The sequence below is a fragment of the Bradyrhizobium sp. P3_C3 genome (assembly GCF_056402655.1).
Genome location: NZ_JBFUGY010000031.1, coordinates 1 through 56,296 on the forward strand (window position 1 = coordinate 1; position 56,296 = coordinate 56,296).

The window sequence follows — 56,296 nt, forward strand, 5'->3', positions numbered from 1 at the left end:
GGGCCTTGTAACCGAAGGTCGAGCCGCTTTTGCCCTGCCGTTTGGCAAACCGGGCATCAGGATCGTTTGAGGGGCGATCCTCCTTGGGCGGAGCCGAGACTGCCTGGATCAAGGTCGCATCCAGCATCGTGCCGCGCTTGAGGATGACGCCAGCATTCTCAAGCTGACGATCCAGTTCGCCAAACAGCTTCTCCAGCAGGCCTTGTTCAACGAGCTGGTTCCGGAAGCGGTTCAGGACCGTGTGGTCGGGCGTCGCATCCTCAAGGCTCAAACCGACGAAGCGCTTGAACGACAACCGGTCGCCCAGCGCTTCCTCGAGCTCGCGCTCCGAAAGACCATAGAGCGACTGCAACAGCACAGCACGAAACAGCACCAGCACCGGATAGCCTGGTCGACCGGGCCCCCCTTCATCCCGCAAATGGCCGATCAGCTTCTCGAACCGGTACCACTTGACCAGGCCAGCCAGCCGATCCAGCGCCGCATTGGCGCCGGCCCCCTTCGGCATCAGCGCTTCCACAAAGCTCGGCTGTCCCGTCTGCTTAACCGCCATCGCTACCCTCCAAGGCTTTGCCCTAGGGAATCACAATTGACGAATTACGCAACAGGCCCACAAGGGGAGAAGGAAGAGACAAACCTCACGCCGACAGCAAATTCTGCAGCGCTTCGCCGTTGGGGACGCCGAGGCCGGAGCAGGCGTCCCAGCCGGGGCCGGCCTTGTACATGCCGTGCAGATCGCCGGTGATGTCATTGTTGCCGACCGTGATGTCGCGGAACACGCCTTGCGTGTGCGAGGCGTAGATCAGCGGGTTGATGAAGCCGACGGTCTTGCCGAATTTCTTCGTCGTTGCCTCGTTGATGCGGGCGATCAACCCCGCCATCAGCGGCGCCACGGCACTTGTGCCGCCGATGGTGGTGCCGACGCCGTTGAGGAAGATCTGGTAGCCGGTCGCGGGATCGGCATCGCCGGCGACATCGGGCACCCCGCGGCCATTGTGATGCGTCGGTGATTTCGGCACATGGGCCTGGGCCTGGTATTGCGGCCGCGGGAACACGACGCTGACACCGCCGCCGCCTGCGCCGCCCTGCGGCCCGCCGTTCCAGACCACCTCGTTGATATCTCCGTTCGGCGCCTTCAGATTGGTGCCGCCGCAGGCGAGTGCAAACGGGCTCGAGGCCGGGAAATCTGCATGTGGCTTGCCGTCCCAGTCCGCACCCATGTCAGCCGAACCATTGTCGCCGGAGGCAACGCAGACGGTGACGCCCATCGCGGCGGCGTCGCGGATCGCCTCGTTCAGGCCGTCGACGAATTGCTGCGAGCCTTCCTGGTCTTCCGGCCCGCCCCAGCTGATCGAGATCACCGAAGGTTTTCGCGCGGTGTCATGGACGGCGGCCTTGACCGCATCGATGAAGCCGTTGGTGGTGTTGGGCGCGAAATAGACCACGATCCTGGCGCCGGGCGCGATCGCACCGGCCACCTCGATGTCGAGCACGACCTCGCCGTCGGCGTCGGAATGGCCGGGCTTGTTGGCGCCGCCGTCGACGCTCGCGGGCGCGATCTTCGGCATCGCGATGCCCGCCTTCTTGAAGAAGGTGCGCAGGTCTGACGTTTTGTAGCCGGCGCCCGTGGGATGGCCCTTCTGGTCGATGTCGTTGAGCTCGATGATGGCGATGCACTGGCCGGCGCCAGTCTCGCCGCCGGGGAAATTGTAGAGCTGGGCGATCTGATCGACCGAGAAGCTGCCGCCCTGCGCGGCGCGTGCGGCTGCACCCTTCTGAGGCAGCTTGCGGCGGAAGTGGGGTTGCGCCACCGGCCGGTTGTCGAGGCCGTGCACGCCGACCACGATACCTGCGAGCTCGGCCGGGATCTGCACGCTGCCTTTACGCATGCGATGGGTCGCGCCCTCGTATCTGACCTTGTTGAGCTTGACGCCGAAGGCTGCGCTCATTGCCTTCACCGTCCCGGTCAGCTTCACGGTGCGCGACGCCAGATGCACGCTCTTGACGTTGAGATCGTGGTGATGCGCGAAATCGTCGATCTTGGCGACGTCGGCGGTATCAGCACCCATCGCTGCGCCGAACTCGGCACGCGAGAGATACTGCCGCTCGCGCGGCGGTTGCGCGCCGAGCGCCATCACCTGCTCATCGTCGGCACGCTTCGCGCGCAGCCGGACGCTGATCTCGATTTCCTGCTTGGGGTCGGCGGCGCCGACGAGCTTGGCCCCCTTTGGCAATTTCCGTGCGCTGTTCGCCAGCGTCACGCGCGTGGTCGAGCTTGCCATGACTTCCTCCGTTTGTGATTGGAAGGCAGATTGTCGCACCTCAACTATAGGTGTAATCTCAAACCCAAATTGGTTCAGGCATTTGAGCGATATTTTTTCAGAAAACCTCTTGTTTGGCAGGGGCAACATCCGACTGGCTCAGATCGGCACGGAATCGGTCAATATTCACGACCATTCGTCGACAAGGATTTCGATTTAAAATTGCAACCGTTGGCTTGTCTGGCCGACCAACGGAAGACGTTTGTCGAAATCAGACGTCTGAAAATCAATTTGGCGGAGACAATGCGATGCGCGCTGACCGCAAATGGGTTGAGAGAAATCTCGGTTTCGATCCGATCACGACGCCGCCCCCGCCCGACACCTTCGTGGTGAAACGCGTGGCCAAGGGCGCGGTGAAGAATTCCGCGAAGGTCACGACCGAGGACTTTCGGCGCGAGATCATCGATTTCGATTCCGAATCGAGCGAGGGCCGCGAGTTCATGGCCTTCTCGACCTCGACCGGGCTGTCGCGCTTCACCGACATTGCCTGGCCGAAAGGGCTGGCGCCGCAAACCGGGCCGAAGCCGAAGGGCAACGGCAAGGGACCGCTGCCGCGCGCCGACGTGCTGGTCGTGACCTGGACCGTCGACGAGGGCCACGCCCTCAGCCGCGTGCTGACGCCGGGCAAGGACTCCCGCAACGATTACGTACCCTATACGCACAATTACTCGGCCATCTCCAAGAAGATGCGCAACGGCTGTCCGGCGAAGGAGCTGAAACGGCTCGGCACCTACTGGACCACCACGATCGGCAAGAAGAAGACCGTGATCTTCAAATCCGATTCGCACATGTCGCAGGACGGCCCGCAGCTGCCGAACATCGACGTCTGGCGCCAGATCATCACCGAGGTGCAGCCGACGCTCGTGATCACCACGGGCACGGCCGGCGGCATCGGCAAGGAATTCGAGGTCGGCGACGTCGTCGTCAGCCCGATCGTTCGCTTCGACTGCCTGTCGAAGTTCAAGAAGCAGCCGTTCGCGCAGGAGCATTTTTCCAGCCGATCCGCGGTGACGAAGAAGTTCGCGCAGGCCAAGACGCTGTTCAAGGCCAATGCCGGGCAATTGCCGAAGGACAATACAAGGGCGCCGAAGATCTTCGTCGTGAAGCCGAGCGGCCTGTCCTCCTCCGTGGTCACCACCGACTTCTTCGGCTTCGACACCTCGGACGACCACTTCCATCTCCAGGGGCTCGGCGACGTCTCCGAGATGGGCGATGCCATCCTTGGCCTAGTCGCGCAGGAGATGGGCGAGAAGGCACCGCGCTGGCTCGCGATCCGCAACGTCTCCGATCCGCAGATCAAGGCCGAAGGCACCCTGCAGCAGCAGGAGCAGATCGCCGCCCAGATCTACAAGGGGTTCGGCCGCTGGAGCACGGTCTGTAGCGCCATCACCTGCTGGGCCAGCATCGCGGCGGAGCCGTAGCGAGCGATCCGGCCAGCGCAGACGACAAAGGACGGGCGATCAATCAGGGAAAGTGGAACGGCCATGGCGCAGATCACGATCAACGGCATCACGATCGATCCTTCGGCTCCGCACGCGGAACGCGCCGCGCTGTCGCTGGATCATGCGAATGCGAAGGAATCCGACTACATCATCGTGCAGACCAACCAGCCGCTCAACGCCGAGCGCAGAGGGCAGCTCGCCAAGGCCGGCGCCGAGATCCTGGAAGCCGTCCCGGGCAGCGCCGTCATCTGTCACTTTCCAGCGGCCGGGCTCGACAAGGTGCGGAAACTGCCGTTCGTGACGTGGGCAGACCTCTACCCGGGCATCGTGAAGATCGCGCCGGCACTGCGCAACCTCGACACCCAACCCGGAGGCGTCGCTGCGGCGCGCGCGCTTGCGGCAAGGCCGGCCGCGCTCGACCGCACCAGCGTGACCGTCGACGTCATGCTCCACCGCAATGTCGGCGTGAAGGCCGCTGCAAAGAAGATCGCGGAAGCGGCGCATGTGCAGCTTGACGACGTCGTTCCGGGCACGGCCAAGGTGCGTGTGACGCTGAAGATGCGCCGTCTTGCCGACGTCGCGGCGCTCGACGAGGTGCGCAGCGTCGAGAAGGTCTTTCCCCGCAAGCTGCTCAACAACATCGCGCGGGGCATTCTTCGCGTTCCCGCGGCGACGCCCAGCAATGGCGGCGAAGGCGCCGGCGAGATCATCGCGATCGCCGATACCGGTTTCGACAAGGGATCGACCACGAACACGCACCCGGCTTTCAAGGGGCGCGTCAAGAAGCTCTACGCGCTCGGCCGGCCTGGGCGCAAAGACGATCCTGATGGTCACGGCACCCATGTCGCGGGTTCCGCCCTCGGCGACGGCGTATCGAAAAGCGACGGCCCGATCCGCGGCACGGCTCCCGGCGCCAAGCTGGTTCTGCAATCCGTGCTCGACAGCGGCGGCAACCTCGGCGGCCTGCCCGACAGCCTCGATGCGCTGTTCGGTCCGCCCTACAAGACGGACAAGGCGCGAATCCATTCCAACTCCTGGGGCAGCGTCGGAAATTTCGGCGTGTACGACTCCCAGGCCAACGAGCTCGACACGTTCGTCTACGCGCACCGCGACATGCTGATCTGCTTCGCCGCCGGAAATGAGGGCAGCGACAAGGATGGCAATGGCCAGGTCGACCCCAACTCCGTGACGCCGCCGGGGACGGCCAAGAACTGCCTCACCATCGGCGCCTGCGAGAACAATCGTCCCAACGAGGCCATGACCTACGGCAGGGCGTGGCCAGACGATTTTCCGGCCACGCCGATCAGCTCCGACCGCGTGGCCAACAATCCCGAAGGGATGGTGGCGTTCAGCAGCCGCGGACCCACCAACGACGAACGCATCAAGCCCGACGTCGTGGCGCCGGGATCCTTCATTCTGTCAACCCGATCCCGCGCCACGAAATCGAAGGGATGGAAGCTCTCGCAAGACCCGCTCTACATGTTCGAGGGCGGCACCAGCATGGCGACGCCGCTGGTGGCCGGGTCCGTCGCGGTGGTCCGGGCGTTCCTGAGGAAAAGCCAGGGACTGAAGTCGCCGAGCGCCGCACTGCTCAAGGCGCTCATCATCAACGGAGCGCGCGGTCTCGCTGGACAATACCATCCGTCGGAGGCGGGGTCCGTCGCGAACAACAGCCAGGGCTTCGGCCGGGTCGACGTTCAGGCCGTGGTCGGCCCCCATGCCGCGAACGAAGAGCTGCAGTTCTTCGACGAGAAGAAGAAGCTGGACGCCGGCGACCGCGAAGACCGCACGGTCACGATACCGGCGGGAAGCAACCGCCTGAAGGTCACGCTGGTCTGGACCGATCCGCCCGGCGAAGGCCTGCAAAGCGACCTCGATCTCGTCGTGGTGGCCAACAAGCAGGAACGCCATGGCAACATGCCGGCCGGCTCGAAGGACTTCGACCGCCGGAACAATGTCGAGCAGGTCATCTTCGCGAATCTGCCGGCCGGCGAAGCGGTGATATCGGTCATCGCTCATTCCATCGCCGTCGCGCCGCAGAACTATGCCCTCGTCATCAGGGTGAGCTAGAGCGTCTTCAAGCGAAGTGGCTGCCGGCTCGCGCGAAGAAAACGCGTCAAAACAAGCGCCTTGAGCTTCCGTTCTGATTCACTCAGAACCCAAGCTCCAGGCGCGGCAATCTGTCCCGGAAAGCTCGACCTCTTGTCGAACCTTCCGCGCATGTCTACCTCTCGCGGGTGGTTTTGCTGAGAGGTACTCCGATGCTGGATGCCGCCGTAAAGGCGCTGTCGCAATTGATCTCGCCGCCGATGCGCTCGATCCTGTGGCGATCGATCGGGCTTGCACTGGTCCTGATCATCGTGCTGGCGATCGGCTTGCAGCGGCTCCTGAGCTGGTTTGCGACCTATGGCGAGGTCTGGCTGGAAGGCCTGCTCGGGCCGAGCTGGCATTCCTCGCTCGAGGTCCTCGCCTGGATCGTCTCGATCACGGCGGGCCTCGGCGTCGTGTTCGGCGGCGTGTTCCTGATGCCTGCGATCACCTCGCTGGTGGCGAGCCTGTTCGTCGACGACGTCGCCGACATCGTCGAGCGCGAGCACTATCCCGCCGAGCGGCCGGGCGCCGCGCTGCCGTTCAGCCAGGCGATCTACGAGGGCGTCAGGACCGCGCTGCTGACGATCGTGGTCTATCTGGTGGCGTTGCCGCTGGTCCTGTTCGCTGGTGCCGGATTCCTGATCTTCTTCGTCGCCGCCGCCTGGCTGCTGGGGCGCGAATATTTCGAGCTCGCCGCGATGCGCTTCCGCTCGCCGGAGGAAGCCAGGGCGATGCGGCGCGACAACGCGGCGACCATCTTCACCGCCGGCCTCTTCATCGCGGCCTTCGTCTCGATCCCGATCGTGAATCTGGCGACGCCGATCTTCGGCATGGCGTTCATGGTCCACATGCACAAGCGCCTGTCGGGACCGCGGCCCGAGCTGATCGAGCCGGCACGGCAGATGCGGTGAGGCCTCTCAGTTCACTTCTCAGTTCACTTGCACCCCGCATTTGCGCAGCAGCATCTTGGCGAAACCGAACGGCGCCGGCGTGAACGGGCCCGGTGGCGCCCGGGTGATCAGCGCGACGACGCCGAGCGCGACCATCGCGAGCCAGAAGCACAGCCAGAAGCCGTCGATATAGGCGAGCACATTGGCCTCGCGCTGCACCAGGCCTGCGAGCGTGCCGACCGCGCGCGCCTGCGCCATGCCGGTGCCATGGGCCGCGAAGTAATCGGCGAGCTGCTTGAGCCTACCCACCACGTCGGCATTGCCGACCACAAGGTCCTGCCCGAGATAGAAGGAATGGACCTGCTCGCGCACGCGCAGCCACGTTCCCATCAGCGCGATGCCGATCTCCGCGCCGCCGAGCCGCATGATCTGGATGTAGGCGGCAAAGGAGGTGGCGCGGCTCGGATCGGCGTTCGACAGCAGCGTGATGATGATCGGCAGCAGGAGCAGCGACTGCCCGATCGCCTGGAGCAGCACGATGCCGACAAAATCCTCGCGCGCCCAGACATGGCTGAGCTGCGTGCCCCAGAGATTGGCCGCGGCAAAGCAGGCAAAACCCAGCACCACGACGAGCCGCGTATCGAAATGCCGCAGCAGCCAGATCGAGATCGGCACCAGCACGAACATCGGCAGCGCGCCATAGGTGAGCAGCAGCATCCCGCTCTGCTCCGGCCGGAGCAGAACGACATTGCCGAGGAAATTCGGCACCAGCGACGAGTTGGAGAGGCTGGTCAGCGTGTAGAGCAGGATCAAGATCAGCCCCAACCCGACATTGCGCGAGAACAGCACGTTCACATGCGCCCAGGGCTGTCGCACCAGCGACTCGTTGACGAGGAAGCCTGCGAACAGCACCACACCGCTGACGAGCAGCGCCATCACCGTCCCCGAGCCGAGCCAGTCCAGGCGATTGCCCTGGTCGAGGCCGGCATAGATCATCGAGACCGCGGCGCCGAGCAGCAGCATGCCGCCCCAATCGGCCTCGCGCAGCAGCGTGCGGTTCACCGGCTCGCTCGGCGTGCCCAGATAAACCATCAGGCCCATCAAGGGCGCGATCACGACGCTCTGCCAGTACATCCATTGCCAGCCGAGATGGTCGACATAGAAGCCGACCAGGGAGCTCGACGTATCCAGCGCAAAGCCGACCCGGATCGAATAGAGCGAGATCGCCGGCACCCACCATCGGATCGGCAGGTTTCGTAACACGATCATGAGCGTCGCAGGCACGAAGGTGCCGAGCAGCAGGCCATGAACGACGCTGAGCGCGAGCAGCGTCGGATAATCGTGCACGAAGGGAATGATCAGCGACACCGCGGCGTAGACGAGGCTCGGGATGCCGAGCACGCGGCGCAGGCCGAACACCGTCGCGAGCCACGCCACCGCCGGCGCAATCAGGATCTGCGAGCCGATGCCGGCGGTCGAAAGCCAGGCGCCCTCGTCGAACGAGAGCGAGAACGCACCGCGCAGGTCCGGCAGGCCGACCGTGGTCAGCCGGCTGTCGAAATTGGCGAGGAACGAGCCGAGCAGCACCGCCGCCACGGCAAACAAGGGCTGTGGCGCGATGCCGCCGCGCGAGAGAGGCCCGCGACCGGCATCGTCATTTTCCGCCATTCGCGGCCTTCGTGTCGATGCTGGTGACGACCGACATGCCCGGCACCAGCCGCGCCAGCAGCGGCTGGTTGTCGTCGAACTGGATGCGCACGGGAATGCGCTGCACGACCTTGGTGAAATTGCCGGTCGCATTGTCCGGCGGCAGCAGGGCCACCTGCGCGCCGGTCGCGGGCGCAATGCGCTCGACCTTGCCGCGCAGCTTCTCGCGCGGGAAGCCATCGACGGTGATCTCGACCGGCTGGCCCGGCGCGACATGCGTGAGCTGGGTCTCCTTGTAATTCGCGATCACATAGACCTTCGGCAGCGGCACCACGTTGATGAGGTTGGTGCCGATGTTGACGTAGTCGCCGGGCTGCACCTGGCGCTCGCCGACGACGCCGTCGAACGGCGCGGTGATCCTGGTATAGCCGAGCTTCAGCTTCGCGCTCGCCAGCGTCGCCTTGGCCGCCGCGACGTCGGCGGCACGCTGCTTCTTGGTGCCCTGCAGAACTTCGAGTTGATGCTGCTGCGCGGCGATGACGGCGCGACTGGCACGCACGTCGGCCTGCGCCTTCGCGTAGCCCGCGACGGCCTGTTCGAGCCGCTGCCGCGTGCCGGCCTCCGTCTGCGTCAGCGATTTCTGGCGATCCTGCTCCTGCCGGGCCTCGACTTCCAACGCTTCCGCGGACAGCTGCGCGGCCTGCGCCTGCGCGATGGTCGCATATTGCAGTTCGACCTGGTTGCTCAGATTGTCGAGCACGGCCTGCGCGGCGGCGACAGCGGCCTCGGACTGCGCGACCTGGGCCTGGTAGTCGGCGGGATCGATCTGGATCAGGAGATCGCCGGCCTTGACGCGCTGGAAGTCGGAGACCCCGACGGTCAGCACTTCGCCGGAGACGCGGCTTGCAAGCCGCGTCAGATCGGAGCGCACATAGGCGTCGTTGGTGGTCTGGACCACGGCGTTGCCGACCCATTCGTCGAAGCGCAGCGTCGCCAGTGCCACGAAGGCGAGCGCGACGATCACGGCGAACAGGGGGATCGCGAGCCGGCCCCAGAGCGAGCTCGCCGGCCGCTGCGTCGGCTTCGGCGGCGGAGCCGGTGCCGCAGCCGGCGGTGGCGATGGCGATGGCGATGAGATTTGTTCTTGCTGACTCACGACATGTCCCCAAAACCGGCTTGCTTCACATCGCCCCCCGAAACGACGGCGCCACCTCAGACCGTCTTCTCCGGCCATCGGCAGAGATCGTTGATCAGGCAAACCTCGCAGCGCGGCTTGCGGGCGAGGCAAGTATAGCGGCCATGCAGAATCAGCCAATGATGGGCGTGCAACATGAACTCGGCCGGGATCACCTTTTCGAGACCAAGCTCGACTTCGAGCGGCGTCTTGCCGGGCGCCATCCCGGTGCGGTTGCCGACGCGAAACACATGCGTGTCCACCGCCWTGGTGTGCTCGCCGAAGGCCATGTTGAGCACGACATTTGCGGTCTTGCGCCCGGCGCCGGGCAGCGACTCGATCCCGGCGCGCGTGCGCGGCACCTCGCCGCCGAATTCGCTGAGCACCTTTGCCGACAGTGCAATCACGTTCCTGGCCTTGGTGCGATAAAGGCCGATGGTCTTGATGTATTCGCGCAAGCGTTCTTCGCCGAGGTCGAGCATCTTCTGCGGCGTGTCGGCGATCTCGAACAATGCGCGCGTCGCCTTGTTGACCCCGGCATCGGTGGCCTGCGCCGACAGCACCACCGCGACCAGCAGCGTGAACGGATTGACGTGCTCGAGCTCGCCTTTCGGCTCCGGATTGGCCTTGCGGAAACGGCTGAAGACCTCGTGGATCTCGGCCGGCGTCCAAGGTTTGGTAGATTTGGTAGAATTGGGTCTTGCGGCCTTGAGCGATTTCCTGGCGAGAGCCCTCGGCTTCGCAACTATCGCCTTTGCCTTTTTCTTCGGCACGGACGCTTTGCGCGGGGCCGGCTTGCGGGTGATTTTCGCCATGATCCGGATATACTGAGGGACGATGAGCACAGGCAACGAAATTGAGCGCGGGCGATCTGAAAGCGAGACGGACCCTCAGATCTTCTCCGCGCTCCTGACGCCGCACCGCTCGCTGAACCGCACCGGCTTCCTCGCCGTGATGCTGTTCCTGAGCGCGGTGAGCTTTGCCACCGGCCTCGCCTTCCTGATGATGGGTGCGTGGCCGGTGTTCGGCTTCTTCGGCCTCGACGTGCTGGTGATCTGGTGGGCCTTCAAGGCCAATTTCCGCACCGCGCGGGCGCGCGAGGAGATTTCGGTCACGGCGTCCGAGCTGCGGGTGCGGCGCGTCAGTCATCGCGGTCAGGTCGCCGAATGGACGTTCAATCCGCTCTGGGTCCGCCTCGACATGGAGGTCGACGAGGATTTTGGCATCGAGCATCTCTATCTGATCTCGCGCGGCCACCAGATCCAGATCGCCCGCTTCCTCGGCCCGGACGAAAAAGCAAGTTTTTACAAAGGCTTGGTTGAGGCCCTGAACGCCGCCAAGCGCGGCCCGACCTACAACCCGGTCTCCTGAGTCCGGATCGGAAATCGGGTGGTTTCGGCCCGGCGCCACGCCTACATTTCCAGTCATGATGACACTCGCCATAAATGACCAGCGCCTGGCCAAGCCGGGCTCCCAGAACGCCGCGTTGCGCGATTACGACTCCGTGCGCCGGGCGATCGCATTCATCTCGGAGAACTGGCGCACCCAGCCGGCCATCGAAGCGATGGCGGATGCGGCGGGCGTCACGCCGGATGAGCTGCACCATCTGTTCCGCCGCTGGGCCTCGATCACGCCGAAGGCGTTCATGCAGGCGCTGACGCTCGATCACGCCAAGGGACTGTTGCGGGACTCCGCGAGCATTCTCGATGCCGCGCTCGACTCGGGTCTTTCAGGACCGGGCCGGCTGCACGATCTCTTCGTCACCCATGAAGCGATGTCGCCCGGCGAATGGAAGAACGGCGGCGCGGGCCTGACGCTGCGCTACGGCTTCCATCCCTCGCCCTTTGGCACGGCGATCGTGATCGCCACCGACCGCGGCCTGTCAGGCCTTGCGTTCGCCGATCCCGGTGAGGAGAAGGTCGCGCTCGCCGACATGACGCGGCGATGGCGCAACGCAACTTACGTCGAGGATCACGAAGGCACCGCGCCGCTCGCACAGCGCATCTTCGACACCAAGCTGTGGCGGCCGGACCAGCCGTTGCGCGTGGTGATGATCGGCACCGATTTCGAGGTGCGGGTGTGGGAGACGCTGCTGAAGATCCCGATGGGTCGCGCGGTGTCCTATTCCGACATCGCCTGCAACATCAACAGCCCGAAGGCCTCACGCGCCGTCGGCGCTGCGGTCGGAAAGAACCCGGTCTCGTTCGTCGTGCCCTGCCACCGCGCGCTCGGCAAGAGCGGCACGCTCACCGGCTATCACTGGGGCATCACCCGCAAGCAGGCGATGCTGGGCTGGGAGGCCGGGCAGCTGGGGATGCAGTAGGCGAGCTGCCGTAGGGTGGGCAAAGGCGCATAGCGCCGTGCCCACCATTCTTCCGCGATCGCTGACACATGGTGGGCACGCTACGCTTTGCCCACCCTACGACTCCGCGCTTGTGGCGAAGCTCAGCCCGCCAGATCCAGCTTCGAGGCCACCGTCGAATCCGCATTGAGCCGGTAGATGATCGGCACACCGGTCGCGAGTTCGCGCTTCAAAATGCCTTCGGGCGAGAGCTTTTCCAGCACCATGATCAGCGCGCGCAGCGAGTTGCCGTGGGCGGCGACCAGCGTGCGCTTGCCGTTGAGCACGCCGGGCAGGATCTCCTGCACGTAATAGGGCAGCGCGCGCGCCAGCGTATCCTTCAGGCTCTCGCCGCCGGGCGGCGGCACATCGTAGGAGCGGCGCCAGATCAGCACCTGGTCCTCGCCCCATTTCTTGCGGGCGTCGTCCTTGTTGAGGCCGGAGAGATCGCCATAGTCGCGCTCGTTCAGCGCGAGGTCTTTGGAGGTCGGCAGGCCCTTCTGGTCGAGCTCGCCGAGAATGAGATCGAGCGTGTGCTGCGCGCGCGTCAAGACCGAAGTGTAGGCGACGTCGAACACGAGGCCCTGTGCCTTCAGCTTGCGGCCGGCTTCCGTGGCTTCCTTCACGCCGAGCTCGGTGAGATCAGGATCCTTCCAGCCCGTGAACAGGTTCTTCAGATTCCACTCGCTCTGACCGTGGCGCACGAGCACGAGGAGACGTTCGCTCATTGACTGCTTTCCATTCAGGTTATTGTTGAGGAATGATCTTGGCGGAAAGCCGCTTCACATCTTGCGCTGACGCGGCCCTTCGGGTCCGGTTCATGCTCCGGCTCGCTCAGATGTCTGCGAGACCGAGCACGTCGGCCATGGAGTAGTGCCCCGGCTTCTTGCCATGCGCCCACAGCGCCGCCTTGAGCGCGCCGTGTGCGAACAGCATGCGGTCTTCGGCGAGATGCGACAGCGTCAGGCGTTCGAACGGACCGAGGAAGGTCACGCTGTGCTCGCCGGCGACGGTGCCGCCGCGCAAGGAGGCAAAGCCGATGTCGCCCGGCTTGCGCGCGCCGGTGATGCCGTCGCGCCCGCGATCCGAATGCTCATCGAGCGAGATGCCGCGGCCGGCGGCAGCGGCCTGGCCCAGCATCAGCGCAGTGCCCGAGGGCGCATCGATCTTCATGCGGTGGTGGGTTTCCACGACCTCGATGTCGAAGCTCTCGTCGAGTGCCTTGGCGACGCGCTTGACCACCGCGGCGAGCAGATTGACGCCCAGGCTCATATTGCCCGACTGCACCACGACCGCACGGTTGGTGACGCTCTTGATTACGGCGTTATCGGAGGCCGACAGTCCGGTGGTGCCGATGACGTGCACGATGCCGCGCTCGGCGGCGATCGCGACATTGGCGATGGTCGCGGCCGGCACGGTGAAATCCAGGATGCCGTCGGCATCTTTCGACATCGCCCAGAGGTCGGCCGAGAGTTTGACGCCGTTGGCCGGCAGGCCCGCGAGTACGCCGGCATCCTTGCCGAGCAGCTCCGAGCCGGGCGCCTCCAGGGCTCCCGCCAGCACCGCGCCTTCGGTGTCGGCAATCGCTCGTGCCAGCGCACGGCCCATCCGGCCGCCTGCCCCAGCAACAATCAAACGCATATCGGACATGGTTCACCCTCTCCACGCCCTATAGCGGGAGCGGGCCGTTCCGGCAACCGATCAGGCCTTCAAAAGGCCCGTGGCGCGGGTCTCCCCGCGCACAGGTGCAACGCTAGAGCACGAGCTCCAGGTCTTTCCTGAGCACGATCTGACCATCGCGCTCGACAACATAGGTCGCCTTGTAGGAGCCGCGTTCCCACCCCCCGGGAGGCCGCTTCTTCCCCGCAAAGAGCATGAATTGCGCCTTGTTGGCCTGAAGTGGTGCAGACCGATTTTCCGCGATGACGTTCTCGCGGGGATCCTTGATGAGCAGCCATTGCGCATCGCCCGCCTTCAGCCCGATAGCCCGCACGAACGCGACGATCGCCATCGAACCGGCGGACGGCATTTGGCTCTCGGCACTACCGTCCTCGATGAGTTCCATCGTGACCGGCCCCGTCGTAAAGCCCGCATTGAGGATGGCTCGTTCCTGGTACTCGAGTTTCGGGCGGAGGGCAGCAAGCCAGAGCGATTGACCGCCCTCGCAAGACTCGGGACGAACGCCGTACGCAAAGGGATCGACGACCGCGCCATTGCGCCTCACGGTGAAATGCAGGTGAGGATACTCCGTGAGGCCGGAGAGCCCGACACGGCCGATCGGCTGTCCGAGGTCGACCTTGTCTCCAGGCTTGACCAACACACTGCCGGCGGCGAGGTGGCAGTACTGGGTTTCCCACTGCTCCGGATGTTCGATGACGACGCCATTGCCACATTCGGCCTCGCGCACCGCTTCGCGTCCCGATTTTGTGAAAGCGCCGTCCGGCGCGTCATTGCGTGTACGAAGAACGCGGCCGCCCGCCGCTGCGCGCACGTCCACGCCGGCCTTTTGCACTGCCAGTGAGGGCAGACGAAAGTCAGTGCCGTTGTGGTCGTCATAAGTAAGCGTGCCGCATTTGTAGTCTCGCGCCGACCGCGACGGATCGAGATCCGTGTAATTCTGGATGTAGCAGGTGCGGCCAGGCTCGCAGGCAATCGGAAGCGCCAATTGAATGCTCTGGGCATGTGCAGGGAAGCCGGCCCCGGCCAATGCCAAGGCAGCGAACGCCCGGTAGAGAAAACCAGCGCAGCTCATGCGGCTCGACATCGCGGAGAACCCCGTACTCAGTCAGGCGAATGCTTGCCAGCCGTCCGCAATCTCATCGGACCCTCTTCGTCCAATCGACCGTCGGAGGCCGGCCGGCTCACCCAGTTCTCGCGCCTGCCAGCGCCAAAAGGCGATTGGGTGAGATGATACAGAAGAAAGAACTCCGACTGTCGGTTGATCCCCAGTTTGAGCATGATCCTCTTGGTGTAGGTTCGCACCGTTGCCTCGGTCAGCCCAAGCTCGGCTCCAATATCGCGAGGGCACTGGAATTGAAGAATCCGGGCGACGATTCTTTCCTCGGCCCAGTTCAAGCCGAAGGCAGATGCGATGCAGTGCGCGCCCTGCACGTCATCGAATTGCGGCACAACGATGAGGGCCTGTCCCAGCTTGTCATGCGTTGGAACAGCGCCGATCTTGGCGAAGGCGAACTGCTGACGATCCGTCGAGAGCGGTACCGTGGTGTTGAACCATCCATGAGTCCCGCTCTCGATGAGCACTTTCCCGATTGCCCCCCGCAAGCTCTCGGTCACGGAAGCGCATGAGCCAGCAAGCCTGCCTCCTTCCATCCTGAGCAACTCGCGCTTGGCAAGCAGCACGCGTCCACCACGATTGACTGCGTAAATGTGCAGGCCCTGGTCCACGACGATGGCGGGAAAGGTCAGCTCTTCGAGCCAGAGTTGCGCATCGACCTGCCCCGGCGCTTGCCGGGCAAGTGAATGAGCAGCCTTCCATAACGGGCGCACGGTATGCGCCAAACCGGGAATCTCCGATGCCGCAAGCGCGGCCGGTCGCCATCCGGCCACGAATACGACCGTGGTTCGCTCATCGGAAGCAAACCTGCCAATGACCGAATGACTCTTTACCGGGGGTTCCGCGCCGATCAACTTGCGGACGAAGGAGGTCCGGGAATTGATCGGCTCGAGCGAGGCGACGTCCTCGGCCGTACCCTTGCGCGCAAATCGCTCAACCATCGCCGCGCATGACGGATCGGCAGGAGCATCTCCGATCCTGGCTTCTTCCAGCCCGGAGGCGGATAGCATGGCTACGTAGCAGCTCCGGCAGCCGAGCAATTCCGCCATGGCCTTCGCGAAATATTCCATTGCGGCCTGTTGCGGGCGTGGCTCCGGACAAGACCCAGACGGACCGCATCCGTCATTGCCTTGCTTCGAGGCGCGCTCGACGCAATCGGAACGAAAATCATCCTGTGCGGAAGGTAGTGCCTTACTGCACTCATGCACGGTCGCCTCCCTCATAGGCCGGCCCACCCCTTACCAGCGCTTAATTCTCCCTGAACGCACGGTTGATCCGTAACGTCATCGGCTGCAAAAGATATTCCGCAAAGGTTCGTTCCCCCGTCTCGACAAATATCTCGACAGGCATTCCAGGCATCAATGTGGAGATGTAGGAGGCCGTCGGCGCGTTGGGGTCGAGCTCAACCTCGGCCAAATAGGAGCTGTCGCCGGAATGGGTGTCGGTCAGTGCGTCTGCCGCAACGCCGACGACCCTTCCCTCGAGCATCGGCCGGCGGCGAATGTTCAGCGCGTGAACTCGCACACGCGCCATCTGTCCGACATAGACCTCTTCCCGATCGGCAGGCTTCAATGTCGCCTCGATGACAAGCCGATCTTGCATTGGAACGATTTCCAAAAGGGTTTCCCGAGGTCCAAGCACGGCATTGAGGTCCCTGCTGTTGAGGCCGACGATCCTTCCACTTTCCGGGGCACGCAATTCAGACCGGACAAGCTGGGCACGCAACGCGGCAATTCGATGTCTGAGGTCGCCGATCTCCTCGCTCGTCGCATGCCGCTGCTTGGCGATATCCTGATTTTGGTTGAACCCCAGTTGCCTGCGTCTGTCCTGCAACTCCGCGATCTTGCCCTGCATCTCCGAGATTGACGCGGCATTGCGATCGACCTGTCCGGTGGCCTCGGCTTCGGCGCGTTGCAAGGCCAGCAAGCGTGGTTTCCGGGCGAGGCCCTTTGCGAGGAGATAACTCGTGTCGGCGATCTCTTCCCGCAACAGCTTGAGTTGCTGTTCAAGCCCTTGGGTGTTGCTCTGCAGGCCGCGGATGGTGTCCGCGTTTTGCAGCATCTGCTGATCGATCACCTTGCGCTCGTTCTCAATCGCGGCCAGTCGCGCGGCAAATTCGGCCTCCTGGGTTTGAATGGCGATACGTGCGGAGAGACGCGTCGCACTTTCGCGCAATTCGTCCGGAAACCGGATTGACTTCGCGGCGTCCTGCTCCGCCGCCAGACGGGCCTCCATCGCCAGATCAGCAAAGAACTTGGTTTCGAGGGAACCAAGGCTCCCTTCGATCTGCGCGGTGTCGAGCCGTGCAATGAGTTGACCGGCTTCGACGTGATCGTTCTCCCGGACATAGATCGATTTGATGATTCCGCCTTCCAGATGTTGCACAGCCTTGCGCTTCGAATGGACCTTGATGAATCCTGGTGCCACGACAGCGCCGCGGAGCGGAACCGTGGTTGCCCACAAGCCGAAGCCGCAAAATTGCAGGACGAGCAATACACAGCCCCATGCGATGATCCGTCGCATGTCGGATCGCGGTTGCTCCGTCGGCCAGGTCTTCGACGGACCGGCAACAGGCGCGGACATCGCGGGGGCATGACCGGTCTGCGTCATGGAATGACCCTCCTGCCTGGCAACCTCTGAGGTTCGACATTGCGCGGGAGCCCTGGCGAACCCGGTACCGGTGCCGGCCGCTGGGCGCGAAGAACATCATATGGCGGTCCGAAGGCGACCTGGTTGCCGTCCCTCAACAGCAGCACGGCATCGGCGATGGTCAACAGCCGCGGCCGGTGGGTGACGATCACCGACGCCGCGCCGCGCGCTTTGGCCGATTGAATGGCGGAGCACAACGCTTCTTCGCCGTCCGGGTCGAGATTGGCATTGGGCTCATCCAGCAGGATCAATTTGCGATCGCCGAAGAAGGCGCGTGCAAGACCAATGCGCTGACGCTGGCCACCGGAGAGCCTGCAGCCGTCGCGGCCGATCTCGGTCTGGTAGCCGGCCGGAAGGGACAGGATCATCTCATGCGCCTGCGCGAGCATGGCCGCGGCGACGATGGCCTCGTCCCGTGCGTATTCATCAAACCCGGCAATGGCTTCGGCCACCGTTCCTTCCAGGAGCTGCACGTCCTGGGGGAGATAGCCGACGAATTGCCCAAGCTGGTCGGGATCCCAGGTATGGAGTGCTGCGTGGTCCAACCGGATCGTACCGCTGGTCGGCCGATCGAGGCCTGCCATCAAGCGCAGCAATGTGGATTTTCCGGCGCCGGTCGGCCCGATCACGACGACAAGCTCGGACGGCCGGCATTGAAAGGATATGCCCGCGAGAATGGGACGCTGCGTCCCGCCAATCCGGAATGTCACCCGCTCGACCTTGAGCATGCCGGCTGGCGGCGGAAGCAACGTCTTCCGCGGACGCGCAAGAACCGGCATCGCGGCATTGCAGACCTGCGTCCAGGCGTCCTGCGCAGATGCCAACGCGCGCCAGGCCGAGACCAACCCTTCCATGGGCTGCAACGTGCGCGCTATCAGGATCGAGCTCGCGATCAGACTGCCGGACAGCACCTCGTTCTGGAGCACGAGCCAGGCACCGCAGCCGATCGCGGCAATCTGCAGGATAGTCCTGACCATTCGCGCGGCGGCGCTGATCGTGTAGATGCGTTCGCTGGCCCGCACCACCGGAGCCAGGGCTTCGTCATTGAGGCTCATGAACGCGCGGATGGCGCCCCGGGTCCAGCCCATCGCCCGCACCACGCTGGAGTGCCGGACGATTCCATCGAGCAACGCCTGCGTCTTCAACGCGGCCTGCGAAGCCTGCGCAATTTCGCCGCGCGCGATCCAGTGGCTTGCAACACCCATCGCCAGCAGGACCCCCACCCCGATCAGGGCTATGACGCCATACCAGGGGTGCAGGAAGAACAGGATGAGAATGAACACCGGGAGGAATGGAGCATCGATCAGCGATGTGACCGTTCCGCTCGACAGGAAAGTTCTCAACTCGCGAAGCTTGACCAGATCGTGCTGCCGGCCGTCGCCCGGCGCCGCGCCGGTGATGCTGCCTTCAAGGATGATCGGAGCGAGGCAGTGCTCGAACCCGACCGCGAACCGGCTCAACAGGCGGTTACGAAACGTGTCGAAGGCGGCGCTGAAGGCGAGAGCGCCGACGGCGATGACGGTGAGGCCGACAAGCGTCTCGACGCTTCCGCTACTGAGCACGCGGTCGAACACTTCGATGGAAAAGAAAGGTACGACCAGCAGCAGCAGGTTTACGGACACGCTGAAACAGACGATCCACACCAATGCGAATCGTCCCGGAATCAAGGCCACCAGCAATCTCTGACCAGATGCTGGGATCACACCACGGTTACGCGAATACATAACTTGCCGGCACTATCACTGACTGAAATGAGGGCGGGGCGGCCTGACAGCCGCCCCGCTACTAGTCGGGACTAGACAACGTCAACGGCCGTATAACCGGCGGCAGTGTTGATTTCGGCGATCGACTCGAACGGTGTCGCGCCGCCCGTGATGCCATCGAGCTGGATGGCGCCGAAGCCGAAATCCAGCACGGTGTTGGTGCCGTCGTCGTCCACTACCACTGTAGCCGGGTCAAAGCCTGGCGGAGCGTCGACAACAACGGCATCGCCATCGGCAAAGCTGAGATCGGTGACTTCATCGTTGCCGAAGTTCGTAGCTGTGTTGTCGCCGAAATTGTGCGTATCGGTACCAGCACCGCCCGTCAGCACATCATCGCCGAGTCCACCGTTGAGGACGTCGGCGCCATTGCCGCCGGACAACTCGTCATCGCCGTTACCGCCGTTCAGGGTGTCATTGCCGGCACCGCCCGACAGGATGTCAGCCCCAGCCCCGCCGTTCAGGACATCGGTGCCATCGCCGCCATCGAGCGTGTCATCTCCGGCGTCGCCGTCGAGCGTGTCGTTGCCGGTTCCGCCGCTCATTTCGTCATTACCGGCGCCGCCGCTCATGGCATCGTTGCCCGCGCCGCCGGCCATCTCGTCGTCTCCGGCATCGCCGAACATCGTATCGTTACCGGCGCCGCCGTCCATGATGTCGTCGCCCGCGTCGCCGTGCATGGTGTCGTTGCCATCGCCACCGTCGAGCGTATCGGCGCCCAAACCGCCGTTCAGGATGTCGTCACCGGTACCGCCGTTCAGCAGGTCATTGCCAAGTCCGCCGTTCAGCGTGTCGTTGCCGGCATCGCCATTCAGAGTGTCATCTCCGAATCCACCGTTGAGTAGGTCGTTACCGTCGCCGCCATTCAAGACGTCATTGCCGGCGTCGCCGCTCAACGTATCGTCGCCGGCGTCGCCCCACAGGGTGTCGGCACCCGCACCGCCATGAATGTCATCATTGCCGTCGCCGCCGTGGATGCCGTCGTCGCCGGCGTCACCAAAGAGCTGATCAGCGCCGGTTCCGCCATCGATGGTGTCGTTGCCTTGGTCGCCGTGGATGATGTCGGCGCCGGCATTTCCGTTCAGCGTGTCGTCGCCCGCGCCGCCGTTGATCGTGTCGTCGCCGGCGCCACCGGTGATCGTATCGATACCGGCATTTCCATCAAGGATGTCGTTGCCGGCACCGCCATCGATGGAATCATTGCCCGCGCCGCCGCTTACGTCATCATTGCCGTCCAGGCCAGTAATGGTGTCGTTGCCTTGAAGGCCAAAGATCTGATCGTCTAAATTCGTGCCAGGCAACACATCGTCGCCTGCTGTTCCGATGATCAGTGCCATGATCTTCACTCCCTTTGCATGGAAATGCGCGATGCGGGTCGCCTTGCGGCCCGTCACGGACGTCGCAGATTTCGGGTTGGCTTGATGCCCATCACCGATCGATGTGGGCTCCGATCAAGCAACCTTGGATGAAACGAGAGCGATCCAGCAATCCCCATTTGGGGACAAAAGAATACGGCAAGCTGGTGGACCCAATGACGGCCACGGCCTTCGTCTCAGGCGCGAGCGGCACTCACGCGTTCAAGCGAATGAGTCCGTCAAGGTGATGCAAGATGATGTCGACGTAAGTGCGAGCGGAGATGTCCGCGACGCTCTCCCGATCGCGTGCGATGATCGCACGCGCGTGCTGTCCGCGAGAGCCGGATGATGCTCGCGTCAATCCAGGATAGGCTCTCGCGACGATCCGTCTTCAGGGCTGCGGGCCGTCATAGCCCTCGATGATGATGAGGTCGGCGATGGAGTGCGGCTGGCGCACCTTGATGTTGGCTTGGTATTCCGGCGAGTTGTAGCAGGCGATCGCGGTCTCGTAGTCGGGAAATTCAATCACGACGTTGCGCGAGCGGCTGGCGCCTTCGACGGTGGTGAACTTGCCGGCGCGAACGACGAAGCGGCCACCCCATTTCTTGAAGATCGGACCGTTGGCGACGGCATAGGGCTTGTAGCCCTCGTCGCTGCTCACATCCACGCGCCCGATCCAGTAGCCCTTTGCCATTGTTCTTCTCCCTGTTTGTCGGTCTCTATCTAAGCATGATCCGACCGGAAAACCGCTGCGCGGTTTTTCCGAATCATGCGCCGAGCGCCTGCGCGATCTCGGCCTGGATGGCTTCAGCGATCGCCTTGGGGTCGGCGGCTTCCACCACCGGCCGTCCGACGACGAGATAATCGGCGCCCGCGGCAATTGCGCGGCCGGGCGTCATGATGCGTTTCTGGTCGCCGCTCGCAGAACCCGCCGGCCGGATGCCGGGGGTGACGAGGCTCATCTGGTGGCCGACGATCTTGCGCAAGGCGCCGACCTCCTCGGGCGATGACACCAGCCCGTCGACGCCGAGCACCTGCGCCTGCTGCGCGCGCGCTTCGACCAGCTCGGAGACGCTGAGCCGATAGCCGGCCGCATGCAGATCGTCGTCGTTGTAGGACGTCAGCACCGTGACGGCGAGAATCTTCAGGCTCGCGCTACCGCGGCCTTCGACCGCGCCCTTCATGGTCTGCGGATAGGCGTGCACGGTGACGAAGGTAGCACCCAGCTTGGCCACGCTCTCCACACCACGCGTGACGGTGTTGCCGATGTCGTGCATCTTGAGGTCGGCGAACACCTTCTTGCCCTTGTCGGCGAGCTTGCCGATCAGCGGCAGGCCGCCGGCATAAGCGAGCTGATAGCCGATCTTGTAGAAGGTGACGCTGTCGCCGAGCCTTGCGATCATCGCCTCCGCGGCGTCAACGCTGGGCAGGTCGAGCGCTACGATCAGGCGGTTCTTCGGGGCGATCTCGGCTGGCGTCATGTCACCTCACATCATGCGTTGGGAAATGTCGATCAATTGCCGCACCAGCTCCTTCAACGCGGCGATGTCGCCCTCGTTCTTCAGCCTGTCCATATCGTCATAGGCCTGGTCGGCAAAGGCGAGCGTGAGCTGGCTGGCAATCACGTTGGCGTGGCAGGAGGTCAGGATCAGCCGCAGGGCCTGGAGCGCACGGGCCGCACCGAGCCGGCTCTGCGAGGCGCCGGCGAGCGCGAAGGCGCGGTTGCGAAACACGTCGCCGCGCGTCTCGTGCAGCTCATGTACGCGGCTGACCCAGTCGATCGCGTTCTTGAGCAGCGGCGGCACCGAGGCGTTGTATTCGGGCGAAACGATCAGCACGCCATGATGCGCGCCGATCATGCGCTTGAGATTGATCGCGTGCTTGGGCACGCCGGACTTGGCCTGGAGATCGCCGTCATAGATCGGCAGCGGAAAATCGGCGAGTGAGATGCGGGTGACGTCGACGCCGGCCTGGGCGAATTCATAGGCGGCGACCGCCGCCAGCTTCGCATTGTGCGAGCCGGTGCGCAGCGAGCCGGGAATGACCAGGATTTTGGGTGCGGACATCCACTTCCATGCGTTCGGCGAAACGAGTCCGCCGCGCAAAGGGGAATGCCGACGGAATTAGTCCTTGCGATACACCCAGACGCGGGCCGGCGGAAGGTTCATCCAGATCCGTTCCGAGGCCTCTGTGGACACGCCGGGCAGCGATTTCGGGATCGGCGGCACCACCGCATAGGTGAACTGCACGAAGGGCGCGCCCGGGGTCAGCGCCGCGAAGGCGTCGCGGACCAGCCGGAGCCGCGTCAGCATCGGTTTTGTCACGAGCGGCAGGCCGGAGACGACGGCGGAGGCCGGCGCGCTGAGCACGTTCCAGAGCGTGTCGCGCAGGCGATAGGCATCGCCCTGCACCACCTTGGCTTGCGGATAGCGGTCACGCAGCAAGGCGCAAAAGCCGGGATTGTATTCGACGAGGACGAGGCGCTTCTGGTCGACGCCGCGCTCGACCAGGGCCGAGGTGATGGCGCCGGTGCCGGGCCCGAGCTCGACCACGGGTGCGTCTGAATTGACGTCGACGTAATGCGCCATGGTCCGGGCGAGCAGCTTGCCCGAAGGCATCACTGCACCCATGTGCAGCGGCTTTTCGATCCACGACCTTAGAAAGCGCACCTCGTCGTCGAGACGGGGCTTCTTCAACGCACGCGCGGACGATGGCAATGGCATGTCGGGACCGGACGGGACCGCGGGACCGCGGCGTGTCAGAAAATGGTCATAAACAGGTATAGGCCGAAGGCGATACGGTCAAGACGAGTCAGGTTGCCCGATTACTGAATAGATCCTTGACCTTGGCGAAGAAGCCGACCGATTCCGGCTGGGTATTGCCGGAGGAGAGCTTTTCGAATTCCGCCAGCAATTCCTGCTGCTTCTTGGTGAGATTCTGCGGGGTCTCGACGGCAACCTGGACGTACATGTCGCCCATCTGGCGCGAGCGCAGCACCGGCATGCCTTTTGATGCAATGCGGAATCGGCGGCCCGACTGGGTTCCGGCCGGCACCTTCACATTGGTTTTGCCGCTGTCGATGGTCGGCACCTCGAATTCGCCGCCGAGGGCGGCCGTTACCATCGAGATCGGCACCCGGCAGTGCAAATCGGCGCCGTCGCGCTGGAAGAGCTGGTGCTGGGCCAGCGACAGGAAGATGTAGAGGTCGCCGGGCGGGCCGCCGCGAACCCCGGCCTCGCCTTCGCCCGCGAGCCTGATCCGGGTGCCGTCCTCGACCCCCGGGGGAATGTTGACCGACAACGTTCGCTCGCGGGTGACCCGGCCCTGGCCGGAGCAGGACGGGCAGGCGTCCTCGATCATCTGGCCGCGGCCCTGGCAGCTCGGACAGGTGCGCTCCAGCGTGAAGAAGCCCTGCGACTGCCGCACGCGACCGGCGCCGCCGCAGCTCGAGCAGGTCTTCGGCTTGGTGCCGGCCTTGGCGCCGATGCCCGAGCAGGCCTCGCAGGTGACCGAGACCGGAATCTCGATCTGCGCGGTTTTGCCGCCAAAGGCTTCCTCGAGCGTGATTTCCATGTTGTAGCGCAGGTCGGCGCCACGCTCGCGGCCGCCGCGGCCGCGCTGCCCGGCCATGCCGAACAGGTCTTCGAAGATGTCGGAGAAGGAGGAGGCGAAGCCCGCACCGAAACCGGCGCCGCCGCCGCCCTGCTCGAAGGCCGCATGGCCGAAGCGGTCATAGGCCGCGCGCTTGTCCTTGTCCTTGAGGACCTCGTAGGCCTCGTTGATTTCCTTGAACTTGACTTCGCTGGTGTCGTCCCCGGGATTGCGGTCCGGGTGGAATTTCATCGCAAGCTTGCGGAAGGACGATTTCAGGACGGAATCGTCGGCAGTGCGTTCGACTTCGAGCGTTTCGTAATAGCAGCGCTTGGTGGACGTGGACATGTTGAACTCGGTCTATCCAATCGCGATTCAAGTCGGAGCGGAACAACGTCGCCAGGAGACGATATAGGCAGCCCTTTGCTTCGCGGCAGAGGGCGGCACGGCGACGTTCATCATAACGGCTGGGAATTGATCGATCGTAACGGGGACACGCCCCGACGAGCCCGACACGACGGCCTCCCCCGTGAGGGGGGAGGCCGGTAGCGCGTGTGGGGTCCAAGCCGTCCGCATCATCACCCTCTTGGGGATCAGGCGGACTTCTTGTTGTTCTTGTCGTCGTCGACTTCGGTGAATTCCGCGTCGACGACGTCGTCCTTGGCCGCATCCTTCTTGGCGTCGGCCTCGGCCTGCTGCTTGTACATGGCCTCGCCGAGCTTCATCGAAGCCTGGGCCAGCGTCTGGGTCTTGGCCTTGATCGCCTCGGCATCGTCGCCCTTCAGCGCTTCCTTGAGGTCGCTGACGGCATCCTCGATGGCGCGGCGCTCGGGCTCGGCGACCTTCGAACCGTGCTCGGCCAGAGCCTTCTCGGTGGAGTGCACCAGGCCATCCGCCTCGTTCTTGGCGGTGACGGCCTCGCGGCGCTTCTTGTCCGCCTCGGCATTGGCCTCGGCGTCCTTGACCATCTTCTCGATGTCGGCTTCCGACAGGCCGCCGGAGGCCTGGATGCGGATCTGCTGCTCCTTGGCCGTGGCCTTGTCCTTGGCCGAGACGTTGACGATGCCGTTGGCGTCGATGTCGAAGGTCACCTCGATCTGCGGCATGCCGCGCGGGGCCGGCGGAATGCCCATCAGGTCGAACTGGCCGAGCATCTTGTTGTCGGCCGCCATTTCACGCTCGCCCTGGAAGACGCGGATGGTGACCGCGTTCTGGTTGTCCTCGGCGGTCGAGAACACCTGGCTCTTCTTGGTCGGGATCGTGGTGTTGCGGTCGATGATGCGGGTGAACACGCCGCCCAGCGTCTCGATGCCCAGCGACAGCGGGGTCACGTCGAGCAGCAGCACGTCCTTGACGTCGCCCTGGAGCACGCCGGCCTGGATCGCGGCACCGATCGCCACGACTTCGTCCGGGTTGACGCCCTTGTGCGGCTCCTTGCCGAACAGCTGCTTCACGACTTCCTGGACCTTCGGCATGCGCGACATGCCGCCGACCAGAACGACTTCGCCGATCTCACCGGCGGTGACGCCGGCGTCCTTCAGCGCCTTGCGGCAGGGCTCGACCGTCTTCTGGACGAGGTCGTCGACCAGCGCCTCGAACTTGGCGCGGGTGAGCTTCATCGTCAGATGCTTGGGGCCGGTCTGGTCCGCGGTGATGAAGGGCAGGTTGATCTCGGTCTGCGTCGTCGACGACAGCTCGATCTTGGCCTTTTCAGCGGCTTCCTTCAGGCGCTGCAACGCGAGCTTGTCGTTGCGCAGGTTGATGCCCTGCTCCTTCTGGAACTCGTCGGCCAGATAACCCACGAGGCGCATGTCGAAGTCTTCGCCGCCGAGGAAGGTGTCGCCGTTGGTCGACTTCACCTCGAACACGCCGTCGCCGATTTCGAGAATGGAGATATCGAACGTGCCGCCGCCGAGATCGTACACGGCGATCGTGCCGGTCTTGGTCTTGTCCAGACCATAGGCGAGCGCGGCCGCGGTCGGCTCGTTGATGATGCGCAGCACTTCAAGGCCCGCGATCTTGCCGGCGTCCTTGGTCGCCTGGCGCTGGGCGTCGTTGAAGTAAGCGGGAACGGTGATGACGGCCTGGTCGACCTTCTGGCCGAGATGGGCTTCCGCGGTCTCCTTCATCTTCTGCAGGATGAACGCAGACACCTGCGAGGGCGAGTAGGTCTGGCCGTCGGCCTCGACCCAGGCGTCGCCGTTGGAAGCCTTCACGATCTTGTACGGAACGAGCTTCTTGTCCTTCTCGACCATCGGGTCGTCGTAGCGGCGGCCGATGAGGCGCTTCACTGCGAAGAACGTACGCTCGGGATTGGTAACGGCCTGGCGCTTGGCAGGCTGGCCGACGAGGCGCTCACCGTCGTCCGTCACGGCGACGATCGAAGGCGTCGTGCGCATGCCTTCGGAATTCTCGATGACTTTGGCGTTCTTGCCATCCATCACGGCGACGCACGAATTCGTGGTGCCGAGGTCGATCCCAATGACCTTTCCCATGGTCCTGATATCCTTGTTTTTGCGGCAGGTTGGCTGGGCCCAAGAGGCACCCGCTCCAAACCCCCTAAGATCAAACATCCGCGATATTGCGATGGTTGACGCTCATATAGGAGGGGGGGAGGGGCCCGCAAGGACCGAACGCAAGTTTCGGCCATGAAAACATTGGGTTTTGGAAGATCATATCCGGGCTCAACCGCCCTTGCGGGTGATGAATTATTAACAGGTTCAGGCGTCAGCCGGCCCCCGCCACCGTGATCTGCCCCGCCCTGTTACCGGCGGGCCAAACCCGTTAAAAGGCGGGCGGCCGGACCGCCGCCATCAAGGCGGCTTTGCGCGACAAAGCGGCCCAATGGCCGACCATCGAACGGCCTCAATGTGAACCAATCAGAGTGCCCATGAAGCTCATTCGCCCCCTCGCCGCGCTCGCCGTCCTCGTCGCCACAGCGCTTCCGGCCCTGGCGGCCGATGCCGTTTTCCCGCCCGGCTTGCGCCTCGGCATGGTGCCGCTGGTCGGCCTGAGCACGGCCAAGACGTTTCCGGGCTTCGAGAGCGAGGACGGCAACGTCAAGGTGCTGATCACCGAGCTGCCGCCGGCGGCCTATGGCGAGGTCGTGAGCGCCTTCAATTCCAATCCCGCCGGCACCGCCGGCGTCAAGCAGGACAAGCTCGAGACCCCCGCGGGTCTTGCCTATTTCACCATGGAAAGCGGCAAGGCCGGCGAGACGCCGGTGAAGCGCTACTCGATGATCGTCCCGGGCGCCGGTTTCTCCGGCTATGTCGCGGTGCAGATCCCGGAGAACGCAACCAAGATCTACACCGACGAGGCGGTGCGGCAGATGTTTGCGAGCGCCGTCACCCGCAAGCAGGTCTCGGCCGAAGAGCAGATCGGGCTGATGCCGTTCAAGATCACCGATCTCGCCGATTTCAAGGACATCCGCACCCTGGCGCCGGGCTCCAGCATCATCCTGGCCGACGGCAATGAGAGCTCGGGCTATGAATCCAAGCCGTTCATGATCCTCGGCCTGATCGGCGCCACCCCGCAGCAGGCCGACGATCGCGCCCGCTTTGCCCAGGAGGCCGCGCTCCAGATCCCCGGCGTGCGCGAATCCCGCGTCACCATGTCGGAGCCGATCCGCATCAACGGCCAGCAGGGTTTCGAGACCCGGATCGACGGCGTCAGCGGCAAGGACAAGACGCCCGTGACCGTGGTGCAGTGGATCCGCTTCTCAAGCGGCGGCGCCTCGCTGCGCATCATCGCCAGCGCCCCGCGCGACCAGTGGTCGGCCGCCTTCACCCGCTTCCGCGCCGTGCGCGACGGCATCCAGCCCAAGGGTTAGTCTCAAGGGTTAGTCCAAGGGTTAGCCCAAGCGCTGGACAGAACCGGCTGCATTTTCGGGCTTCTGTTCGTATACGAACGGAACTAGGCTTCCTTCCATTGGATCATCCTGGAGGGAGGCGAACGATGCTTGATCGACGACAAATCCTCGCGGCGCTTGGGACAAGCGCTCTCGTAGCCCTTGCTCCAACCGCGCTCCTTGCGGCCGCATCGATCAAGCCGGACGATGCCTCCGCGCTGCTCGTGATCGACGTGCAAAACTGCTTCCTGCCCGGCGGCAGCCTCGCCGTGAAGGAAGGCGAGCAGGTCGTTCCCGTCATCAACAAGATGGCGAAAGCCTTTGCGAACGTGGTGATGACCCAGGACTGGCACACGCCAGGCCACATCTCATTTGCGTCAGTGCACTCCGGCAAGAAGCCGTTTGAGACCGTCGATCTTCCCTACGGCAAGCAGGTGCTGTGGCCCGACCATTGCGTGCAGGGTACCGATGGCGCCGCGCTGTCGAAGGACCTCGCGATCCCGCATGCCGAGCTCATCATCCGCAAGGGTTTTCACAAGGACGTCGACAGCTATTCGGCCTTCCTGGAAGCCGACGGCAAGACCTCGACAGGCCTCGCCGGTTACCTGAAGGGCCGCAAGATCAAGCGCGTCTTCGTCGCCGGCCTCGCGACCGACTTCTGCGTCGCCTGGACCGCGCTCGATGCGCGCAAGGCGGGCTTCGAGGTCTATGTGGTGGAAGACGCCTGCCGCGGCATCGACACGCAGGGTTCGCTCGCAAAAGCCTGGGCCGACATGGCCAAGGCCGGCGTGAAGCGGATTCAGTCCGCGGATATCGCGGTGAGCGCGTAAGGCACGCACATCGGCCAGACCCTCATGGTGAGGAGGCGCGTCAGCGCCGTCTCGAACCATGCAGGCCGAGCTGCGAGGGCCGGGCCTTCATCCTTCGAGACGCGCGCGAGCGCGCTCCTCAGGATGAGGATCACGCCGCTCAGTTAACTTCGTTGCTGTTCGCAGCCGGCGCAGCCTTCGTGCCGCCCTTGGCGACACCGACCAGCGCCGGGCGCAGCACGCGCTCGCCGATGGTGTAGCCGGCCTGCATGACCTGCACGACGGTGCCCGCAGGCACCGACGCATCCGGCACCTCGTACATCGCCTGCTGGAAGTTCGGGTCGAACTTCTGGCCCTGCGGATCGAACTTCTTGACGCCGTGCTTTTCCAGCGCGTTGAGCAGCGAGCGCTCGGTGAGCTCGACGCCCTCGATTAGCGAGGTCAGGCCGGGATCGGCCGCGGCACGGGCCTCGGCCGGAACGGCATCGAGCGCACGCTGGAGATTGTCGGCGATGTCGAGCACGTCGCGGGCGAAGCCGGTGATGCCGTAGAGGCGGGCATCGGCGACCTCCTTGGTGGTGCGCTTGCGCAGATTTTCCATCTCGGCCAGCGTCCGCAGCATGCGGTCGCGCGCCTCGGCGGCTTCCTTCTGCAACAGCTCGACCGAGCCGGGCTCCGGATCGTCGGGCATGATGTAGGGTTTTGACACCACGGGCTCATCGGTCGGTGGGGTCGTGTCGTCGGGCTGCCGGTCTCGATCGGTCATCGGCTCTCTTCTCGAACTCGTCTCAAGGGATTGTTGGCCCGGATATCGTGCCTAAGCTCACGAAAATCAAGCGCCCGTGATCGGAGGAAACGCCGGTCAGCCCCCCAAGAGGCGGCTGACGATGCGCGCGGCGTAGTCCACGGTCGGGATTACGCGGGCATAATTCAGCCGCGTCGGCCCGATCACGCCCAAAACACCGACGATGTGGCCGGCGGCATCCCGATAGGGCGAGATGATGGTGGAGGAGCCTGACAAGGAAAACAGTTTGTTCTCCGAACCGATAAAGATCCGCACGCCCTCGGCGGTCTCGGCGCGTCCCAGAAGGTCGATCACGCCGCGCTTGGTCTCGAGATCGTCGAACAGCAGGCGAACGCGCTCCAGATCCTCCAGCGCGTGCAGATCCTCGAGCAGGTTGGCGTGGCCGCGAACGATCAGCTGGCGGTCCTCGTTCTCGCCGCCGGACCAGCTCGCAATGCCGGCCGAAATCACCTTCTGCGTCAGTTGATCGAGCTCGGCACGGGCTTCGCCGAGCGCGGTTTCGAGCTCGAGCCGCGCCTCGGCCAGCGTGCGGCCGCGAATCCGCGCATTGAGGAAATTACCGGCTTCGGTGAGCGCCGAGGAGGGAACTCCGGGCGGCAGCGACAACACGCGGTTTTCGACCTGACCGTCCTCGCCGACCAGGATCACCAGGGCTTTTTCGGGTTCCAGCCGGACGAATTCGATGTGTTTCAGCCGCGCATTGGATTTCGGGGTCAGCACGACCGCTGCGGCGCGGGTGAGACCGGACAGCCGCGTCAGCGCCTCCGACAGCGCCGCCTCGACCGATTGGGCGTGACCCACCGACGTCAACTGGCTCTGGATCGACTGCCGCTCGGCGTCATTGAGGTCGCCGACCTGCATCAGGGCGTCGACGAAGAAGCGTAAGCCCAGTTCCGTCGGCAAACGGCCGGCGGAGGTGTGGGGCGCATAGATCAGGCCGAGCTGTTCCAGGTCGGCCATGACGTTGCGGACCGAGGCCGGGGACAGCGGCATCGCGATCAGCCGCGAAATATTGCGCGAGCCGACCGGCTCGCCGGTCGCGAGATAGCTTTCGACAATTTGACGAAAGATGTCGCGGGAGCGCTCGTTGAGCTGGGCGAGGCCTGCGCGCGGCGCGATCAGATGGATCGGATCGTGATGGGCCACGGACGGTAACTCCTCTCAGACGCTTATAATTTGTCCATCCCGGAGGGTTCTGACAAGCGTGGCGTTTGCGGGGTGGAAAACCCGGGGTGAAAAAGCCTTGCCGCCCACCCTCACCCCACCTACAAGCACCGCGAATAGCCCTTTTCCGAGAGTTTTGGAGGATTTCCCATGCGGCCAAGCCGCCGTGCGCCCGACGAATTGCGCCCCGTGACGCTGGAGCGCGGCGTGGTCAAATATGCGGAAGGCTCCTGCCTGGTGAAATTCGGCGACACCCATGTGCTGGTCACCGCCACGCTGGAAGACCGCCTGCCGCCGTGGCTGAAGGGCCAGGGCCGCGGCTGGGTCACCGCCGAATACGGCATGCTGCCGCGCGCGACCTCCGAACGCACCCGCCGCGAGGCCTCCGCGGGCAAGCAAAGCGGCCGTACCGTCGAGATTCAGCGCCTGATAGGCCGCTCGCTTCGTACCATCGTCGATCTCGAAGCGCTCGGTGAGCGCCAGATCACGGTCGATTGCGACGTGCTCCAGGCCGACGGCGGCACGCGCACGGCCTCGATCACCGGCGCCTGGGTCGCGCTCGCCGATTGCATCAACTGGATGAAGGCGCGCAACATGATCAAGGCCAAGGTGCTGCGCGACAACGTCGCCGCGATCTCCTGCGGCATCTACAACGGCACGCCCGTGCTCGACCTCGACTATGCCGAGGATTCGGAGGCCCAGACCGACGCCAATTTCGTCCTGACCGGCGATGGCCGCATCATCGAGGTGCAGGGCACCGCGGAACGCGAACCGTTCACACAAGACGAATTCCTCGCGCTGATGGCGCTGGCCCAGAAGGGTATCGCGCGGCTCGTGGACTTGCAGAAACTGGCTGTCGCGTAGTCAATAGGCCCATGCACCGCCGAATCACCGGAAAGCTCGTCATCGCGACCCACAATCCCGGCAAGCTCGCCGAGATGAAGGAGTTGCTCGCGCCTTGCGGCATCGAGGCGGTGTCGGCCGGTGAGCTCGGCCTGCCCGAGCCCGACGAGACCGGCAACGATTTCCGCAGCAATGCCGCGATCAAGGCGATCGCGGCGGCGCAGGCGACCAAGCTTCCCTCCTTCGCCGACGATTCCGGCATCGTGGTCGACGCGCTCGATGGCGCGCCCGGCATCTACAGCGCGCGCTGGGCCGGACCGTCAAAAGATTTCGCTGCCGCGATGGCGCAGATCGAGCGCCTGTTGCAGGAGCGCGGCGCCGCCACGCCCGACAAGCGCACCGCTCATTTCGTTTCCGCGCTCTGCGTCGCCTGGCCCGACGATCATCTCGAAGAGGTCGAGGCGCGCGTCGACGGCAGCTTGGTCTGGCCGCCGCGCGGCACGGCCGGCTTCGGTTATGATCCGATGTTCCTGCCTAATGGCCACGATCGCACGTTCGGCGAGATGACCAGCATCGAGAAGCACGGCCTGCCGCCGCTCGGCCTCGGCCTGTCGCATCGCGCCCGCGCCTTCGTGAAACTGGCGGAGATCTGCCTTGAGCCGCGCTAAGCAAGCTTTCGGCGTCTATGTGCACTGGCCGTTCTGCCTGTCGAAGTGCCCCTATTGCGACTTCAACAGCCACGTCCGCCACGCCGCGATCGACGAGACGCGCTTCGCTTCAGCTTTCGCGCGTGAAATCGAAACGACCGCACAGCGTGCGCCCGGGCGTGAAGTCACCTCGATCTTCCTCGGCGGCGGCACGCCGTCGCTGATGCAGCCCGCAACCGTCGGCGCGGTGCTCGATGCCATCGGCAAGCATTGGCACGTCGCCAGCGATGTCGAAGTGACGCTGGAAGCAAACCCGACCAGCGTCGAAGCCACGCGCTTTGCCGGCTATCGCGCCGCCGGCGTCAACCGCGTCTCGCTCGGCGTGCAGGCTCTCGACGATGCCTCGCTGAAAGCGCTGGGCCGCATGCACAGCGCCCGCGAGGCGCTCGATGCCGTCGCGATCGCGCGCCGCTCGTTCGACCGTTATTCGTTCGACCTGATCTACGCCCGCCCCGACCAGACGCCGGCGATGTGGGCCGACGAGCTGCGCCTCGCGATCGATGAAGCGGCCGAGCATCTGTCGCTCTATCAATTGACGATCGAGGAAGGCACGCCGTTCTTCGGCCTGCACCAGGCCGGCAAATTGAAGACGCCGGACGAAGCGGTCGCGCGCGCGCTCTACGACGTGACGCAGGAGACCTGCGACAAGCTCGGCCTGCCCGCCTACGAGATTTCAAATCACGCGCGGCGCGGCGCCGAGTGCCGGCACAATCTGGTGTACTGGCGCGGCGATGAATATGCCGGCATCGGCCCCGGCGCACACGGCCGCCTCGATATCGACGGGATCAGGCACGCCACCGCCACCGAGAAGCGTCCCGAGGCCTGGTTGATGCGGGTCGAGACCAACGGCCACGGCAACGTCACCGACGATCTCCTCAACAGCGAGGAGCGCGCCGACGAATTTTTGCTGATGGGGCTCCGCCTCGCCGAGGGCATCGACCCCGAGCGCTACAGCGCGCTGTCGGGCCGACCGCTCGATCCCAAGCGCATCGCGCTGTTGCGCGAAGAAGGTGCGATCATCGTCGATGCGACGGGGCGCCTGCGCGTGACCAGCAGCGGCTTCCCGGTGCTGGACGCCGTGGTCGCGGATCTCGCCGCGTAGCGAGCTGCCGTAGCCCGGATGGAGCGCAGCGTAATCCGGGACGCTTTCGCCACTCGGATAGAACCCGGATTGCGCTGCGCTCCATCCGGGCTACGAAGCCATCAAGCCCCAAAACTCTTCGGCGAGCCCGCGACCGCCACACCGCCACCCGTCGTCACCTTCATCACGGCGAGGCCGCGCTCGTTGGTCCCATCGGCGCGGAAGCGGAACAGGCCGTCGATGCCGGCGAAGCCGGAAGGGTTGGTGAGCACGTCCGGCGAGAAGCGCGTCGGGCCTTGCGTGCGCGCGAGCGCGGCGACGAGGGCGACCGCGTCATAGGCGAGCGTCGCGGTGCGGATCGGCTCGGCGCCGTATTTGGTGCGGTAGCGGCCGGAGAAGGCGCGGAAGCCGGCCGGGTCCGGCGCGGCGTAGAGACCGCCTTGCAAGTTCGAATTGGCATAGACACGCGGACTGTCCCACAGGCCGGTGCCGAGCAGCTGGATGTTGCGCAAATTCGCGCCCGCGGCCGTCATCGCATCGGCCACCGCGACGACGGCATCGCCGTCATCGGCGATGAACAGCGCATCCGCGCTGCCGAGCTGCTGCGCCACGGTGCGTGCCGGCGTCGCGCGATCGGCGCCGTATTTCTCGAAGGCGACAATGCGGCCGCCGCGCCGCGGCACCGCCGCCTTCACCGCGGCCTCGACGACATTTCCATAGGCGTTGTCGGGCACCAGCACGGCGACCGAGCGCTTTCCGATGCTCGCGGAATATTCGACGATGCGGTTGACGTCGGACTCCGGCAGGAAGCTCAGCAGAAAGACGCCGCGGCCGGCAATGCTGGAATCGGTCGAGAACGCGATCACCGAGATGCCGCGCGTACGCGCGACCTGCGCCACCGCCGGCACCGACTGCGCGAACAGCGGGCCCAGGATGATCTCGGCGCCTTCGTCGACCGCCTGCTGCGCGCCCGCCTGCGCGCCTTGCGGACTGCCGTTGTCGTCCTTGATCAGGAGCTGGATGTTGGGATTCTGGAACTCGGCCAGTGCCATCTCGGCGGCGTTGCGCATCGACTGCGCGGCGAGGCCGGCATTGCCGGCGGCCGAGAGCGGCAGGATCACGGCAACCTTCACGCCGCCGCTGCCGGCGGTGGTGGCCTGTTGCGGCGGGCCGGCCGGCTGAGCCGGGGCCGGGGAGGAGCTGCTGAACGGGTTGGAAAACTGGCTGAGACTCTGCTGCACGCCGGCGCAGGCCGACAGCAAGGGGGCGCCGAGCAACAGGCCGAGTGCGCTCCGCCGGGTCGCCCCCGATAATCGGGAGCCCTGAACGGGAGATTTAGGATCGCGCGGGCCCAGCATCACAACTTCTCTTCTGACCGACCGTCGGCCGGCCGGTCACAACATTCTTTCCACGACACAAGCCGCGGATTCAGGCATATTGTCGGCAAATAGTTAACTAAAACAAAAGGATAATGACCACTTAACGCGGCCACACCTCAAGCCCTGGCTAGCTGTCCACCATCCGTCACCCGCATCAAGGCGGCGTTTCCGCCGCGAATGTGGCGCCGACGCTTCATTCCCTCTGCAATGTGATGCCGGATGGGTCACATTCCAGTCCTTCCTCACCCCTGACCTGGCGCGATCTTTTTCCGAGGACCGGTTCCCAGCCCCCGGGATCATGCCTAAGTTCGATTCATTATGCGCGTAAAGCCGAGCCCGATAAATACACCTGAAGCGACGGATCCCGCCTCGCGCGGTTTCTCCATCGACGCCCATCGGCTGACGGCGCCGAAGGCGGCGCCGGGCCTCCATCTGGTCGCGACCCCCATAGGCAATCTCGGCGACATCACACTGCGCGCGCTTCAGACGCTCGCCGGCGTCGACGTCATCGCCTGCGAGGACACCCGCATCACGCGGCGCCTGACCGAGCGCTACGCGATCACGGCGCAGCTCAAGCAATATCACGAGCACAACGCGGAAGCGGCGCGTCCGAGGATCCTGGAGGCGCTGGGGCAGGGCGGCTCGATCGCGCTGGTGTCGGATGCCGGCACGCCGCTGATCTCCGACCCCGGTTTCAAGCTGGTGCGCGAGGTCTGCGCAGCCGGCCATGCGGTCTACGCGCTGCCCGGCCCGTCCTCGGTGCTGGCCGCGCTGTCGGTCGCCGCATTGCCGACCGACCGCTTCTTCTTCGAGGGCTTTCTGCCGGCGAAATCCGCCGCGCGAAAGTCGCGCCTTGCGGAGCTCGCCCGCATCGATGCGACGCTGGTGATGTTCGACTCCGGCAACCGCGTCCAGGACACTCTCGCCGAGCTTGCCGAGATCATGGGGACGCGCGAAGCCGCGATCTGCCGCGAATTGACGAAACTGCACGAGGAGATTTCGCGCGCGCCGCTGCAGGAGCTGGCACGCGGGGCGGACACGCTGGAGACGCGCGGCGAATTCGTGCTGGTGATCGCGCCGCCTGCGGCGGACGCGGAGCTGCTGACCTCGGATGCGCTCGACGGACTGCTGCGCGAGCAGCTCGCCGCGCACAGCGTCAAGGATGCCGTCGCGCATGCGGTCGCGCTCTCGGGCCGGCCACGCCGCGAGGTCTATGCCCGCGCGCTCGAGCTCGCAAAGGACCTGAGGGACGGCGATGGCGAAAACTGAGGGCGCGGAACCGAAGGTCGCCTCGCCCGAGCGCGTCGCCGCGTTCCGCACCGGCATCTCCGCGGAGAGCCGCGCCGCCGCCTATCTCATGGCCAAGGGCTACCGCATCCTCGCCAGGCGCTACCGCACCCCACATGGCGAGATCGACATCGTGGCGCGCCGCCGCAACCTGATCGCCTTCGTCGAGGTCAAGGCCCGCGCGACGCTGGATGACGCCGCCTTCGCCGTGACCCCGCGCCAACAGCAGCGCATCATCGACGCCGCGCAAGGCTGGCTCGTGGCGCATCCCGAGCATGCCGAATTCGAACTGCGATTCGACGCCATGCTGATTGCGCCGCGCTCACTTCCGCGCCATGTGTTGGCGGCATTCGACGCCTCGACCTGAAAGGCAGACCATGAAACTGAACGTCGCCGTCCAGATGGACCCCATCGCCCGTATCAACGTCAAGGGCGATTCCACCTTTGCACTGCTCCTGGAGGCGCAGAAGCGCGGCCATGGCCTGTCCTATTACACGCCCGACAAGCTCTCGATGGTCGGCGAGGAGATCGTCGCGCCCATCCAGCTCCTGACCGTGCGCGACGAGCCCGGCAATCACTTCACGCTGGGCGAGCCCAGGCGCGAGGCGCTCAACGGCTTCGACGTCGTGCTGCTGCGCCAGGATCCGCCGTTCGATCTCGCCTACATCACCTCGACGCATTTCCTGGAGCGCATCCATCCGAAGACGCTGGTCGTCAACGACCCCGCCTCGGTGCGCAACGCGCCGGAAAAACTGTTCGTGATGAACTTTCCGCAGCTGATGCCGCCGACGCTGATCTCGCGCGACCTCGACGAGATCAACGCGTTCCGGGATAAGCACGGCGCCGTCGTCATGAAGCCGCTGCACGGCCATGGCGGCGCAGCGGTGTTCCGCGTGATGCCGCAGGACATGAATTTCGGCTCGCTGTTTGACATGTTCTCGGTGACCTTCAAGGAGCCGTGGGTGATCCAGCAGTTCATCCCCGAGGTGAAGCACGGCGACAAGCGCATCATCCTCGTCAACGGCGAGTTCGCCGGCGCGGTGAACCGCGTGCCGGCCGCCGACGACCTCCGCTCCAACATGGTGCGTGGCGGCGCCGCGCAGGAGACCGAGCTCACGCCACGCGAGCGCGAGATCTGCGCCACCGTCGGCCCGGCGCTGCGCGAGCGCGGCCTGCTGTTCGTCGGCATCGACGTCATCAACGGCAACCTCACCGAGATCAACGTGACATCGCCGACGGGCATCCGCGCCATCGCGCGGCTCGGCGGCCCGGACGTCGCGGCGAAGGTCTGGGACACGATCGAGCAGAAGCGGGCGAAGTAGAGCGCTCACTCGTAGCCCGGATGGAGCGCAGCGAAATCCGGGATCTCACAACGCGCTGCACGAGCCCGGATTGCGCTTCGCTCCATCCGGGCTACGGACATCAATTGAAACACGAGGAAGTACGCTCCTCACCCTGAGGAGCGACCACCGCGCACGCTGCGCGAAGCGCCCATGACTAAACCACCCATTCACCATGACGCCGCGCGCATCGTTCGAACGAACGTCCCGCCCTGCGTGAATCTACGGGGCCACTGGCCGACCGGATAACGCGACGTTCACCATCTGCCCAGAACGCGCATCGTCACGGGCCATCACACTCGGCCTCGCAACACCCCTTATACCTTTACTCCCTACTCATCGACGCAGGGGAACCCGCCACGTGCGGTTCGAGTGCCCCGCGTAAGAGTAGAAGCGTATGAACACCGCACGCATTGTCGTTCTCGTCATCGCGCTGGGCGCCGGCGGCGTCGCTGCGTATCTGGCGAGCGGCTTTGACAACAAGCCCGCGCCCGCCCTTCCCGTCGCCGAAAAGCTGCCGACGGTCGAGGTGCTGATCGCGAAGAACGACATCCAGCTCGGCCAGGCCGTGAAGCCCGAGGATCTGCAATGGCAGTCCTGGCCGGCGGCGACCGCGAGCAGCGCCTTCATCCGCCGCGACAGCAGGCCCGACGCCCAGACCCAGATCGCAGGCTCGATCGCGCGCGTGCCATTGATGCAGGGCGAACCGATCCGCGAGCAGAAGCTGGTGAGGGCCGAGGGCTCGGGCTTCATGGCCGCGATCCTGCCCTCCGGCATGCGGGCCGTCTCCACCGAAATTTCAGCCGAGACCGGCGCCGGCGGCTTCATCCTGCCGAACGACCGCGTCGACATCGTCCTGACGCGGCGCCTGAAGAACCCCGATGGCGCCAACGGCGCGACCGGCGGCAACGACCTGATCCTGTCGGAGGTCATCCTGAGCAACATCCGTGTGCTCGCGATCGACCAGGCGCCGAAAGAAAAAGACGGCCAGAACGCCGTGCTCGGCAAGACCGTCACGCTCGAGCTCAAGCCGGACCAGGTCGCGACGCTGTCGGCCTCGCGCCAGGGCGGCACGCTGACGCTCGCGTTGCGAAGCATCGCCGATGCCAACGCGTCGGAGATTTCGATCGAAGACCTGACGGCCAAGCGGCCCGGCGGCGTGAACGTGATCCGCTACGGGGTGCAGGCACGGCAACTGACGTCACAGAAGTGATGATGGGGACACCATGAACTACGGGGATGATCGGACGGGCCTGCGCATTCGGGGGAAGCGCGCGCGCTCGTTCTGGACGGGGGCGGTGCTGATGCTGGGGCTGATCGCAGCCCCCGACGTCGTCAACGCGGCGGATGCGCCGGTCGGCGACCAGGCGCCGATGCAGGCGCCGGATCTCGGCGTGTCGCCGGTTTCGACCATCGCGCCTGCGCGCACGCGCTCGCTGTCGCTCGGCGTCGGCAAGTCCGTCGTCATCGACCTGCCGCGCGAGGTCAAGGACGTGCTGGTGGCCGATCCCAAGATCGCCAATGCAGTGATCCGCTCGTCGCAGCGCGCCTATATCATCGGCGGCCAGGTCGGCCAGACCAACGTCGTGTTCTTCACCGCCGACGGCCAGCAGGTTGCCGCCTACGACATCGCGGTGAAGCGCGATCTCAACGGCATGCGCACGGCGCTGCGCCAATCTCTGCCGGGCGTGCAGATCGAAGGCGTCGGCGACAGCGTGATGCTGACCGGCTCGGTGTCGAGCCCGATCGAGGCCCAGCAGGCCGGCGACGTCGCCGCAAAACTCGTTGGCGGCGCGGACAAGGTCGTCAACAACATCGTCGTGCGCGGCCGCGACCAGGTGATGCTCAAGGTCGTCGTCGGCGAAGTCCGCCGCGACATCGTCAAGCAGCTGGGCGTCGACCTCAGCGCCAGCCTGAATGCCGGGACGGCGGTCGTGAACTTCAACAATTCCAACCCGTTCTCGGTCAGCGGCGGACCGATCGTCGGCAGCAACGGGCTCGGCGTGGCCGGCCTCGCCAAGGGCGTCGCCACCGTCAGCGCCACGATGCGCGCGATGGAAAGCGCCGGCGTCATGCGCACGCTGGCCGAACCGAGCCTGACCGCGATCTCGGGCGAATCCGCCACCTTCATCGCCGGCGGCGAATTCCCGATCCCTGCAGGCTATTCCTGCGATCCGGTCACCCACGTCTGTACCACCCAGGTCACCTACAAGAAGTTCGGCATCTCGCTGAACTTCACGCCGCTCGTGCTCAGCGAAGGCCGTATCAGCCTGCGCGTGATGACCGAGGTCTCGGAGCTGTCGAACACGAACGCGATCACGCTGACGCAGGCGGTGTCCTCGACCTCGAGCAACTCGATCACCATCCCCTCGGTCCAGACCCGCCGCGCCGAGACCACGCTGGAAATTCCCTCCGGGGGCTCGATGGCGATGGCCGGCCTGATCCAGCAGAAGACCAAGCAGGCGATCAACGGCCTGCCCGGCGTCGACCAGGTGCCGATCATCGGCGCGCTGTTCCGCAGCCAGGACTTCGTCAACAACGAGACCGAGCTGATGGTGATCGTGACGCCCTATGTGGTGCGCGCGGTCGCCCAAAAGGAATTGTCGCGGCCCGACGACGGCTTTGCGCCGGCCTCGGACGCGCAGACGGCGCTGCTCGGCCGCATGAACCGGCTCTATGGCATCGCGCGCAGCGTTGATCCGATCGAAGGCATCCGCGGCGATTTCGGCTTCATCATCGACTGAGACAGACGGTTTGGGGACCGGGACAAGAAACGGGGCAAGAGGGGACAAAGCGATGACGAAGACGATTGCCGATCGACGTCGCAACCTGCGGATCGCGCTGGCGCTGACGGGGCTTTCCGTCATGCTCGGCGCCTGCAACACCACCGGTGACATCGTCACCCAGACGGTGCCGACCGACTATCGCCAGCGCCACCCGATCGCGGTGCAGGAAGCCAAGAAGTCGATCGTGATCTTCGTCGGCAAGGCGCGCGGCGGCCTCTCCACCGCGCAGCACGCGGACGTCGCGGGCATTGCGAGGGACTGGGTGCGCGAAGGCACCGGTTCCGTCGTCGTCGACGTGCCGAGCGACGCTGCGAATTCGCGCGCCGCGGCGGCGACCTATCACGAAATCCGGTCGGTGCTCGCATCCGGCGGCGTGCCGTCGCGCGCCATCGTCCAGCATCCCTATCGCCCCGAGGATCCCGGACTGCTGCCGACCATCCGCCTGAGCTATTCGAAGATCGCCGCGGTCGCCGGCCCCTGCGGGCTGTGGCCGGAAGACGTCGGTCCGAACATCCTCGACCCCGGCTACAACGAGAACCGGCCGTACTTCAATCTGGGCTGCGCCAGCCAGCGCAACCTCGCGGCCATGATCGACAACCCCGCCGACCTCGAGCAGCCGAGGGCGGAGACGCCTGCCTACACCGCACGGCGCGAGATCGCCTTCGAGCGCTACCGCAAGGGCATGGCGACCACGACCATGTATCCCGAGGCCGAAAAGGCCAAACTCAGCGACACCGGCAAATGACAAGTTTTCACGACGACGAAGAAGCGGACGACCCGCGGCACCCCGAGGACCACATTGCGCCGGTTCCTCGCATCTCGGTACAGGCCTTTTGCGAGACCGAGCAGACGCTCGCCGCGATCACCGCGGCCGGGCAGGATCGCCGTCTCGCCAAGGCGCATCTCACCGCCAAAGGCGGCGGCCTTGCCGCGGCCATCGAAGTCTATGACACGATGCCGACGCCGAACGTCATCGTGATCGAATCCGACGGCACACGCGATATCCTCGAGGGCCTCGACGATCTCGCCGGCGTCTGTGATCCCGGCACCCGCGTGGTCGTGATCGGCAACCCCAACGACACCGCGCCCTATCGCGAGCTGGTCCGCCGCGGCGTCAACGACTACGTGGTGGGACCGGTCGAAACCCTCGACGTCGTCCGTTCGATCTGCAGCCTGTTCTCGGCGTCGGAAGCCATCATCACCGGCCGCGTCATCGCGGTGGTTGGCGCCAAGGGCGGCGTCGGTGCGTCCACGGTCGCGCACAACGTGGCCTGGACCATCGCGCGCGACCTCGCGCTCGATTCCGTCGTGATCGATCTTGACCTCGCCTTCGGCACCGGTGGCCTCGACTACAACCAGGACCCGGCGCAGGGCATCGCCAACGCGGTGCTCTCGCAGGACCGGCCGGACACGGCGCTGATGGAGCGTCTGCTCGCCAAATGCACCGAGCGCCTCAGTCTCCTCGCTGCGCCCGCAACGCTCGACCGCGTCTACGATTTCGGCGCCGAAGCTTTTGATGCGATCTTCGACACGCTGCGCATGACCACGCCCTGCATCGTGCTCGACGTTCCCCACCAATGGTCGGGCTGGACGCGCCGTGCGCTCGTCAATGCCGACGACATCGTGATCGTGGCCGAGCCCGATCTGGCCAATTTGCGCAACACCAGGAACATGCTGAGCGTGCTCAAGGCGGCGCGGCCGAACGACCGGCCGCCGCTGTACTGCATCAACCAGGTCGGCATGCACAAGCGCGCGGAGATCGACGTCAAGGCGTTCGCCAAGACCATGGAGAGCCAGCCGATCGCGGCGATCCCGTTCGACTCGAAATTGTTCTCGACCGCGGCCAATAACGGCCAGATGATCGCGGAGGTCTCCAAGAACCACCGCACCACCCTTCTGTTCCAGAACATGGCGAACCGCCTCGCCGGGCGTGGCGAGGTGAAGAAGCCGAAGCGCTCGCTGCTCGGGCCCCTCCTGAAGAGGCTCAAGGGCAGGGCGGGTCGCGGGTCAGCCCCGCATCGCAAGGTGTCGTAAGGGCGAAAGCGTTTTCGAGCGAAGTGGATACCGGGTCGCGCCAGGAAAACGCGTCAAAAAAAGAATCAGACGAGGGCGGGCTATTTGTCCGCCCGCTGCTGCTTCTTCGCCAGCAACTGCCGCAGCGCCGTGACCTTTGCCGCGGCCTGATCCGGCGGCAGGTCGGCCTTCACGATGGTCTCGGCCTCGGCCTGCTTTCCCTGCAGTCCCACGACGAGCGCCAGATTGGCGCGCACGCGGGAATCGGCGCGATTGCGCTCATAGGCGCGGCGCAGCGTTTCCTCGGCCCGCGGCAGATTGTTCTGGAGCATGTAGGACAGGCCGAGATTGGACAGAACCTGCGGCTCCTCGGGCACGATCTTCAGCGCTGCCGAATAATATTGCTGCGCCTCTTCGTTCCGGCCGAGCTGATCGAGCGCCGCGCCTTGCGCCGACAGGATGCGCCAGTCGGGATCCTCAGGCGTATGCGCGCGGCTGAGCACATCGAAGGCCTGCTGGAAATTGCCGCTGTCGGCGAGCGCGCGGCCGTAGCCGGCGAGCAACGCCTTGTTGCTGGGATGGGCGAGCACGGCCTGCTCCATCACCGCAACGGCCTGGGCGCGCTGGCCGGTCTCGCGCAGCGCCATGCCATATTCGAGCGCGACGTTGGGATCGGAAGGCTTGGCGCGATAGCGCTCGCGAAGCGCGTCCATGTCCGGCTTCGGATCGGCCCTGCCAGCCGTTTCCGACTTGCCGCCGAGCGCGCCGGTGATGTCCTCCAGACTCGTGGTCTGGCAGCCGCCGAGGGCAAGCATCACGAGCGCGGAAAGCAGGAATCTCGCCGGCGAAGAGGCAAGGGACGAACGCTTGGGCATACTCTGATCACTCGGCGACTGATCAGCGATGCTTACCGATTAACCCTAAAGTCCAGTTAAGGAACCTGGCCCGTCCGGCTCAATCGGTGAACTCGGCGCCGAATTCGCAGCCGATGCGCCAGCGCAGACGGCATTGGCGGGAATAATCGGGCGCGAAGATGATGGTGAATTGCGGCGGCACTTCCAGAAACTCCGCCACCACTTTCACGCCCCCATCCGAGATATCCGTGATCGTGCAATCCCTCGGCAGCGAGCCCGCGCCAAAGTGAATCTTGGCAAGCCGAGTGCATACCCGTCGTTCGCTTCTGCGGCGATTTGCAAGCATTTGAATTGTTCACCCGTTAGATCACGGCCCATCCCGCAGCTCTAGGAGTAGCGAACATTCGTTGGGATGTGCTGATGAGAGCCGCTCGCATTCGAGGCGTAGTGTCTGCGTGACGTTTACGACCGGTTAGGGTTTTCCGGGCCCCCAAGATTGTTCTCGTATTGTTCTTGCAAGAAAGATCGGGCTCTGCTACCCCTAATTGTGCGAGAGGGCAGGCTGGTTCGGGCATGGTTCAGCGGGTTTCTACCGTCGCCTTTGAGGGGATCGAGGCCCGCGCGGTCGACGTGCAGGTGCAGGTCGCGCCCGGCCTCCCTGCGTTCGCCATCGTCGGCCTTCCCGACAAGGCGGTGTCGGAGGCACGGGAGCGCGTTCGTTCGGCGCTGATTGCCTCGGGGCTGGCGCTGCCGGCGCGGCGGATCATCGTCAATCTCGCGCCGGCCGACCTGCCCAAGGAGGGCAGCCATTACGACCTGCCGATCGCGCTCGGGCTGATGGCTGCGATCGGCGCGATCCCGCCGGATGCGCTGACCGGTTTTACCGTTCTCGGCGAGCTCGGTCTCGACGGCTCGATCGCGCCGGTGGCCGGCGTGCTTCCCGCCGCGATCGGCGCCAATGTGCGCGAGGAAGGCTTGATCTGTCCGGCGGCCTGCGGCTCGGAAGCGGCGTGGGCGAGCCCGGACATCCAGATCATCGCGGCACAATCGCTGATCCAGATCGCCAACCATTTCAAGGGCACGCAGGTGCTGTCGCGGCCCACGCCGCGCGTGCACGAGGTCGCCGCCTCCCCGCTCGACCTGCGCGACATCAAGGGCCAGGAGAGCGCCAAGCGCGCGCTGGAGATCGCGGCCGCCGGCGGACATCACCTGCTCATGATCGGCGCGCCCGGCGCCGGCAAGTCGATGCTGGCGGCGCGCCTGCCCTCGATCCTGCCGCCGCTGTCACCGGGCGAATTGCTCGAAGTCTCCATGATCGCCTCCGTCGCCGGCGAGATCGAGGGCGGCGCGCTGACCGCGCGGCGGCCGTTCCGCTCGCCGCATCACTCCGCCAGCATGGCCGCGCTCACCGGCGGCGGCGTCCGCGCAAAACCCGGCGAGATCTCGCTTGCGCATCAGGGCGTGCTGTTCCTCGACGAGTTGCCCGAATTCGATCCGCGGGTGTTGGATTCGCTGCGCCAACCGCTGGAGAACGGCGAGGTCTCCGTCTCCCGTGCCAATCATCGCGTGACTTATCCTGCGCGCTTCATGCTGGTCGCGGCGATGAATCCGTGCCGCTGCGGCCATGCGTTCGAGCCCGGCTATGCCTGCAAGCGCGGCCGCATCGACCGCTGCACCGGCGACTACCAGGCGCGCATCTCCGGCCCGCTGATGGACCGCATCGATTTGCGCATCGAGGTTCCCGCGGTGACCGCAGCGGATCTGATCCTGCCGCCGGCGGCGGAAGGCTCGGCGGAAGTCGCCGCGCGCGTCGCAGCCGCGCGCGACATCCAGCTCGCGCGTTACGCGGATGCGGGCCTGCCGCATGTTCGCACCAATGCCGAGGCGCCGGCCTCGGTGTTGGAAGACGTCGCCAAGCCGGATGCGCAAGGCGCCAAATTACTGCGCGACGCCGCCGAGACCATGCGGCTGTCGGCGCGCGGCTATCACCGCGTCCTGCGGGTGGCGCGCACGCTCGCCGATCTCGACGGCGCCGACAAGATCGGTCGGCTGCATCTCGCCGAGGCGCTGTCCTACCGCGCACTCGCGGAGGATGTGCGGCAGATGGCCTGATCATTCCGCGCATCAACCCGGCGGTAACGAGTTTCCTTTACGCTCTGCAAACCATAAGGCCCAAGCGTTCCCAGTACGAGTCCACACCGGGCCGGGCGAGTAGAGTGTCATGTTGCGTTTCAAGATCCTGGCCTCGGTTGTTCCCCTGCTGGCTGCCGCGGTGTTCGCCCGCGGCGAGATCGGATCGGTCTCGCATCCCTGCATCGCGCTGGGCGAGACTTCAGTCGAGCTGACATCCCTGTTCTGGACGGCCGGCGTCCATATCGCCTTCACCGACGATCTGTCGCGGGCCACGGTGCGGGTTCAGATCACCGACGATCCGGACGCGGCGGACTTCGCGGTCGTGGACGACGGTCTCGGCTCCGAACCGGACTCCTGTCAGGCCAATCCGGCGACGCGCCTCGTCACGATTGCCGCGGAGCCGGTCGACGGCGGTCCGGTGATTTACCTGTCCACCGACGGGCCAGCCGATTACCGCATCTATGTGCGCTCGAAGACCTTTTCGCAGCGCGAGGCCGCGGCGCTGATCGTCGGCGCCAATGGCGGCCACCGCCCGCTTCCGCTCCAGGCCGCCTCGCTCTGAAGCGTTAACACCTCGTCAACCCTGTTTGGAGGCCGAACCAAAGCCTCAAGCTGTTCGCAAGGTCGGCGAGACATCGTCGCAATTGGCGGCGCGGGGTTTCGAAGCAAGAGTCGGGGTCGATGGCGATGGATCGGACGTTCCGGATCAAGGTGCGCATGCGCCGCTTCAGGCGACAGCATCCCCGCATCGCGTTCGCGATCCGCTCCTTCATGATTTTCTCGGCGACGTTCGGCGGCGCCTATGGCTTCGTCTCCGGCAGCCGCTCCGAGAACTCCGGCTACGATCCCAATACGTTTGCGGTCGGCGCGAGCTTCCTGTTCGCGCTCGCCTGCCTCGGCCTCGCCACGCTCAGCATGCGGCTGCGCTTCGTCAACAAGCGGATGCGTAAGCTGGCCGCCCACAACGAGACGCTGATCGATCGCAATTGGGAACTGAAGGAAGCGGAAGAGCGCGCGCGCAGCCTGTTCGAACAGCAGGGTGACCTGATCGTGCTGCGCGACCACCAGGGCCGCATCACCTTCGCCAACGACGCCTATTGCGCGCTCGCAGCACAGGCACGCAGCGTGCTGGTCGGCACGCGTTTCGATTTCGACATCCTCGAGCAGGGCGACAGCGCCCGCGAAAGCAACGGCACGCGCATTCACGACCAGAGGATCACCACCCCGCACGGCGCGCGCTGGATCGCCTGGCGCGAGGGCTATGTCCGTCTCGATGCCGGCCAGCCCGCCGAATTGCAGAGCGTCGGACGCGACGTCACCGACCGCACCGAGACCGAGCGCGCGCTGTCGGACGCACGCGACCAGGCCGATGCCGCCAACCGCGCCAAGTCGCGCTTCCTGGCGATGGCCTCGCATGAGATCCGCACGCCGCTCAACGGCATCATCGGCATGGGCGGCCTGTTGCTCGACACCACGCTGACGCCGGAGCAGACGACCTATGCCAGGGCGGTGAAAACCTCCGGCGAGGCGCTGATGGCGCTGATCGAGGAGCTGCTCGACTATTCCAAGATCGAGGCCGGCAAGCTCGATCTCGACCAGCGCCCGTTCGCGCTCTCGACCATGATCGAGGAGATCACCGAGCTGCTCGCGCCGCGCGCGCAGGCAAAGACGCTCGAGATCGCCGCCTATGTCGACGAGCGCCTGCCGCTCGAGGTCGTCGGCGATGCCGCGCGGTTGCGCCAGGTGCTGCTCAACCTCGCCGGCAACGCCATCAAGTTCACCGCGACCGGCGGCGCCGCGCTGATCGTCGAACCCGGCATCTGGCCGAACGAGATCAGTTTTCTGGTGCGCGACACGGGCATCGGCATCGCATCCGAAGCGCGGACACGCATCTTCCGCGAGTTCGAGCAGGCCGACGAGCGCGTCGCCCGCACCTATGGCGGCACCGGGCTCGGCCTTGCCATCAGCGAACGCATCGTCAAGCGCATGGGCGGCCGCATCACCCTGGAGAGCGAGCCGGGCAAGGGGTCGACCTTCGAGGTCGCGATCCCGCTTCCGCCATCGCAATCTGGCGCGGGACAGACGGCGTTCCCGAGCCCTGATCTCACCGGCAAGTCGATCCTCCTGATCGCCGACGGCATCGAGGCCTCGCTGATCGCGCGGCGGCTGGAGCGCTGGGGCGGACAGATCTGCCTCGTCTCGGATGGAGCCGTCGCAGAGGCGCTGCTGCCGGAGCGCTCATGGCATGCGGTGCTGGTCGATCGTGCGATCGGCGCCGCCATCGCCGACCATCTCGGCGAGGTCGCGCGCAAGCATGCGACGCAGCGGCTGGTGCTGCTGACGTCGAGCTCGCGTCACGAGACATTTTCAGCTTCCTTCACCGGCTTCCTGATCAAGCCGCTGCGCGCGGCTTCGCTCGCGGCGCGTCTCGCGCTGACGCCGGAGGTCGCCTCGCCCGAACTGGCGCCGGAGCCGCCGACCGCCTCCCCCGCCGGCGTCGTAACGGCAAAGGGCCTGTCGATCCTCGTCGCCGAGGACAACGAGATCAACGCGCTGCTGATGCGCTCGCTGCTGACCAAGCTCGGCCACCGCGTCGTCATCGCCGTTCATGGCGAGGCGGCGCTGGAATCCTGGCTCGCCGCGTCATCCGCCGGCACGCCCTACGATCTCGTGTTGATGGACATCCAGATGCCGCAGCTCGACGGTATCGAGGCGACGAAACGCATCCGCACGCATGAGGCTGCCAAAGGCGGCCACCACACGCCGATCCTCGCGCTCACCGCCAATACGCTGGTGGAGGATCGCTATGCCTGTTTCGAGGCGGGCATGAACGGGTTTTTGATCAAGCCGCTCGATCGCGACAAGCTGGACGAGGCGCTGGCCGGGCTGGCGGCGGCGCGGCATCTGGCGGTGTAGGAAGGTCTCTCCTCCGTCTTTGCGAGGAGCCCCTGCGACGAAGCAATCCAGAATCCCTCCGCGGAAAGATTCTGGATTGCTTCGCTGCGCTCGCAATGACGATGTGGCTGCAGGCGTGCGCCAATCACCAATGCCATAGGGAGGGCAAAGCCAACGGGTCGCGCGAATGCGCGCCCGATGACAGGCTCCGCGTGTCCACCATTCTCGTTCACAATGGAGATAGACGGTGGGCACGTCGCTTCGCGCCTTTGCCCACCCTACGGCACCGCGGCCTACAGCCGTCGCAGCGCCACGCTTGCCACGGTGTGGTCGGCGCCCTTCTTCAGGATCAGCGTCGCGCGGGGGCGGGTCGGAAGGATGTTGTCCTCGAGATTGGCGAGGTTGGTGCGTTCCCAGATCGCGATCGCGGTGGCGGTGGCTTCCTCGTCCGACAACAGCGCGTAGCGATTGAAGTAGGATTTTGGATTGGTGAACGCGGTGTCACGCAGCGCCAGGAAGCGCTTGATGTACCATTGCCGCAGCGCCGCCTCGTCGGCGTCGATATAGACCGAGAAGTCGAAGAAGTCGGAGACCACGGGCACCGCCTTACCGTCGCGCGGCAGCTTGCCGGTCTGCAGCACGTTGACGCCCTCGACGATCAGGATGTCGGGCTGGTCGATCTCGGCCCACTGGTTCGGCACGATGTCGTAGGTCAGATGCGAATAGACCGGCGCGCGCACGTGGCGGCGGCCGGCCTTGATGTCGGAGAGGAAGCTGAGCAGCAGCGGCAGGTCGTAGCTCTCCGGAAAACCCTTCTTCTGCATGATGCCCTGCCGCTCCAGCACGGCATTGGGATACAGAAATCCGTCGGTGGTGATCAGTTCGACCTTCGGACGCGGCGACCAGCGCGCCAGCAGCGCCTGAAGCACGCGGGCCGTGGTCGATTTTCCGACCGCGACCGAACCGGCGACGCCGATGATGTAGGGCATCTTGCGGTCGCGGATGTTGAGGAACTGGCGCTCCGCGTAATACAGCCGCTGCATCGCATCGACATAGATCGACAGGAGGCGCGACAGCGGCAGGTAGATGTCCTCGACCTCCTGCAAGTCCAGGCGATCGTGCAGTGAGCGCAGCCGGTCGAACTCACCGGGCTCCAGCGTCATCGGCGTGTCGTCGCGCAGTCGCGACCACTGCTCGCGCGTATAGACGCGGTACGGATTATACTGCTGCTCGGGTGCGCGGATATCCATGACGCGACCTTTCCGTTGGGATCTACTAACCCTTGCGGGACGCCTTTTCTTCCAATCCGGACATATTCGTCCGCTTGTCCAGCGCGGCCTCGACCTCCTCCAGCTTTACGCCGCGGGCCTTGAGCAGCACAAGGAAGTGATAGAGCAGGTCGGCACTTTCAGCGATCAGATGCGCGCGATCGTTTTCGACTGCTGCGATTACGGTTTCGACTGCCTCCTCGCCGAACTTCTTGGCGCAATGCTCGGCGCCCTTGTCCAGGAGCTTGCGGGTATAGGACGCCTCGCCGCCGGCCGCCGCACGGGCGTCGATGGTGTCGGCCAGATCGTGGATCGTGAAACGCGACATCGGAATTACTCGAAAACACACAAGGCCACGGAGGCCATTCCCCGCAGGCCTATGTAGCATTTTTATGAACGGGAGTCGTCAGGCATCGAGGCGCATGGCCAGTCCGCGCCGGGCCATGTGCTCCTTGGCTTCGCGAATGGTGAATTCCCCGAAATGGAAGATCGAGGCGGCCAGCACAGCCGTGGCGTGGCCGTCGCGGATCCCGTCGACGAGATGATCGAGATTGCCGACGCCCCCCGAGGCGATCACGGGAACGGGAACGCTATCGGCGATCGCCCGGGTCAGCGGGATGTCGAAGCCCTGCCGGGTGCCGTCGCGGTCCATGGAGGTGAGCAGGATTTCACCAGCGCCGAGCGAGACCACTTCCTGGGCATATTCGATGGCATCAATGCCGGTCGAGTTGCGCCCGCCATGGGTGAAGATCTCCCAGCGATCGCCGCCCGGACGCTTGACCCGCTTGGCGTCGATCGCAACCACCACGCACTGTTCGCCGAATTTCTCGGCAGCTTCCTTGACGAACTCGCGCCGCGACACCGCGGCGCTGTTGATCGAGACCTTGTCGGCGCCGGCGCGCAGGAGCGTCTTGATGTCGTCAACCTTGCGCACGCCGCCACCGACGGTCACAGGCATGAAGCAGGCCTCCGCCGTACGCCGGACCACGTCCAGCATGATGCCGCGGTTCTCGTGGGTCGCGGTGATGTCGAGGAAGGTGAGCTCGTCGGCACCGGCAGCGTCATAGGCGATCGCGGCTTCGACGGGATCGCCAGCATCGCGCAGGTCGACGAAGTTGACGCCCTTGACGACCCGGCCGTCCTTGACGTCGAGGCAGGGGATCACGCGCACCTTGAACATGTGTCAGCTCCTAGGCGGTGCGCGCGTTGCGGATCAGGGTGAGGGCGGCGGCGGGATCGAGCCGGCCGTCGTAAAGCGCGCGGCCGGCGATCGCGCCTGCGAGCTTCCTGGCGCGCGGCGTCAGCATCGCCTTGACGTCCTCGATCGAGGCGAGGCCGCCGGAGGCGATCACGGGAATCGAGATCGCATCCGCCAGCGCGATGGTCGCCTCGAGATTCAAGCCTTTAAGCAAGCCGTCGCGCGCGATGTCGGTGAAGATGATGGCGGCGACGCCGGCATCCTCGAAACGCTGTGCGATTTCCAGCACCGTCACCTGCGAGGTCTCGGCCCAGCCTTCGACGGCGACCTTGCCGTCGCGGGCATCGAGCCCGACCGCGACGCGGCCGGGGAATTTCCTTGCAGCCGCCTTCACCAGTTCAGGGTCGCGCACCGCGGCGGTGCCGATGATGACGCGGGTGATGCCCTTGTCGAGCCAGGCTTCGACGGTCGCAAGATCGCGAATGCCGCCGCCGAGCTGCACCGGGATCTTGATCGTCTTGAGCATCGCCTCGACCGCCTGCGCGTTCACCGGCTTGCCGGCGAAGGCGCCGTCGAGATCGACGACGTGGAGATACTCGAAGCCCTGTTCGACAAAGCTCTGCGCCTGCGCTGCGGGATTGAGGTTGAACACGGTCGCGCGCGCCATGTCGCCTTGCTCGAGGCGCACGCACTGACCGTTCTTGAGGTCAACAGCGGGAAAGAGAATCACGGTTTCCATCGCAAAAAGTTCGAGATAAGGGCCAAGCCGAAACGCTGGCTCTTCTCGGGGTGGAATTGGGTGCCGATGGCGGTGTCCTTCGCGACGATCGCGGTGACGGGTCCACCGTAATCGGCGCGCGCGAGCACGTCCGCCTCGTTGGCGGCGTTGAGGTGGTAGGAGTGCACGAAATAGGCGTGCTGGCCCTTGGGGCCAAGCGGCAGCCTATCCAGCACCGGATGCTCCTGCAGCAGGTCGAGCGTGTTCCAACCCATGTGCGGGATCTTCAGGCTCTCGTCGCGCGGCATGATCTTCTCGACGTCGCCGCCGACCCAGTTCAGGCCCTCGGTGATGACGTGTTCCTTTCCGCGGCTCGCCATCAGCTGCATGCCGACGCAAATACCAAAGAAGGGCCGCGCCTTGACGCGCACCGCTTCGGTGATCGCCTCGACCATGCCGTTGACGGCATCGAGCCCGCGCCGGCAATCGGCGAAGGCGCCGACACCCGGCAGCACCAGACGGTCGGCGCCGTAGGCCTGATCCGGATCGCTGGTGACGAAGACCTTTTGCGGAATCTCCAGGCTGCGCGCGGCGCGCTCGAATGCCTTGGCGGCGGAATGCAGATTGCCTGAACCGTAATCGATGATCGCGACGCTCATCTTGACCCTCCCGGTTCTGGAAACAATCCAATGATGCCGCCCGACGGCAGCGGTGGCGGATTCGAGAATTGCTGACCCGGCACATTGCGGGTTGGCGGCGGGCCGCCGCGATCGACGGCCCATTGATCGTTGACGATGCCGCGCTGCTTCTGGCTCCAGCGCTCGAAGAAACGCCGCTCGGCGGTGTCCTCGTCGTCGGAGATGACGACGTCGAGCTGGCGCCACTTGCCGCGCGACAGCGTCCAGCGGCGCAGGCTCGAGGCCTCGAAACCCATCAGCACCGCAACGATCATATTGGCCAGGAAGATCGAGCTGCGGCCGACGCCGAGGCTATGCAGCCCTGCATCGAATGCAGCCAGGAAAATCACCCAGCCGATCAGCGCCAGCCAGAGCCTGTTCCAGAGCAGCCAGAACGGACCCAAAACCATCGCCCAGAAATGAAAACCGTCGCGCACGAAGACGAACTTGTCGGTCGCGCGCAGATCGGCTCCGGCAGGGGAGGGAGCATGAACTGTGTAGACAGGCATGGTGATGCCCCGTTCCTAGGAATTCAGTGATACCGCAAGCGGCGCGTGCCGCGGGCCGAAAGACGTCAGCCGCCGAGCGAACCCTTGGTGGACGGGATTTCGCCCACGGCCTTCGGATCGATCGCGACGGCAGTGCGCAGCGCCCGCGCCAGGCCCTTGAAGCAGGACTCGGCGATATGGTGGCTGTTATCGCCATATAGGGTCTCGACGTGGAGAGTCACGCCGGCGTTCATGGCGAAGGCCTGGAACCACTCGCGCACCAGCTCGGTATCGAACTCGCCGATCTTGTCGCGGGGGAAGTCGGCCTTGAACACCAGGAACGGACGGCCCGAGATGTCGATGACCACGCGCGACAGCGTCTCGTCCATGGGCATGTGCACGCCGGCATAGCGGGTGATGCCCGCCATGTTGCCGAGCGCCTGCTTGACCGCCTGGCCCAGCGCGATGCCGGTGTCCTCGGTGGTATGGTGATGATCAATGTGCAAATCGCCAACCGCCTTGACCGTGAGGTCGATGCGGGAATGGCGGGCGAGGAGATCGAGCATATGGTCGAAAAAGCCGATGCCGGTCGCGATATTGGACACGCCGGTGCCATCGAGGTTCACGGTGACCTCGATGTCGGTTTCCTTGGTCTTGCGCTTGATCGTCGCGGTGCGCATTGAAAAGCGGTTTCCATTCTGGTTTTGGACCGAAAACGGCGGTCTTTTAACAGTCAAATGACGCCTTCGCTACTGCGGGAACGGCTGGCCGGGCCTCTACTTCTGCCTATGGTGAGCGAAATGGGCCCGGAGCGGCCCGTTGTACGGTCGGTCCCGACCGCCTAAATCAGGTCCGACAACGAGGTATTTGATGCAGGATTCCCAGAACAGCGCGCCGGGCTGGCACGGCACCACGATTTTGACGGTCCGCAAGGGCGGCAAGGTGGTGATCGGCGGCGACGGCCAGGTCTCGATCGGCCAGACCGTGATCAAGTCCAACGCCAAAAAGGTGCGAAAACTCGGCAAGGGCGACGTCATCGGCGGCTTTGCCGGCGCCACGGCCGACGCCTTCACGCTCTTCGAGCGGCTCGAATCCAAGCTCGAGCAGTATCCGGGGCAGCTGACCCGGGCTGCGGTGGAGCTCGCCAAGGACTGGCGGACAGACCGCTATCTGCGCCGCCTGGAGGCTATGATGATCGTGGCCGACAAGGACGTCTCCCTGGTCCTGACGGGCACCGGCGACGTGCTGGAGCCCGAGGCCGGGGTCATGGCGATCGGCTCCGGCGGCAATTACGCCCTGGCCGCTGCGCGGGCCTTGATCGACACCGACAAGGATGCCGAGACCATCGTCCGCCGCTCCCTCGATATCGCCGCCGACATCTGCGTCTACACCAACCGCAATCTGACCATCGAAAGCCTGGCGACCGGCTAGGCCAGACCGAACAGGACATGGCGCCCGCCTACACCTTCCGCCCGATGAGCCCGGCCGATTTGCCGCTGATCCGGCGGTGGCTGGGTGAGGCGCATGTGCGGGAATGGTGGGGCGATCCGGACGAGCAGTTTGCGCTCGTGAGCGGCGATCTCGATGAGCCGGCGATGGACCAGTTCATCGTGTTGGCCGGCACCCACCCGTTCGGCTATCTTCAATGCTATCGCCTGACAGCCTGGAATACCGGCTTTGGGCCGCAACCGGAGGGCACCCGTGGGATCGACCAGTTCATCGGCGAAAGCGACATGATCGCGCGCGGCCACGGCTCCGCGTTCATCCGCCAGTTCGTCGACGGGCAGTTGCGGCAGGGCCTGCCGCGCGTCGTCACCGATCCCGATCCGCGCAACGCACGCGCCGTGCGCGCCTATGAGAAGGCCGGCTTCGTCCGCGACCGCATGGTCGAGACGCCGGACGGGACGGCGCTGCTGATGGTGCGCGAGCCGTGACGCTGACGAGCACGCACGAGAGCAAGGTCGCCGTACCGCCATTGGCCTGGGTCGGCATCGCACTGCTGCTGCTGGCGCTGCAGGCCTCGATCCTGTTCGCGCTGGGGCGGGTGCCGATTTGCACCTGCGGCTATGTAAAGCTCTGGCATGGCGTGGTGAACAGCTCCGAAAATTCGCAGCACATCACGGACTGGTACACCTTCTCTCACATCCTGCATGGCTTCCTGTTCTACGGCTTGACCTGGCTGCTGTTCGCGCGCCTGCCGTTCCTGCAACTGTCCTGGCCGGCGCGGCTGATCATCGCCATGCTGATCGAAGGCGCCTGGGAGATTGTCGAGAACTCGCCATTCATCATCGAACGCTACCGCGCCGGCACGATCTCGCTGGATTATTTCGGCGACAGCATCGTCAATTCGATTTCTGACAATCTGGCCATGATGATGGGGTTCCTCGCCGCGCGCGTGCTGCCAGTCTCGGTGACCGTCCTGCTCGGGCTCGCCTTCGAGATCATGCTCGCGCTTCACATTCGCGACAATCTGACGCTCAATATCCTGATGCTGATCCATCCGATCGACGCCGTGAAACAGTGGCAATCGGGCCCGCCCATCATCTGACGTAAAATGCGGCTTGTCCCGACCCGCATCTGATCCTAGCTAAGGTCCCATGACAGACTTCTCTCCCCGCGAAATCGTCTCCGAACTCGACCGTTTCATCGTCGGCCAGGCCGATGCCAAGCGCGCCGTCTCGATCGCGCTGCGCAACCGCTGGCGCCGGCAGCAGCTCACCGGCTCCTTGCGCGAAGAGGTACTCCCGAAGAACATCTTGATGATCGGCCCCACCGGCGTCGGCAAGACGGAGATCGCGCGACGGCTCGCCAAGCTCGCGAACGCGCCGTTCCTGAAGGTGGAAGCGACGAAATTCACCGAGGTCGGCTATGTCGGCCGCGACGTCGAGCAGATCGTGCGCGATCTCGTCGAGGTCGCGATCGCCCAGGTGCGTGAGCGCAAGCGCAAGGACGTGCAGGCACGCGCGCAGCTCGCCGCCGAGGAGCGCGTGCTCGACGCGCTGGTCGGCGCCAATTCCAGCCAGGCAACGCGCGAATCGTTCCGCAAGAAGCTGCGCGCCGGCGAGCTCAACGACAAGGAAATCGAGATCGAGACGCAGTCCTCGGGCGGCGGCATGCCGATGTTCGAGATCCCGGGCATGCCTGGCGCGCAGATGGGCGCGGTGTCGCTCGGCGACATCTTCGGCAAGCTGGGCGGGCGCAGCAAGACGCGGCGACTGACGGTGGAGAACTCGCACGAGATCCTCGTCAATGAGGAATCCGACAAGCTGCTGGATACCGACCAGCTCACGCTGGAGGCGATCAGCGCGGTCGAGAACAACGGCATCGTGTTCCTGGACGAGATCGACAAGATCTGCGCACGCGACGGCCGGGTCGGCGGCGACGTCTCGCGCGAGGGCGTGCAGCGTGACCTGTTGCCGCTGATCGAAGGCACCACGGTCTCGACCAAGCACGGCGCGGTGAAGACCGATCACATCCTGTTCATCGCGTCCGGCGCCTTCCACGTCGCGAAGCCGTCCGACCTGTTGCCCGAATTGCAGGGCCGCCTGCCGATCCGCGTCGAACTGCAGGCACTGACCCGCGACGACATGCGGCGCATCCTGACCGAGCCCGAGGCCTCGCTGATCAAGCAATATGTCGCGTTGCTGCAGACCGAGGGCGTGACGCTCGACATCACCGCCGACGCCGTCGACGCGCTCGCCGACGTCGCGGTCGCCGTCAATTCCACCGTCGAGAACATCGGCGCGCGGCGGCTCCAGACCGTGATGGAACGGGTGCTGGACGAAATCTCCTTCACCGCCCCCGACCGCAGCGGCGAGACCGTCAAGGTCGATGCGGATTTCGTGCAGAAGCACGTCGGCGACCTCGCCAAGAACGCGGATTTGAGCCGGTTTATTTTGTAATTCCGCTGCGGTCAGCTATCTATCCCGCCGTCGTCCCCGCGAAAGCG

General features: G+C 65.1%; 54 protein-coding genes. 24 read left to right on the forward strand and 30 right to left on the reverse strand.

The features are described 5' to 3' along the window. Together AC1DW2_RS29250 and AC1DW2_RS29255 are read right to left on the reverse strand one after the other, a co-directional pair. The coding region (locus tag AC1DW2_RS29250; RefSeq protein WP_477007752.1) for a transposase at positions 1-550 on the reverse strand (550 nt) is incomplete at its 3' end. Positions 551-635: 85 nt separating this feature from the next. Beyond that, positions 636-2,279: a S53 family peptidase gene (locus tag AC1DW2_RS29255; protein ID WP_477007753.1), complete on the reverse strand. Its 1,644-nt coding sequence runs from the start codon at positions 2,277-2,279 to the stop codon at positions 636-638. 287 nt (positions 2,280-2,566) lie between these two features. Between AC1DW2_RS29255 and AC1DW2_RS29260 the strand changes: the two genes are divergently transcribed. The 3 genes from AC1DW2_RS29260 (at position 2,567) to AC1DW2_RS29270 (ending at position 6,762) form a co-directional block, all read left to right on the forward strand. Next, complete coding sequence (locus AC1DW2_RS29260; protein ID WP_477007754.1) at positions 2,567-3,739, forward strand: phosphorylase family protein; 1,173 nt, start codon at positions 2,567-2,569, stop codon at positions 3,737-3,739. A gap of 63 nt (positions 3,740-3,802) precedes the next feature. Further along, positions 3,803-5,830 (forward strand): S8 family serine peptidase, encoded by a 2,028-nt coding sequence (locus AC1DW2_RS29265; RefSeq protein ID WP_477007755.1) that lies wholly within the window; start codon positions 3,803-3,805, stop codon positions 5,828-5,830. Between the two features lie 191 nt (positions 5,831-6,021). Then, entirely contained in the window at positions 6,022-6,762 is a 741-nt protein-coding gene (locus tag AC1DW2_RS29270) for a sulfate transporter family protein (protein WP_477007756.1), read from the forward strand. 18 nt (positions 6,763-6,780) lie between these two features. On the opposite strand, the gene AC1DW2_RS29275 is transcribed toward AC1DW2_RS29270, so the two are convergent. The 3 genes from AC1DW2_RS29275 to nth are packed head-to-tail and all read right to left on the reverse strand — an operon-like array spanning position 6,781 to position 10,377. After that, complete coding sequence (locus tag AC1DW2_RS29275) at positions 6,781-8,409, reverse strand: MFS transporter (protein WP_063980235.1); 1,629 nt, start codon at positions 8,407-8,409, stop codon at positions 6,781-6,783. Continuing rightward, a complete protein-coding gene (locus AC1DW2_RS29280) occupies positions 8,396-9,544 on the reverse strand; it encodes an HlyD family secretion protein (RefSeq protein ID WP_477007757.1) in 1,149 nt (382 codons plus the stop codon). The genes AC1DW2_RS29275 and AC1DW2_RS29280 overlap by 14 nt, the downstream gene beginning before the upstream one ends. A gap of 56 nt (positions 9,545-9,600) precedes the next feature. After that, on the reverse strand, positions 9,601-10,377 hold the full coding sequence (nth, locus tag AC1DW2_RS29285) for an endonuclease III (protein WP_477007758.1): 777 nt from the start codon (positions 10,375-10,377) through the stop codon (positions 9,601-9,603). Positions 10,378-10,399: 22 nt separating this feature from the next. Between nth and AC1DW2_RS29290 the strand changes: the two genes are divergently transcribed. Beyond that, positions 10,400-10,933, forward strand: a complete 534-nt coding sequence (locus tag AC1DW2_RS29290; protein ID WP_477007759.1) for a DUF2244 domain-containing protein — start codon at positions 10,400-10,402, stop codon at positions 10,931-10,933. 55 nt (positions 10,934-10,988) lie between these two features. Further along, the gene (locus AC1DW2_RS29295; RefSeq protein ID WP_038932694.1) at positions 10,989-11,885 is read left to right on the forward strand and encodes a methylated-DNA--[protein]-cysteine S-methyltransferase; all 897 of its coding nucleotides are present in this window, start codon (positions 10,989-10,991) and stop codon (positions 11,883-11,885) included. Positions 11,886-12,007: 122 nt separating this feature from the next. Here AC1DW2_RS29295 and AC1DW2_RS29300 read toward each other — a convergent pair whose 3' ends face one another. The 13 genes from AC1DW2_RS29300 to dnaK form a co-directional block, all read right to left on the reverse strand. Then, entirely contained in the window at positions 12,008-12,631 is a 624-nt protein-coding gene (locus AC1DW2_RS29300) for a 2,3-bisphosphoglycerate-dependent phosphoglycerate mutase (RefSeq protein ID WP_014490847.1), read from the reverse strand. A 106-nt stretch (positions 12,632-12,737) separates the two neighbouring features. Continuing rightward, positions 12,738-13,553, reverse strand: coding sequence for a 4-hydroxy-tetrahydrodipicolinate reductase (gene dapB / locus AC1DW2_RS29305; protein ID WP_028148808.1), 816 nt, complete (start codon positions 13,551-13,553; stop codon positions 12,738-12,740). Between the two features lie 103 nt (positions 13,554-13,656). Further along, on the reverse strand, positions 13,657-14,667 hold the full coding sequence (locus AC1DW2_RS29310; protein ID WP_477007760.1) for a M23 family metallopeptidase: 1,011 nt from the start codon (positions 14,665-14,667) through the stop codon (positions 13,657-13,659). Positions 14,668-14,684: 17 nt separating this feature from the next. Then, positions 14,685-15,767 carry a helix-turn-helix transcriptional regulator gene (locus AC1DW2_RS29315; protein ID WP_085404978.1) on the reverse strand — a complete coding sequence of 361 codons (1,083 nt, stop codon included), beginning with the start codon at positions 15,765-15,767 and terminating at the stop codon, positions 14,685-14,687. Between the two features lie 178 nt (positions 15,768-15,945). After that, positions 15,946-17,307: an HlyD family type I secretion periplasmic adaptor subunit gene (locus AC1DW2_RS29320; RefSeq protein WP_477007761.1), complete on the reverse strand. Its 1,362-nt coding sequence runs from the start codon at positions 17,305-17,307 to the stop codon at positions 15,946-15,948. After that, positions 17,304-19,070, reverse strand: coding sequence for a type I secretion system permease/ATPase (locus AC1DW2_RS29325; protein WP_477007762.1), 1,767 nt, complete (start codon positions 19,068-19,070; stop codon positions 17,304-17,306). The genes AC1DW2_RS29320 and AC1DW2_RS29325 overlap by 4 nt, the downstream gene beginning before the upstream one ends. 71 nt (positions 19,071-19,141) lie before the next feature. Next, positions 19,142-20,443, reverse strand: a complete 1,302-nt coding sequence (locus tag AC1DW2_RS29330; protein ID WP_477007763.1) for a calcium-binding protein — start codon at positions 20,441-20,443, stop codon at positions 19,142-19,144. Positions 20,444-20,852: 409 nt separating this feature from the next. Then, positions 20,853-21,155 (reverse strand): DUF1330 domain-containing protein, encoded by a 303-nt coding sequence (locus tag AC1DW2_RS29335; protein ID WP_063980243.1) that lies wholly within the window; start codon positions 21,153-21,155, stop codon positions 20,853-20,855. A 73-nt stretch (positions 21,156-21,228) separates the two neighbouring features. Next, a complete protein-coding gene (gene pyrF / locus AC1DW2_RS29340) occupies positions 21,229-21,942 on the reverse strand; it encodes an orotidine-5'-phosphate decarboxylase (RefSeq protein ID WP_477007764.1) in 714 nt (237 codons plus the stop codon). Positions 21,943-21,948: 6 nt separating this feature from the next. Beyond that, the gene (locus AC1DW2_RS29345) at positions 21,949-22,527 is read right to left on the reverse strand and encodes an NADPH-dependent FMN reductase (RefSeq protein WP_477007765.1); all 579 of its coding nucleotides are present in this window, start codon (positions 22,525-22,527) and stop codon (positions 21,949-21,951) included. A 57-nt stretch (positions 22,528-22,584) separates the two neighbouring features. Next, entirely contained in the window at positions 22,585-23,184 is a 600-nt protein-coding gene (locus AC1DW2_RS29350) for a class I SAM-dependent methyltransferase (RefSeq protein ID WP_028148799.1), read from the reverse strand. Positions 23,185-23,272: 88 nt separating this feature from the next. Further along, positions 23,273-24,400, reverse strand: coding sequence for a molecular chaperone DnaJ (dnaJ, locus tag AC1DW2_RS29355; RefSeq protein ID WP_477007766.1), 1,128 nt, complete (start codon positions 24,398-24,400; stop codon positions 23,273-23,275). A gap of 245 nt (positions 24,401-24,645) precedes the next feature. After that, positions 24,646-26,547, reverse strand: coding sequence for a molecular chaperone DnaK (dnaK, locus tag AC1DW2_RS29360; RefSeq protein ID WP_028148797.1), 1,902 nt, complete (start codon positions 26,545-26,547; stop codon positions 24,646-24,648). 395 nt (positions 26,548-26,942) lie between these two features. Here dnaK and AC1DW2_RS29365 point away from each other — a divergent pair, with 395 nt between their 5' ends. After that, positions 26,943-27,884 (forward strand): hypothetical protein, encoded by a 942-nt coding sequence (locus AC1DW2_RS29365; protein ID WP_477007767.1) that lies wholly within the window; start codon positions 26,943-26,945, stop codon positions 27,882-27,884. A gap of 125 nt (positions 27,885-28,009) precedes the next feature. Beyond that, on the forward strand, positions 28,010-28,732 hold the full coding sequence (pncA, locus tag AC1DW2_RS29370) for a bifunctional nicotinamidase/pyrazinamidase (RefSeq protein ID WP_028155509.1): 723 nt from the start codon (positions 28,010-28,012) through the stop codon (positions 28,730-28,732). A 139-nt stretch (positions 28,733-28,871) separates the two neighbouring features. Here the strand turns inward: pncA and grpE are convergent, their stop codons facing one another. Together grpE and hrcA are read right to left on the reverse strand one after the other, a co-directional pair. Continuing rightward, complete coding sequence (gene grpE / locus AC1DW2_RS29375) at positions 28,872-29,477, reverse strand: nucleotide exchange factor GrpE (RefSeq protein WP_063980247.1); 606 nt, start codon at positions 29,475-29,477, stop codon at positions 28,872-28,874. A gap of 96 nt (positions 29,478-29,573) precedes the next feature. Continuing rightward, the gene (hrcA, locus tag AC1DW2_RS29380) at positions 29,574-30,662 is read right to left on the reverse strand and encodes a heat-inducible transcriptional repressor HrcA (RefSeq protein ID WP_063980248.1); all 1,089 of its coding nucleotides are present in this window, start codon (positions 30,660-30,662) and stop codon (positions 29,574-29,576) included. Positions 30,663-30,830: 168 nt separating this feature from the next. On the opposite strand from hrcA, the gene rph reads away from it, so the two are divergent. Genes rph through hemW form a run of 3 tightly spaced genes read left to right on the forward strand, consistent with a single transcriptional unit; the run spans position 30,831 to position 33,332 of the window. Further along, positions 30,831-31,544, forward strand: coding sequence for a ribonuclease PH (gene rph, locus AC1DW2_RS29385; RefSeq protein WP_014490830.1), 714 nt, complete (start codon positions 30,831-30,833; stop codon positions 31,542-31,544). A gap of 11 nt (positions 31,545-31,555) precedes the next feature. Then, positions 31,556-32,191 carry an RdgB/HAM1 family non-canonical purine NTP pyrophosphatase gene (gene rdgB, locus AC1DW2_RS29390; protein WP_166061817.1) on the forward strand — a complete coding sequence of 212 codons (636 nt, stop codon included), beginning with the start codon at positions 31,556-31,558 and terminating at the stop codon, positions 32,189-32,191. Next, positions 32,178-33,332, forward strand: coding sequence for a radical SAM family heme chaperone HemW (gene hemW / locus AC1DW2_RS29395; protein ID WP_063980250.1), 1,155 nt, complete (start codon positions 32,178-32,180; stop codon positions 33,330-33,332). The genes rdgB and hemW overlap by 14 nt, the downstream gene beginning before the upstream one ends. A gap of 101 nt (positions 33,333-33,433) precedes the next feature. On the opposite strand, the gene AC1DW2_RS29400 is transcribed toward hemW, so the two are convergent. Beyond that, positions 33,434-34,669 carry a penicillin-binding protein activator gene (locus AC1DW2_RS29400; protein WP_354177370.1) on the reverse strand — a complete coding sequence of 412 codons (1,236 nt, stop codon included), beginning with the start codon at positions 34,667-34,669 and terminating at the stop codon, positions 33,434-33,436. Between the two features lie 339 nt (positions 34,670-35,008). On the opposite strand from AC1DW2_RS29400, the gene rsmI reads away from it, so the two are divergent. The 7 genes from rsmI to AC1DW2_RS29435 all read left to right on the forward strand — a co-directional run bounded on the left by rsmI (position 35,009) and on the right by AC1DW2_RS29435 (position 42,137). Next, positions 35,009-35,959 (forward strand): 16S rRNA (cytidine(1402)-2'-O)-methyltransferase, encoded by a 951-nt coding sequence (rsmI, locus tag AC1DW2_RS29405; protein WP_477007768.1) that lies wholly within the window; start codon positions 35,009-35,011, stop codon positions 35,957-35,959. Further along, the gene (locus AC1DW2_RS29410) at positions 35,946-36,344 is read left to right on the forward strand and encodes a YraN family protein (protein ID WP_028155515.1); all 399 of its coding nucleotides are present in this window, start codon (positions 35,946-35,948) and stop codon (positions 36,342-36,344) included. The genes rsmI and AC1DW2_RS29410 overlap by 14 nt, the downstream gene beginning before the upstream one ends. A gap of 10 nt (positions 36,345-36,354) precedes the next feature. Then, entirely contained in the window at positions 36,355-37,299 is a 945-nt protein-coding gene (gene gshB / locus AC1DW2_RS29415) for a glutathione synthase (protein WP_477007769.1), read from the forward strand. 415 nt (positions 37,300-37,714) lie between these two features. Continuing rightward, on the forward strand, positions 37,715-38,530 hold the full coding sequence (cpaB, locus tag AC1DW2_RS29420; protein WP_063980255.1) for a Flp pilus assembly protein CpaB: 816 nt from the start codon (positions 37,715-37,717) through the stop codon (positions 38,528-38,530). A 13-nt stretch (positions 38,531-38,543) separates the two neighbouring features. Continuing rightward, positions 38,544-40,061 (forward strand): type II and III secretion system protein family protein, encoded by a 1,518-nt coding sequence (locus AC1DW2_RS29425; RefSeq protein WP_477007770.1) that lies wholly within the window; start codon positions 38,544-38,546, stop codon positions 40,059-40,061. 52 nt (positions 40,062-40,113) lie between these two features. After that, positions 40,114-40,848, forward strand: coding sequence for a CpaD family pilus assembly protein (locus tag AC1DW2_RS29430; protein WP_063980257.1), 735 nt, complete (start codon positions 40,114-40,116; stop codon positions 40,846-40,848). After that, positions 40,845-42,137: a CpaE/TadZ family protein gene (locus AC1DW2_RS29435; RefSeq protein ID WP_477007771.1), complete on the forward strand. Its 1,293-nt coding sequence runs from the start codon at positions 40,845-40,847 to the stop codon at positions 42,135-42,137. Before AC1DW2_RS29430 ends, AC1DW2_RS29435 begins: the two co-directional genes overlap by 4 nt. An 80-nt stretch (positions 42,138-42,217) precedes the next feature. Here the strand turns inward: AC1DW2_RS29435 and AC1DW2_RS29440 are convergent, their stop codons facing one another. Then, on the reverse strand, positions 42,218-42,991 hold the full coding sequence (locus AC1DW2_RS29440) for a tetratricopeptide repeat protein (protein ID WP_354241227.1): 774 nt from the start codon (positions 42,989-42,991) through the stop codon (positions 42,218-42,220). Between the two features lie 79 nt (positions 42,992-43,070). Beyond that, positions 43,071-43,316, reverse strand: coding sequence for a PilZ domain-containing protein (locus AC1DW2_RS29445; RefSeq protein ID WP_027534981.1), 246 nt, complete (start codon positions 43,314-43,316; stop codon positions 43,071-43,073). Positions 43,317-43,543: 227 nt separating this feature from the next. On the opposite strand from AC1DW2_RS29445, the gene AC1DW2_RS29450 reads away from it, so the two are divergent. The 3 genes from AC1DW2_RS29450 (at position 43,544) to AC1DW2_RS29460 (ending at position 48,019) form a co-directional block, all read left to right on the forward strand. After that, positions 43,544-45,082 carry a YifB family Mg chelatase-like AAA ATPase gene (locus tag AC1DW2_RS29450; protein WP_477007772.1) on the forward strand — a complete coding sequence of 513 codons (1,539 nt, stop codon included), beginning with the start codon at positions 43,544-43,546 and terminating at the stop codon, positions 45,080-45,082. Positions 45,083-45,191: 109 nt separating this feature from the next. After that, positions 45,192-45,665, forward strand: a complete 474-nt coding sequence (locus AC1DW2_RS29455; RefSeq protein WP_477007773.1) for a hypothetical protein — start codon at positions 45,192-45,194, stop codon at positions 45,663-45,665. Positions 45,666-45,784: 119 nt separating this feature from the next. Continuing rightward, positions 45,785-48,019: a response regulator gene (locus AC1DW2_RS29460; protein WP_477007774.1), complete on the forward strand. Its 2,235-nt coding sequence runs from the start codon at positions 45,785-45,787 to the stop codon at positions 48,017-48,019. 272 nt (positions 48,020-48,291) lie between these two features. On the opposite strand, the gene coaA is transcribed toward AC1DW2_RS29460, so the two are convergent. The 7 genes from coaA to hisB form a co-directional block, all read right to left on the reverse strand. Beyond that, entirely contained in the window at positions 48,292-49,248 is a 957-nt protein-coding gene (gene coaA / locus AC1DW2_RS29465) for a type I pantothenate kinase (RefSeq protein ID WP_028150152.1), read from the reverse strand. 25 nt (positions 49,249-49,273) lie between these two features. Continuing rightward, on the reverse strand, positions 49,274-49,594 hold the full coding sequence (locus AC1DW2_RS29470) for a phosphoribosyl-ATP diphosphatase (RefSeq protein WP_028150153.1): 321 nt from the start codon (positions 49,592-49,594) through the stop codon (positions 49,274-49,276). 78 nt (positions 49,595-49,672) lie between these two features. Continuing rightward, complete coding sequence (gene hisF / locus AC1DW2_RS29475; protein ID WP_028150154.1) at positions 49,673-50,446, reverse strand: imidazole glycerol phosphate synthase subunit HisF; 774 nt, start codon at positions 50,444-50,446, stop codon at positions 49,673-49,675. Between the two features lie 10 nt (positions 50,447-50,456). Further along, positions 50,457-51,194, reverse strand: coding sequence for a 1-(5-phosphoribosyl)-5-[(5-phosphoribosylamino)methylideneamino]imidazole-4-carboxamide isomerase (gene hisA / locus AC1DW2_RS29480; RefSeq protein ID WP_477007815.1), 738 nt, complete (start codon positions 51,192-51,194; stop codon positions 50,457-50,459). Then, the gene (gene hisH / locus AC1DW2_RS29485; RefSeq protein WP_063980267.1) at positions 51,191-51,841 is read right to left on the reverse strand and encodes an imidazole glycerol phosphate synthase subunit HisH; all 651 of its coding nucleotides are present in this window, start codon (positions 51,839-51,841) and stop codon (positions 51,191-51,193) included. The genes hisA and hisH overlap by 4 nt, the downstream gene beginning before the upstream one ends. Then, positions 51,838-52,368, reverse strand: coding sequence for a DUF2628 domain-containing protein (locus AC1DW2_RS29490; protein WP_014490809.1), 531 nt, complete (start codon positions 52,366-52,368; stop codon positions 51,838-51,840). The genes hisH and AC1DW2_RS29490 overlap by 4 nt, the downstream gene beginning before the upstream one ends. Positions 52,369-52,433: 65 nt before the next feature. After that, positions 52,434-53,027, reverse strand: a complete 594-nt coding sequence (hisB, locus tag AC1DW2_RS29495) for an imidazoleglycerol-phosphate dehydratase HisB (RefSeq protein WP_028150158.1) — start codon at positions 53,025-53,027, stop codon at positions 52,434-52,436. A 190-nt stretch (positions 53,028-53,217) separates the two neighbouring features. On the opposite strand from hisB, the gene hslV reads away from it, so the two are divergent. The 4 genes from hslV to hslU are packed head-to-tail and all read left to right on the forward strand — an operon-like array spanning position 53,218 to position 56,249. Then, positions 53,218-53,778, forward strand: coding sequence for an ATP-dependent protease subunit HslV (gene hslV, locus AC1DW2_RS29500; protein WP_028150159.1), 561 nt, complete (start codon positions 53,218-53,220; stop codon positions 53,776-53,778). A 17-nt stretch (positions 53,779-53,795) separates the two neighbouring features. Next, complete coding sequence (locus AC1DW2_RS29505; protein ID WP_477007775.1) at positions 53,796-54,281, forward strand: GNAT family N-acetyltransferase; 486 nt, start codon at positions 53,796-53,798, stop codon at positions 54,279-54,281. Continuing rightward, complete coding sequence (locus AC1DW2_RS29510) at positions 54,278-54,895, forward strand: DUF2585 domain-containing protein (RefSeq protein ID WP_477007776.1); 618 nt, start codon at positions 54,278-54,280, stop codon at positions 54,893-54,895. The genes AC1DW2_RS29505 and AC1DW2_RS29510 overlap by 4 nt, the downstream gene beginning before the upstream one ends. 49 nt (positions 54,896-54,944) lie before the next feature. After that, positions 54,945-56,249, forward strand: a complete 1,305-nt coding sequence (gene hslU / locus AC1DW2_RS29515; RefSeq protein ID WP_477007777.1) for an ATP-dependent protease ATPase subunit HslU — start codon at positions 54,945-54,947, stop codon at positions 56,247-56,249. Positions 56,250-56,296: the final 47 nt, after the last annotated feature.

Excerpts from the sequence above, each read along its gene's own strand:
- AC1DW2_RS29255 (WP_477007753.1), bottom strand. The coding sequence starts at position 2,279 with ATGGCAAGCTCGACCACGCGCGTGACGCTGGCGAACAGCGCACGGAAA.
- AC1DW2_RS29260 (WP_477007754.1), top strand. The coding sequence starts at position 2,567 with ATGCGCGCTGACCGCAAATGGGTTGAGAGAAATCTCGGTTTCGATCCG.
- AC1DW2_RS29265 (WP_477007755.1), top strand. The coding sequence starts at position 3,803 with ATGGCGCAGATCACGATCAACGGCATCACGATCGATCCTTCGGCTCCG.
- AC1DW2_RS29270 (WP_477007756.1), top strand. The coding sequence starts at position 6,022 with ATGCTGGATGCCGCCGTAAAGGCGCTGTCGCAATTGATCTCGCCGCCG.
- AC1DW2_RS29275 (WP_063980235.1), bottom strand. The coding sequence starts at position 8,409 with ATGGCGGAAAATGACGATGCCGGTCGCGGGCCTCTCTCGCGCGGCGGC.
- AC1DW2_RS29290 (WP_477007759.1), top strand. The coding sequence starts at position 10,400 with ATGAGCACAGGCAACGAAATTGAGCGCGGGCGATCTGAAAGCGAGACG.
- AC1DW2_RS29295 (WP_038932694.1), top strand. The coding sequence starts at position 10,989 with ATGATGACACTCGCCATAAATGACCAGCGCCTGGCCAAGCCGGGCTCC.
- AC1DW2_RS29300 (WP_014490847.1), bottom strand. The coding sequence starts at position 12,631 with ATGAGCGAACGTCTCCTCGTGCTCGTGCGCCACGGTCAGAGCGAGTGG.
- dapB (WP_028148808.1), bottom strand. The coding sequence starts at position 13,553 with ATGTCCGATATGCGTTTGATTGTTGCTGGGGCAGGCGGCCGGATGGGC.
- AC1DW2_RS29310 (WP_477007760.1), bottom strand. The coding sequence starts at position 14,667 with ATGTCGAGCCGCATGAGCTGCGCTGGTTTTCTCTACCGGGCGTTCGCT.
- AC1DW2_RS29315 (WP_085404978.1), bottom strand. The coding sequence starts at position 15,767 with ATGGAATATTTCGCGAAGGCCATGGCGGAATTGCTCGGCTGCCGGAGC.
- AC1DW2_RS29320 (WP_477007761.1), bottom strand. The coding sequence starts at position 17,307 with ATGACGCAGACCGGTCATGCCCCCGCGATGTCCGCGCCTGTTGCCGGT.
- AC1DW2_RS29325 (WP_477007762.1), bottom strand. The coding sequence starts at position 19,070 with ATGTATTCGCGTAACCGTGGTGTGATCCCAGCATCTGGTCAGAGATTG.
- AC1DW2_RS29330 (WP_477007763.1), bottom strand. The coding sequence starts at position 20,443 with ATGGCACTGATCATCGGAACAGCAGGCGACGATGTGTTGCCTGGCACG.
- AC1DW2_RS29335 (WP_063980243.1), bottom strand. The coding sequence starts at position 21,155 with ATGGCAAAGGGCTACTGGATCGGGCGCGTGGATGTGAGCAGCGACGAG.
- pyrF (WP_477007764.1), bottom strand. The coding sequence starts at position 21,942 with ATGACGCCAGCCGAGATCGCCCCGAAGAACCGCCTGATCGTAGCGCTC.
- AC1DW2_RS29345 (WP_477007765.1), bottom strand. The coding sequence starts at position 22,527 with ATGTCCGCACCCAAAATCCTGGTCATTCCCGGCTCGCTGCGCACCGGC.
- AC1DW2_RS29350 (WP_028148799.1), bottom strand. The coding sequence starts at position 23,184 with ATGCCATTGCCATCGTCCGCGCGTGCGTTGAAGAAGCCCCGTCTCGAC.
- dnaJ (WP_477007766.1), bottom strand. The coding sequence starts at position 24,400 with ATGTCCACGTCCACCAAGCGCTGCTATTACGAAACGCTCGAAGTCGAA.
- dnaK (WP_028148797.1), bottom strand. The coding sequence starts at position 26,547 with ATGGGAAAGGTCATTGGGATCGACCTCGGCACCACGAATTCGTGCGTC.
- AC1DW2_RS29365 (WP_477007767.1), top strand. The coding sequence starts at position 26,943 with ATGAAGCTCATTCGCCCCCTCGCCGCGCTCGCCGTCCTCGTCGCCACA.
- pncA (WP_028155509.1), top strand. The coding sequence starts at position 28,010 with ATGCTTGATCGACGACAAATCCTCGCGGCGCTTGGGACAAGCGCTCTC.
- grpE (WP_063980247.1), bottom strand. The coding sequence starts at position 29,477 with ATGACCGATCGAGACCGGCAGCCCGACGACACGACCCCACCGACCGAT.
- rph (WP_014490830.1), top strand. The coding sequence starts at position 30,831 with ATGCGGCCAAGCCGCCGTGCGCCCGACGAATTGCGCCCCGTGACGCTG.
- rdgB (WP_166061817.1), top strand. The coding sequence starts at position 31,556 with ATGCACCGCCGAATCACCGGAAAGCTCGTCATCGCGACCCACAATCCC.
- AC1DW2_RS29400 (WP_354177370.1), bottom strand. The coding sequence starts at position 34,669 with ATGCTGGGCCCGCGCGATCCTAAATCTCCCGTTCAGGGCTCCCGATTA.
- rsmI (WP_477007768.1), top strand. The coding sequence starts at position 35,009 with ATGCGCGTAAAGCCGAGCCCGATAAATACACCTGAAGCGACGGATCCC.
- AC1DW2_RS29410 (WP_028155515.1), top strand. The coding sequence starts at position 35,946 with ATGGCGAAAACTGAGGGCGCGGAACCGAAGGTCGCCTCGCCCGAGCGC.
- gshB (WP_477007769.1), top strand. The coding sequence starts at position 36,355 with ATGAAACTGAACGTCGCCGTCCAGATGGACCCCATCGCCCGTATCAAC.
- cpaB (WP_063980255.1), top strand. The coding sequence starts at position 37,715 with ATGAACACCGCACGCATTGTCGTTCTCGTCATCGCGCTGGGCGCCGGC.
- AC1DW2_RS29425 (WP_477007770.1), top strand. The coding sequence starts at position 38,544 with ATGAACTACGGGGATGATCGGACGGGCCTGCGCATTCGGGGGAAGCGC.
- AC1DW2_RS29430 (WP_063980257.1), top strand. The coding sequence starts at position 40,114 with ATGACGAAGACGATTGCCGATCGACGTCGCAACCTGCGGATCGCGCTG.
- AC1DW2_RS29435 (WP_477007771.1), top strand. The coding sequence starts at position 40,845 with ATGACAAGTTTTCACGACGACGAAGAAGCGGACGACCCGCGGCACCCC.
- AC1DW2_RS29440 (WP_354241227.1), bottom strand. The coding sequence starts at position 42,991 with ATGCCCAAGCGTTCGTCCCTTGCCTCTTCGCCGGCGAGATTCCTGCTT.
- AC1DW2_RS29445 (WP_027534981.1), bottom strand. The coding sequence starts at position 43,316 with ATGCTTGCAAATCGCCGCAGAAGCGAACGACGGGTATGCACTCGGCTT.
- AC1DW2_RS29450 (WP_477007772.1), top strand. The coding sequence starts at position 43,544 with ATGGTTCAGCGGGTTTCTACCGTCGCCTTTGAGGGGATCGAGGCCCGC.
- AC1DW2_RS29455 (WP_477007773.1), top strand. The coding sequence starts at position 45,192 with ATGTTGCGTTTCAAGATCCTGGCCTCGGTTGTTCCCCTGCTGGCTGCC.
- AC1DW2_RS29460 (WP_477007774.1), top strand. The coding sequence starts at position 45,785 with ATGGCGATGGATCGGACGTTCCGGATCAAGGTGCGCATGCGCCGCTTC.
- coaA (WP_028150152.1), bottom strand. The coding sequence starts at position 49,248 with ATGGATATCCGCGCACCCGAGCAGCAGTATAATCCGTACCGCGTCTAT.
- AC1DW2_RS29470 (WP_028150153.1), bottom strand. The coding sequence starts at position 49,594 with ATGTCGCGTTTCACGATCCACGATCTGGCCGACACCATCGACGCCCGT.
- hisF (WP_028150154.1), bottom strand. The coding sequence starts at position 50,446 with ATGTTCAAGGTGCGCGTGATCCCCTGCCTCGACGTCAAGGACGGCCGG.
- hisH (WP_063980267.1), bottom strand. The coding sequence starts at position 51,841 with ATGAGCGTCGCGATCATCGATTACGGTTCAGGCAATCTGCATTCCGCC.
- AC1DW2_RS29490 (WP_014490809.1), bottom strand. The coding sequence starts at position 52,368 with ATGCCTGTCTACACAGTTCATGCTCCCTCCCCTGCCGGAGCCGATCTG.
- hisB (WP_028150158.1), bottom strand. The coding sequence starts at position 53,027 with ATGCGCACCGCGACGATCAAGCGCAAGACCAAGGAAACCGACATCGAG.
- hslV (WP_028150159.1), top strand. The coding sequence starts at position 53,218 with ATGCAGGATTCCCAGAACAGCGCGCCGGGCTGGCACGGCACCACGATT.
- AC1DW2_RS29505 (WP_477007775.1), top strand. The coding sequence starts at position 53,796 with ATGGCGCCCGCCTACACCTTCCGCCCGATGAGCCCGGCCGATTTGCCG.
- hslU (WP_477007777.1), top strand. The coding sequence starts at position 54,945 with ATGACAGACTTCTCTCCCCGCGAAATCGTCTCCGAACTCGACCGTTTC.